Below are 57,671 nucleotides of genomic sequence, written 5' to 3' on the forward strand. Positions count from 1 at the left end.
CTGGCTGTTGCTGTCGCTACTTGGCTTTGTTATCAACTGGTTGGGAGATTCTCTCGACGGGCGACTGGCATACTACCGGAACAAACCGCGGAAATGGTATGGATTCTCACTCGATGTTACTGTTGACTGGGTAGGAACCATTCTCATCGGATTGGGATTTTCTATTTTTGTTTCTGGTGTCTGGAAATATGCAGGATTCATTTTCGTGGTGCTTTACGGATGGGAGATGATTACTGCCCAGCTGCGATACAAGATTGGAGGACAGTATTCTATCGACTCGGGCATTTTTGGCCCCACTGAAGTACGCCTGCTATTAGGCACAATCATCACTTTTGAGGTATTTGTCCCGGGCTCCATCCAGTTTCTTGCCTCAGCAGCCTGTTTCTTTCTGCTGATATCCAATATTGTGGAGAGCAAACGACTACTCCTTCTGGCCGATGAGCAGGACAAGGCTGAGCGATTGCTGAAAGAGACAGAGCGCGAATCTCTGCGCAAAGAAAATGCATAACCTTTTCTGAACGTTTGGTGTGATAGTGCCTGCTGAAGTTTCACCGTAAATATATGTCTGTTTCAGCCAAAAAAGCTACCTTTGTGCAAAAATGTAACAATGGCACTATCCATGACGGGATACGGCAAAGCGGTAGCTGTGCTCCCCAACAAAAGAATAACGATTGAAATAAAATCTTTGAACAGCAAGCAATTTGATCTGTTCACCCGTCTCCCTGTCATTTACCGAGAAAGAGAGATCGCTTTGCGCAATACCCTGTCACAGAGACTGGAGCGCGGAAAAGTAGATTTATCGATGAATGTGGAAGTAATATCCAAAGATGTATCCGTAAAGATAGATCACCACGTGGTAGATCAGTATTACCGGGAAATCACAGGGTTGGCCCAAGAATTGAACATTCCTCTTCCGGATGACTGGTTTTCACTGTTAATGCGTCTTCCCGAAGTCATGAAACAGGAGCCGGAAGAGTTGGATGAAGAAGAATGGGAAACCATCGAGATGGCAATAAACCGTGCAGTGGACGAAGTGACCAGCTTTCGCAAACAGGAAGGAGAGATGCTTGCAAAGGTACTGACGGAAAAGATCCAACTCATCCGCTCCCTCCTGGCAGAGGTTGACCCTTTTGAAGCGGAAAGAATGGAGAAGATTAAAAGCCGGATCTATGATGGATTAAATAATCTGGAAGGAATCGAATACGATAAAAGCCGTTTCGAACAGGAGATGATTTATTACATTGAGAAACTTGATGTAAATGAGGAAAAGACCCGGCTCGCCCATCATCTGGATTATTTTATCGAAACACTTGCCGACACCCGTTCTCAGGGAAAGAAACTAGGTTTTATAGCCCAGGAGATAGGGCGTGAAATCAATACACTCGGCTCAAAATCCAACCAATCGGGGATGCAGCGTATTGTGGTGCAAATGAAGGATGAGCTGGAACAGATCAAAGAACAGATATTAAATATATTATAGTGACTGCGGTGGTAAACCATCCGGTATGCTACTTAAAATTTAGACGCAATGGCAAAACTAATCATATTTTCGGCTCCGTCAGGTGCGGGCAAGTCCACGCTCGTCAGGTACCTGCTGGCACAGGAATTAAATCTTCAGTTTTCCATTTCGGCCACCAGCCGCCTTCCCCGGGGTGAAGAGAAAAACGGTGTGGAATACTATTTCCTCTCACCCGATGAATTCCGGGAACGAATTGGGAGAAATGAATTTCTCGAATATGAGGAGGTTTATAAAGACAAGTTCTATGGTACGCTAAAAAGTGAAGTAGACCGCATCCTGGGAGAAGGTAAAAATGTAGTTTTCGATGTAGATTGCATTGGAGGGTTAAACATTAAAAAGATCTATGGCAACCGGGCCTTGAGCATCTTTGTGATGCCCCCCTCGGTGGAGGTATTGCGGGAGCGGCTTGAAAAAAGAGGCACCGACTCGTCGCAGGTGATTGAGAACCGGCTGTCAAAAGCTGAATATGAAATGAGTTTTGCTCCCCGTTTCGATGTGGTGGTGTGCAACGATGATTTCGATCGTGCCAAAGACGAAATATTGAAACTGGTGTCCGATTTTATTCAACAGTAAACGATGTCATACAAAATGATCCTCCTTTTTTGCACGGCGCTGCTCCTTTCTTTCATGCTGCAGGCCGGAACACTGCAGAAGGAGACCCGTGTCTTCGCAGAAACGGAAGGGACTCCGTTGAGACTTGACATTTACAAAACCGACTCTACAACTATCCTTCCTCAACCTTGTCTGGTATTTGTGTTTGGCGGAGGATTCAAGGAAGGAACGCGAGATGCCAGGCACTACCTCCCCTATTTTCATTATTTTGCCACAAAAGGATTTACCGTGGTCTCCATCGATTATCGACTTGGAATGAAAGGGAAGGAGGCACCGGGCGTACTGAATCACAAACCGTTGCAACAGGCAATAGAAATGGCTGTAACCGATCTGTACGCAGCAACGAACTATCTTCTGGAACATGCCGAAGAACTGAATATTGACCCCTCGCTCATTATCCTTAGCGGATCGAGTGCGGGTGCAATTACGGTATTACAGGCAGACTATAAGGAGCGTAACAATCATCCTGCCGCAGAAATACTACCGGATGACTTCAGGTATGCCGGTGTCGTTTCTTTTGCAGGTGGTATCTTCAGCGAAGAAGGATTACCCTCATACGCGCAACGGCCCGCCCCCACCCTGTTCTTTCATGGAAGCGCCGACAAGCTGGTACCATACGACAATACCCGTTTTTTTAAACTGGGAATGTTTGGATCCAAATCACTTGCGAAACGGTTTAGAAATGAGCGGTATCCTTATATCTTCTATATCATGGAAGATATAGGTCACGAAGTGTCGGAATATCCCATGAGGGATTTTCTGCCAGAGATAGAACAGTTTATCATCCACCTGGTATTCGACCGTAAACAGTGGATGCAGGAGATCCGTTTTAAAGACATGCTTCGCGCATCAGATACATCCAACACTCCTGCAAACTATTACAACTGATATGCAAAGGTACATTGAAAAATATCTACTCCCCATCGCAATGATCCTGGGAATCACCTTTCACAAACCACTTGTTATTTTCTCACCGGTTATCCCTTACCTGCTCTCGCTCATGCTCTTTATCACCTATTGCCGGGTAAGCTGGAGCGACGTCAGGTTGACCAAATTTCACTATATACTGCTGGCCATTCAATACCTAGGCAGTGCGCTGGTTTATCTGGTATTGCGACAGTTTAACGAAGTATTGGCCCAGGCAGCTATGATTTGTGTGCTGACTGCCACAGCCACTTCGGCACCCGTGGTGGCGGGTCTCCTCGGGGGAAGCATTTCTGTGACAGCTGCCTATTCCATTATCAGCAACCTCTCCGTCGCTTTTATTGCTCCCCTTTTTCTTTCCGGCATAGGGGAAAGCAACGTAGAGGTATCTTTTACTTCCTCCTTCTGGCACATCTTGCTGAAGGTGATGCCCATTCTCGTCGTTCCGTTCCTACTGGCCTTCATCTTACAGAAAACTGCTCCCCGCGTACATAAAAGGATCCGGTCTGCCCAGATCATCTCTTTCTATCTGTGGGCAGCCGCACTCACAGTGGTAATAGGTAATGTGACACAATATGTCCGTTCGCAGAATGATGGGAATTACACCCTGGAGGTAATCATCACCATCACGTCGTTACTGATCTGCCTTTTACAGTTCTTTTTCGGCAGAAAGATCGGGAGTCAGTTTGGATGGACTGTTGCCGGCGGACAGGGGTTGGGACAGAAGAATACGGTGCTTGCCATCTGGCTTACACAGACATATCTAAATCCGCTGGCCACTCTTGGTCCAGGAACCTATGTGTTGTGGCAGAACCTGGTAAACTCGTGGCAGATATGGCGGCATGCGAAAAACCGATGAGAAATAGTGTTCGGGAGTCAGCGTTCAAATTAGATAGTGGAAACTTATAAATGACATTTTTTCTTTTAGTACAACATAAAACAATTAAATAAACTATTTCAATGAAGAAATTAATCGTGGGTATATTTCTGACAGGGTTACTTTATCCGTTGCTTTTGTGTGCACAATCTGAAGAAACAGGCGGTGAATTTTCGATTGACATGAATCTGCGTCCCCGTTTTGAATACCGCAACGGGTACAACTACCCCCGTCTGGAGACAGACGATGCCTCTGCCTTTATCTCCAATCGTGCACGTGTCGGCATGAACTTCGACAATGGTTTCCTCTCGGCTCGTGTTGCAGCGCAGGATATCTCGTTGTGGGGACAGAAAACGCAGAACGACAATGACGGAAGGCGTTTCACTCTGAATGAGGCATGGGCACAAATGAGTCATAAAGGATATTTTGCGAGGATCGGGCGACAGTCACTCAACTATGACGATGGACGCATCCTTTCGGTATCTAACTGGACACCGACAGGTATCTGGCACGATGCCCTGAAACTGGGATATGAAAACGGCCTCAATACGCTGCACCTGATACTGGCTTATAACCAGTCGAAGGAGTCAACCAACGACGGCACCTATTACGATGCCGCGGGGGGGCAACCTTATCAGAATATGCAAGCTTTGTGGTATCAGTATCACAATGCTACCGGTTTCACCGCTTCTGCGCTTTTCATCAATCTCGGTTTTGAAACGGGCGATCCCGACATCGTGCCACTTGTTTCCGATAAAGTTTATATGCAGACCATGGGAACAAATGTCGGTTATAAAAGTACACTCTGGCACATTATGGGAACCGCCTATTACCAGATGGGCAGGAATGTAAACAATCAGGAAGTTAGTGCGTATATGCTGGCATTGCGGGGCGGATATACAATTAGCCCACTTTTTTCGCTCTATGGCGGCACCGAGTTCCATCCGGGACAGGATCCCGATTCGGATAAAAAATCATATATGGACCTGCTTTATCGTTCAAACCACACTTTTATGGGATCAATGGACTATTTCAAGGGAAACGATCCATATGGTGTGTTCGATAAATACCTTGGCCTGAAATGGAAGGCAAGTGAAAAGCTGATGCTGGATCTGGGATATCATCACTTTACTTCTCACAAAAACATCGTTGTAGATAATGCTGAGAGAAAGTTACTTGGATCGGAGATCGATCTCACCTTCACCTATCCTGTCCGGAAATATATCATGCTGGAGGGAGGTTATTCTTTTATGCTTGCCACCGATGCAATGCCTATTGCAAAAGGACGTCCCGGCGATCCCGGTGCCTGGCAGGACTGGGCTTATGTGAGCCTCACCATCAATCCCATCCTATTTAAAGGCAGATTTCAGTAATAATTTCATATTTTTTTTTAAAATCCGGTCCATGATATAGTTAGTACGAATGGCTGTGGCAGCCATACTAACAGGCAGTTCACTTTTACCATTCAGATAATTCACGATGCTCTGAATCAAATAAAACTGAATATTTTCGGGATTCTCTTCCCTAAACTCCTGTATTCCTTCGGATGTTTCCAAAAGGATAGGCGAAAAATCAAATGTAGAAAATGAAAGTTTTCCTTTTGTGCCGACAATATCGATCTTGTCGGTGCGTGTGTCTTTCGGAGCGACAAAACTCCAGTTTCCAGCACCCAAAACACCGGATTGGCATCTGAAAGCTGTGGTCACTGTATCCTCCGCATCATATAAACCTGCCATATTATTGGAAAAACCCTCTGCATGTTCAATCTCTCCAAAGAGAAAGTCGATCAGATCGAGTTGATGTGAAGCAAGATCGTAGAAATATCCCGCTCCCGCAATATGCTTTTTCACCCGCCAGGGCAGGTTATTCCGGTCGTAATCTGCCGCATAGGGCGGAATAGCAAACCCTATCTGCACGGTTGAGATTTTACCCAATAAACCATCGTCTATCAACTGTTTCACTCTGAGAAAATAAGGCAGTGTCCTGCGATAATAAGCAACAAAGCAGGGAATACCGGTCTCCACAGAAACGCGATTCATCTGAAGACACTCCTCATAGGAGGCAGCCATCGGCTTCTCTACATACACCGGCTTACCGGCCTTCATCGCAGCAATAGCATATTCCGCATGGGAGCCGGGAGGTGTTGCCACATACACTGCGTTTACCTGTGAGTCATTAATCAGCTCCTGCGCATTGTCATACCATTTCCCGATAGCATGCCGTTCGGCATAATCCCTTGCCTTTTCAATATTGCGCCGCATCACGGCTACAACGTCCGATGCCTCCACCTTGCTGAAGGCAGGCCCGCTTTTCTTTTCTGTGACTGATCCACAGCCGATAAATCCCCAATGTACCATGTTGATATGCTGATGTGTTGATGTGTTGATGTGTTGATATGCTGATGTGTTGATGTGTTGATGTGTTGATGTGTTGATGTACCAAGATCGCTCTACCCGACAAACTTTCACTACCAAAGCCCATCGCTGATCGCTAAAATCCAAGATCTCACTGCTTCTCTTTTCTGTATGAAACGATACCCAATATTCCCAGCGCCACAAAGGCGGCTGCAATATACAAAAAGACAGAAGATGTGTCCTCGGTATGGCCGTAGGAATGCATTCCGCTTAGGAAATAATTCACTCCCAGGAAAGTCATTAACACCGACGAGAAAGCAAATACCGACAACAGATTGAACCCCCATACACTATACCATTTTTTTACAAGATGCAGGTGGGTGACAACGGAATAAACCACGATCGTAATCAGGGCCCAGGTCTCTTTGGGATCCCAGCCCCAATAGCGGCCCCATGATTCATTAGCCCAGACGGCGCCAAGAAAGGTACCAATGGTCATCAGCGCAAGGCCTACAAGCAATGACAGGTTGTTGATGATACTTAACTCCCTGATACGATAAGAGACAGACTCACTTTTATTTGAAAACGTCATGATAAAGAGGTTGGTGATACCCAGTAAAAAGCTGATTCCAAAAAATCCGTATGCCGCCACAATTACAGCCACATGAAACATTAGCCAGGGCGATTTCAATACAGGTACTAACGTATTGATTTGCGGATCCATCCAGTTGAGCCCCGATACAAAAAGGATTACTCCGCCAAAAAGTGTCGCAAGTGCCAGAGTGAGGCTATTTTTGCCTCCAAAGAGAAGTCCGGCCAGCACTGTTGCCCAGGCTACATAGACCATGGTCTCATAGGAATTGCTCCAAGGTGCATAACCCGAAATATACCAACGTAAGCCCATCCCGGCAGTATGATAAATAAAGAGGGCTACAATAAAAATAATACTTGTAAATATTGCGTTACGAATCCACTCACCTCTTCGCAACATCTGTATAAATGCCAGAATCAAAAGAGTACCGCCGAAAATAAAATAACCTGTTCTGGAACGGCTGAAAATATTCATTTGATTGTAGCGCAATTCGGCCTCTATCTTTCCGGGGTGAATAAGTGAAGCTTTGTCGTTCTGCTGTTGATATCGGATAATATCATTCAGCATTTCATCGGGTTTATCCCAGTCGCCACTCTGCATTGCCCTCCGTACTTCAGACAGATATTGATTGAAGATGCCGGCAATAAACAATGAATCCTGCGGCTTAAATACTGAAAGGTCTTCGCCAGGTGCATACCATGTATGGGAAGGGTCTTCGGGATTGGGAAAGATACCTGGCAGGCTATGGTTGAACAACTGTGACACAATGTTAATCTGCTCATCGAGTTTGATCAGGTCCTTCTCTGCCGCAGTTCGTCCGTTTGCGGGCCGATGATAGATATGTTGCAATTGCTCCAGTAAACGGTAGTTTCCCTTTTGATCGAAAAAATGATAATAAGATGCATAATCTTTCGGGAGATTATACTGCACACTTATTTGCTCATTGGGAATGGCGATAAAGGAAACCTGTGCCCATACCCGGGGCAGTGTCAGTAAGCTAAGCAGGAACTGATCGGAATTTATGAAGTCGAATGTCTGTTCCTTATATATTTTCCGCAATATCTCGGAAGAAAAAGTATTCATTGGCATTACCCTGCCACGAAATTGTACCGGCAAGGCACCAAAGCGGACTGCATGATCACGAGGAACCGCAATCTCAAGGAGCACATTCTCTATGGACTTATCAGATATATTTGAACTACCTGGCTGCTCAATCCAATCTGCGTTCAAAGAATCTTCCTGTATCACCGGGTTGTCGACCGCGATCTCTCCAAAAGCAACGAACGGCATAACCATCAAAATGCCGCTGAACACCGTTGTTAAGACCTCCTTCCTTACCTCTTTGAGTTGTCGTATCAGTTTCCGGAAACGGGAGTTCGGCACAAAAAACATCAACAGAAAACCGGCCAACAGTAGCGCATAGCCACTGTAAGTCACATTACGGCCCGTCACATCCTTGTTCACCGAAAGAATTGTTCCCAGTTCATCTTCGTCATAGGAGGCCTGAAAGAAACGATACCCCTTCAGATCCAGCACGTTGTTCATAAACACCTTCGCTTCACGAACTTCTCCATCGATGTGTACCCGTAAATTGCTCTCATAGGAAGAAGGACTTAGGGAACCCGGATACCGGTGCAATCTAAAATCGGTGAGCTCCAATACAAAAGGCAATGTTTCCGTTTTAATCCCTTTAGAAGTTTGCATTACCATCTGATTGCTTCTTTCTCCCTCGCGGATATGTACCTGTCCCTCCCTGCCAAAAAGCAGTGTGGTCAGTGCCCCCCCGAGAATCACAATCAGGGCAAAGTGAATGATGATCATTGCCCATTTTCCGCGTTTCAGATAATTATACCGGACAATTACCAGAATGAAATCAACTACCAGGAGAAACTGCAGTAGAATAAAGAGGGGGGAGTAATAGACAAGCATTTTTGCCGCCTCGGTACTCATCATCTTCTCCACAAATGTAGCCAGAGCCAGTCCCGTCGCATAGGTGAGCAACAGTATAATACCGGTTTTATAGGATGATAGGGAATGTATCAGTTTATCCATTGCAGGATCAGGCCTCTTTCCACTGTTTGCGCAGGAGTTCAAGTGCTGCGGGCACTGCTATATTACGATCACCCAGTAAGCCACACTCGAAACTGACATACTTATCGTAACCCAGCATTTTCAACCCCTTAAAACCATCAACATACCGATCCGCTTCACCGTCTTCACCCGGCATCTTACGCCGTTTCCGACTGGCCACATGCACATGCTGCAAATGTATGCCGGCTGAGATAAACGCTCCCATGTCGGAATTCTCCTCCCAGGTCATATGCCAGAAATCACCCATACATTTCACGCCGGGATTGTCAATGTCCCGGCATATGGATGCAGCATCGCCCACCTGGCGAAGGTAAAAGGCTTCCTTGCGGTTAAGCGGCTCCAGAATGACGGTCGTACCATGCTTTTGTGCCAGTGTCCCCATCTCATCGAACTGTTCACAAAGAAAATCACGTGTCTCCTGTGTGTGCGGCATTACCGGCACTTGTCTGTTGAAAGCAGGCACGATGATTACACCTGTAGAGCCAAATTCTCCAGCGGCGATGATCAGCTCAGCCATTGTATCGCGGCATTGCTTGCGGATGGCAGGATCGGTAGAAAGAATAAACCCGTCGAAGCCGGCACATACTGCACTTACTTTGATGTTTCGTCCTCTGAGGGCATCTTTGAACTCCTGTTTTCTCGCGAGCAAAGGCTTGCCATGCGGCTCGAAACCCACCACGCCGTGTGCTTCCATAAAGTCGAACTTCTCTTTCAGGGTGGTACCGGGAGCGGTACCTTCCTGAAAAGAGATATTTAATTTCGCATTGCCGGAAGCTTTATTTTTTTTCGAACTGGCAGAAGCCACAGAATTAAAGCCTCCTATTGCAAGGACAGCAGAACCGGCAATGGTCGTCTGAATAAATTTTCTTCTGTCTATTGTCATGATTTGGCTTTTTTTGCACTTCCCGGCACGGGCACGGTAAATCCGGACATGTCCATTTTGCCGATGTTCAGGTCTGCAGGCGTATAATCCAACGGTGATGCAGTCATGGTTTCCCATGTTGTCTCCTGTCCCGTATATGCGGACTCACGTCCCATGATGGCTGCCATATTGGAAACTGCTGTTTCAGAAGCCTGCTCGATGGGATTGTTGCTTCGGATGCAGTTAATAAGATTCACATGTTCCAACGTGTAGGGATTGGTCTGCTTGAAATTGGTTTTCTCTGCCTCGCCGTCATACTGCCAGATCACATTGCCTGCCATATCTTTGATTACATGCCCGCCCTTGCTCGACCAGGATCCCTTTGTTCCCTGGATAAACTCGCTCACATTGTTGGCACAGCCGTCAATCTGACGACACATGCTGTGTAGATGAATTCCATTCTCCATGGTAAAATCGATACTGAAATTATCGTACTGATCACCCGTTACACGGCGGTGTCGTGAACCAAAACCGACGGCACTGACCGGCTTCAATCCGGAGAACCACGTAAACACATCGATGTTATGCACATGCTGTTCCACAATATGGTCTCCCGAGAGCCATTTCCAGTTTACCCAGTCACGCACCATAAACTCGAAATCACTCCACTGGGGCTGGCGCTCACGAAACCAGAGCATACTTTGATTCCAATATACCGTTCCACCGGTGATCTCGCCGATAGCACCGTTCATGATCTGCTTGTAGGATTCCACATAGCTACGTTGGTGGTGACGCTGTGTTCCGGTGACCACACTCAGGTTCTTCGCCTTAGCTTGCTTGGCAGTTGCAACAATGGTGCGATATCCGGCTGCATCCACGCAGATTGGTTTTTCCAGAAAAGCATGTTTGTTTTTTTCTACGGCATATTTAAAATGCTCTGCACGAAAAAAGGGAGGGGTGCAATCTATCAACACATCAATATCACTGTCGATCACTTGCTTGTATGCATCCAGGCCCACAAAAAGCTTATCGGCTGGGATATCGATATTTTTTTCCGATTTTAGTTTCTCGGCCAGTTTATCTACTCTGTCCTGAAAGACGTCGCCCAGCGCCACAATGGTCACACCATTGGCTGCACTCAGGAAGTTCATGGCAGCTCCCGATCCTCGGCCTCCACAACCAACCACGCCCGCTTTTATTTCCTTGCCATCGGCAGCCAAATCAGGAAGCTCCGGTATATAATAGCTACCTGGTTCTTTCAAGGGTACATTGGCATCTTTACTTTTCTCCGATCCGCCACAGGAGGTCAACAGTCCTGCAGAACCCGCTCCGACTACACCGACAGCCCCTGCCAGTGCAGAAGTTTTCAGAAATGATCTTCTGGTTACATTGTTTTCTCGTTTCATACAATTGATTGTTTTAGGATATTATTTGTTTATTGATCGTATGTTATTTAATTTCAGTTGTCAACTTTTAGCTAAGATGGCAGAAACTTGTCCAGGACATCAGTTCAGTTTTTTATGATCAATGAAGTATCCACCTCACACACCACACGGAATCCAATTCCTTTTATATCGGAATACCACCAGATACTCTTGGGTTGTTGCGGATCTGTCTTCAACCAAGCATCGTGCTGTGTATAAGCCCTTGCAGCGCTTCTCACTTCAGATGCATCGGAAGCGTAACTGCCTCCCCTTATTACCCAGTCCTCTCCTTGTGTAACCAACGGATCACGGGTAACACCCGACCGTTTGCCATATGCTTCCGGATCATACTTGTCGGCAGTATATTCCATCACATTTCCCAACATGTTCTTTAAGCCATAAGGATTGGGTAATACAGCAGAAGGAGGTTGTGTGCGGCTATCGCTATTCATGTCATACACTACATAGGCACTGATACTGTCGGTTTTCGGCTTAAAGATGTTCCGCATGAATCCGTGTGCCGAAAAATCTTTGGGGCTTCCCGGAAAGAAGTATGCAGTCTGGCTGCCCCCGCGGGCCGCATATTCCCATTCAGCCTCGGTGGGCAGACGATATTTTTTTCCTGTTTTTGCCGATAACCACTGACAGAATGTTTCTGCTGCATAATGGGTCATCGTAATGGCCGGCCTGTCACCCTGCCCCCATCCCTGATCGGGATAACCAAAAGGAGGTGTCGGACCTGAAATGGCATCCACACTCATTGCGATGAGATTATTCTCGTAAATCATCTCAGGTGGGGTACGTCCCTCACTCATGGTTTCAGCATAAAATGCCCAAAACTCATTCCAGGTAGTCTCCACTTCAGCCATGAAGAAGGGACTGATTGTGACTTGATGCTGCGGCGACTCGTCCTGATTACGGAAAGGCTCCTTTTCCGGGCTTCCCATCATGAATGTACCTCCCTGAATTGCCCTCATCTGAAATGATACGGGCGTACCGGGAATCTGTTCACGATAATCGGCAAAAGCTGTGACCGGCGTTGATTCCTTATAATAAAGCGAGGTATCTACGGCATAGGATCCCGCCATTCCAGGTATGCCTGTCATCTGACCATGTGCATAACCGGGATTATAGTGTCCCACGTCGAGATGACAACTTATACATTGAAGATCAAGCTTTTCCGCATTTTCATCGTAATAAAGATGTGCAGTGATACCCTCATCGGATATCCCTGCGGGAAAAAGGTTCTGATGACATTTCACACAGGATTTATTTGGAATATATTTTACAGCATTTTCCAGTTCCGATTTCTTATCCCAGTTGAAATCTGTGCTGTCCTTGGTGAGGTATCCCCATACATCACGTACACCCAGTGCCAGTTTGGCCGAATAATGTTCCCAGGTGTTGTCTTTGGGGGGAAGGTGACAATCTACACAATTTACCATTACCCCGCTTCCGTTGTTGACATGTGTCGACAGTTTCCAGCTCTCCTCAGCATGCGGATGTACATGGCACATCATACATGATTCATTGGTGGAAAAATAGACGGATGTCTGATACAAAGCGGCAATAAGTACAATTCCTATGATGATTCCTGCGATCAGGACAAGACCTTTTCTTCCGGATGACTTTGTTTTGAGCCTCCTGTTTTTTTTCGAAAATATTGGCATTATTATTGTTGATAAAAAATATTAAATTATAGCTTTTATTTATATATTAAGGCGTTTTGCCTATAAAAGTACGAAAATTTATAATAAATGAAAAGATAAATATATAAAATGCACCAATGCCCGCATCTCACTTCACTTACTATTTTTTAGCAGGTTTCAGCAAAATTTATTTTTGTTATCAGAATTTTTCTGACGCCAAATAAACTCACAGTGGTTAACAAGCCTTTTTCTTAATAAAATTTCGTCATCGAACCAAATTCATAATTCATTTCTTTTTTTGATCAATTCACGTGCAGCTTCAATAATGCTATCCCTGTTTTTTGCCCTGTCACTATCCTGCATACTTACATAAATATGAGGTTCCACCCCGAACTCAATATGTTCTTTCTCGGCATTAAACATGGGTGAGGCAGAAAAACGGATAGACCAGCCGTTAGGCAATTCGGAAGTAAAGGGCAGTCCGCTTCCGCCTCCGGTTTTATCGCCCATCACTGTAACATTGGGTGCATATTTCATGACACTTACAAACTCGTTTGTGGCACTGTAACAGCCTCTGTTTGTGATCACGACCACTGGTTTCTGATAACGAACACGGTCGGAACTTTCCACGTATTTCGGATAGAACGGGGAAAAGTCGTTGTGTCCGGGTCCTACCTTGTGAGAAATATAACCGATGAGCTTTCGCTCATTAAAAAAACGACTGGTTATTTTTTCCACGTTGGTAAGACTTCCCCCGCCATTATTTCGGACATCAATAATAAGACCGCTACAAATAGCCATTCTGTTCAGCACCTGGTCAAGACTGCTCTCCGACAAATCGTCCGAGAAGCTGCCATAATAGATGTAACCCACGTTATCTTCCTGAATCTTATACCTCATGCCGGATGCAATTCCGAAGTCGGTTCCCAGATAATATTTCTGTACGACGGGGTCGAAGTTGGCAGGATAATTGTCCTGCCATTGCCAATAACGGGTAATATCGTGTGATGCGGCCAGATTCACATGTCCGTCCTTCAGTTCGGCAAGCATCGTCCCCATGAGTTTAAAGAGCGCATCGTTGTTCATGTCCGGTGTGATACGGACACTATAATCCCCATAAATTGAATCCCAATCTATTTTCTTGTATTCAAAGAAACAATAATTACGGTCGAGAATGGTCCACAATGCATCAAAATTGCCACGAGGATGGTTACCGAATTGCATATCAGACACCTCACAACCCTGCAACAAAATAAATAGCAGCAGAAGCAGTCCGGATTGTTTCTTCCACATCATGGAATTTATTTTATTTCCCAACTTGATAGCAGCAAACTATGCGCAGGGGATCTTATTGATTCTTTTTTCGTGACGTCCTCCTTCGAAAGGTGTATTAAGGAAGGTTACCAATATCTCATAAATTTCTTCCTCACTCAGGAAACGACCTGGAATGGAGAGAATATTAGCATCATTGTGTGTTCTGGCGTAGTAAGCTATCTCCTTGCTCCAGCATAATGCCGCCCGCACTCCCTGATGCTTGTTCACAGTCATATTAATTCCATTGCCGGTGCCGCAGATGGCAATACCCGGATAACATTCACCATTTTCCACGGCCGAGGCAAGCGGATGCGCATAGTCGGGATAATCTGTGCTCTCCTTGGAATAGGTTCCAAAATCCCTGTAAGGGATACCTTGTTCCTCCAGAATTTTTATAATGTACTGTTTGCTGTCATAGCCAGCATGATCGGAAGCTATTCCGATGGGGTTCTCTGAATAATCGAATAATGACATATCAATCTGTTTTATTTTTACAATATTCTTTTTACCTGTTCATATACATTTCTTCCCGTATACCCCAGTTTCTCGTCGAGTACATTATAGGGTGCCGAAAATCCGAAGGAGTTCATTCCCCATACCTCTCCATCGGCACCTACAAGTCCCTCAAGTGTTACAGGTAAACCGGCAGTCATTCCGAATTTTCTTTTTCCTTTTGGCAATACATATTCTTGGTAATCTGCTGTTTGACTACGAAATAGCCCTTCGGAAGGAACGGAAACGATGCGTATTTTCACCCCTTCAGCCCTTAGTAAATCCGCGCCTTCCACAAGTGTGGCTACTTCCGATCCTGAAGCCAGTAGAATCACATCGTAATCTTCTTCATCCTGTACAATATAAGCACCCCTGCTAGCCTGAAGTGCCTCTTTGAAGCGTGACTCCCTGGCAGGGAGATCTTTTATGTTCTGGCGGGAAAGGATAAGACCCGTGGGGGTATTCTTATTCTCAAACGCCATTTTCCATGCGACGGTCGTTTCGTTCGCGTCAGCCGGGCGAAGCACAAGCATGGAGTTTTGTCCATGATGGTTTTGTAGTTTTTCCAGCAGACGGATCTGAGCTTCCTGCTCAACCGGTTGATGAGTGGGTCCATCCTCACCCACACGAAATGCATCGTGTGTCCATATAAAAATAACCGGTGTTTCCATTAAGGCCGCCACACGAATGGATGGTTTCATGTAGTCGGAAAATGCGAAAAAGGTACCGCATGCAGGAATTACACCACCGTGCAAACTCATACCGATACAAAGACACGACATGGTAAATTCAGAAACACCTGTCTGCAGAAAGGCACCTGAGAAATCATCCCTTGCAAAGGCTTTTGTATATTTCAAAAAGCCATCAGTCTTGTCGGAATTGGAAAGGTCGGCCGAAGCAACCACCATGTTTTCCACCTGCTGTGCCAGTACACCCAACACTGTGGCGGAAGCTGCGCGAGTGGCGATTCCCGGTTTTTGCTGAATGACGCTCCAATCGATCTCCGGGAGTTCATGAGAGAACCATTTCATTTTCTTTGCAGCCAACTCCGGATTTACACTCTCCCACTCTCTTTCCTTTGCTTTTTTTACAGATACCATTTCCTTCAGTTCCAGCATACGTTTTTCATAGAGTTGCTTCACTTCGGGGAAGATTACAAAAGGATTTGCAGGATCACCACCCAGGTTCTTGATCGTTTGATCAAAATCGGCTCCGGCAGCACTCAGTGGTTGTCCATGGGTGGAAACCTGACATTCGAATGATGAGCAGTCAGCTGCCAGTGCACCACGTCCCATGATCGTATTACCGATGATCAGGGTGGGTTTCTCTTTTTCGGCTTTGGCTTCTGTAAGAGCCCTGCGTATCTCATCCACATTGTTGCCATCTATGGTAATCACTTTCCACTTCCAGGCCTCATATTTCTTCGCCACATCTTCACTTGTCACTTCGGAGGTGGTTGTCGACAGCTGTATTGCGTTGGAGTCGTAGAACATGATCAGATTGCTCAAACCGAGGTGCCCGGCAATTCTTCCTACTCCCTGCGATATTTCTTCCTGAATACCTCCATCCGAAATAAAGCTGTAAATGGTATGATCCATCACATCATTCCCGAGTCGCGCCTGTAGGAATTTGGCAGCAATAGCTGCACCGGCAGCAAAGGCATGTCCCTGTCCCAGCGGGCCGGAAGTATTCTCTATTCCCCGGCTCAGATCTTTTTCCGGATGTCCCGGCGTGGGACTGCCCCACTGCCGGAATTCCTTTAATTCATCCAATGAAAATTTTCCGCTTAAACAAAGCACCGAGTAGAGCATGGCAGACATGTGACCGGGGTCAAGGAAGAAACGGTCTCTCGACGCCCATGTGGGGTCCTCAGGATCATATTCCAGAAATTCTGAAAATAAGACATTGATAAAATCCGCTCCCCCCATTGCACCTCCCGGGTGTCCGGATTTTGCACGTTCCACCATCGAAGCCGAAAATATGCGGATATTATCGGCTGCTTTGTTCATAATTACTTTTTCATTCATAGATTATTAATTCTGTCATCGGTTATCGATGTAAACTGATAACCGCAAAGATAACTATTTTTTGAAATTATCACCCTTACAAGAATGATATGTTTGCACAATTTAATGACAACGAACCTTCATTCTCTTTCTTTCAATGCATCTGGTGCAAAATGTTACAATTAAATTGCTACTTTTACAGGAAAAAGTAACGCACGATGCCGAATTATGCGTGAAGTGCAACTAACAAACACTATGAGTTTAAGCAACAACAAAATAAAATATATCCGGTCCCTCAAAGAAAAAAAGTTCCGTGATGAGCACCACACCTTTGTGGCTGAAGGTATAAAACTGGTATTCGATTTACTGGAAACCTGCCGTTGTCAGTTCCTGGCGGCAACTCCGGAGATACTGGCTACGTATCCTGAGATAAGGGCTGAAGAGATTGTGGAAGCAAATATAAGTGAACTGAAGAAAGCAACTTTGCTGACCACATGCCCACCGGTTATCGCTGTTTTTCACCAACCGGAAAACAAGCTGGAGGAAATTATATTAAAGGATAAATTAACACTTGTCCTCGACGGAGTCCAGGATCCCGGCAATGTGGGTACGATCGTACGCATTGCCGACTGGTTTGGCATCGGTCACATTGTCTGTTCACCGGACACCGCCGATCTTTTTAATCCCAAAACGGTACAGGCAACGATGGGTGCTATTGCCCGTGTAAGAGTCAGTTATACAGACATTGCCTTTTTTTTAACAAAAAACAGTCACCTGCCCGTTTATGGTACGTTTTTGGACGGCGAAAATATATACACAAAGGAGTTGTCAACAGAGGGGCTGATCGTGATGGGCAGTGAAGGGAAAGGTATCAGGCCGGAGACGGCCAAACGTATCGGCCGGAAACTTTTCATACCCAATTTTCCGCTGAACCGTACAACTTCCGAATCATTGAATGTGGCAGCAGCCACAGCAATTATCTGTTCCGAATTCCGCAGAAGAACTTTTTAATACTGATTTCCGGAAAGGCAAAAAAAATCACGTATTGAAGAAATACGTGATCACCTAAAACAAATCTAAAGAGAATAAACATCTCATAAATAATGAGATATGGGTGGAAAACGGGGCTCGAACCCGCGACCTTCGGAACCACAATCCGACGCTCTAACCAACTGAGCTACAACCACCGTATTGTAATCGGGTGCAAAGATAGTTTTTTTTTATCATTTTCCACCCAAATAAGCCTGTTTTTTTTAAAAAAATATTTTGAAGGCTTTCATGCATAAAAAAATTGTACATTTGAGGTAATATAGATAAAAAAACAGATCATGGGTACTAAAAGAATCAAACTATCCATCCTGGGAATCTCCTTTAGTCAGGTACAGGCAGGGGCATACGCGCTCATCTTCGCCGAAGATACAGGCATACGCCGGCTTCCCATTGTCATCGGGACTCCCGAGGCACAGTCCATCGCCATTGTGATGGAAGGTATCACACCTCCAAGGCCGCTTTCACATGACCTGATCTGTTCCATCTGGGAACAACTGGGTATAGAGCTGGTTGAAGTATTGATTTATAAATTTGAGGATGGCGCTTTTTTTGCCGAACTCTTATTACGTCAAAACGACAACGAATACCGTATCGACTCCCGCACTTCCGATGCAGTAGCACTGGCGATACGTACTCATTCACCCATATACACCACGGAAGAGATTATGCAAAATATGGCCATCGTCTTCGATGAACAATCGCCCTCCGGTTCTCCCGAACCGTTTATTCCGGATGAAGGGGTACAATCGGAAGAAGAACTGTCTGATATTCATCTCGACACGCTGAAACATCGCCTGAAAGATGCCGTGAATGAGGAGAATTACGAGCTGGCAACCCGTTTACGTGATGAAATCAACCGTAGAGAAAATAAATTCTGAAAGAGAATATGTTGAATACGCTCTTCTTCTGCCCTGCTATTGCAACATTTCCGCAACTACCTCCCCAGGAGTCCCAACATTGCGTGAAGGTCCTTCGGATGCGTGAAGGTGATAAATTGACCGTCACCGACGGACAGGGATTTCTCTATGAATGTACGCTCATGGAAGCACACCCGAAACATTGTATCGTGAGCATTGAACATAGGACTGAGATGGCTAAAAACCGGGATTTCCTGCTTCAGATAGGTTTTGCACCCACCAAACAGATGGATCGGAACGAATGGTTTGTGGAAAAAGCCGTCGAAATAGGTATTGATCGGTTTACTCCTCTTTTGAGCTGTTACTCCGAACGGAAGGAACTGAAAAAAGAGCGCCTGGAAAAGATTGCCGTATCGGCCATGAAACAGTCTCAACAGGCTTTTCTTCCAATTATTGACGAGCTGACCCGCTTTTCTGATTTTATAACCCGTCCCTTTGAAGGGAGAAAATTTATAGCCCACTGCCATAATCTTCCGAAAAAGCCGCTTGCCCAAACATACAGAAAGGGTGAAAATGTGCTGATCCTGATAGGTCCGGAAGGTGATTTTGGCGAAGAAGAGGTCGGCAGTGCCATTGCAAACGGATTTGAGTCTATGAGTCTTGGGGAAACAAGACTTCGTACCGAGACTGCCTGTCTTGTAGCCACACATACAATTCATGTCCTCAACAACCAGTAATAAAACCGGTGTGATGAAAAGAAATTACTTACTCCTCCTCTCAATGCTTCTTTGCATGGGTTGTAACAAAAGTGTCCAAAAGGATTTGCCGCGCGTTGCCATCGCTGGTATTGCCATTGAGTCGAGCACCTTCTCTCCGGCTATATCCCATGAGGAGGCTTTCCGGTCGCGTACAGGAGAAGAAGTTTTCACTTATTACCCCTTTTTTGCAGCCGATTCAGGCATTGTCAACCGTGCCGTCTGGCTTCCCACCCTGCGCGGGCATGCCATGCCAGGCGGGATTGTCACACGTGAAGCATATGAGTCGCTCGTGGCAAAAACACTTGATATGCTAAAGGAAACACTGCCGCTTGACGGACTTTTCTTTGATATTCACGGAGCGATGAGCGTGCAGGGCCTCGACGATCCCGAAGGTGATTTTCTGATTCGTATTCGTGAGGTAGTTGGCAATCATGTACTGATATCCACTTCGATGGATCTCCATGGCAGTGTATCACCCCGGCTTGCACAGAACAGCGACCTGATTACATGCTACAGGCTGGCACCGCATGAAGATGCCATTGAATCGAAAAAACGGGCGGTAATTAATCTATTGAGCCGCCTGGAAAATGGCAAGGGGAAACCGGCGTATAAAGCCTGGATTCCTGTTCCTATCCTTCTCCCCGGTGAAAAAACAAGTACCCGCATTGAACCGGGAAAAAGTCTGTATGCAGGTATCCCTGGCGTCCTGGATGGAGACAACGTGATTGATGCTGCCATCTGGATGTCCTATCCCTGGGCCGACGAACCACGGAACCACGGTGTAGTGATGGCCTATGGTGACGATAAGGAAGCAGTGGCAAAAGCGGCAGAGAAGTTGGCACGTCATTTTTGGAATGTTCGGAAGGATTTCGGATTTGTGGCTCCCGCCACATATCTGGGTGAAGCACTGGAGAAAGCGTTGGTCAGTAAAAACAAGCCTTTTATTATCAGCGACATGGGTGACAACCCCACCGCCGGTGGTGCCGGTGATGTAACCTGGACACTGCAGGAGTTATTTAAACATTCCGCCTTGCAAAAAAGTGGCAAGACAGTCATCTATGCCTCTATTCCCGGTGCTGACTTTGTTGAGAAGGCAATTGAAGCCGGTATAGGCGCAGAGGTGGAAGGCACTGCCGGTGCAGAAGTGGACAACCGTTTTGCACCTCCCATTCAGTTGAAGGGAATCGTTACGGCAGTAAAAGAAGATAGCACCAACAATGAAGTGGCAGTGAAGAGTGGGAATATCTACACCATTGTCACCGAAAAAAGGAATGCTTACCATTACGAGAAGCAGTTCACCGATCTGGGACTGAATCCGCGGGAAGCTGACATTCTTGTGGTTAAGATCGGGTACCTGGTGCCCGAATTATATGATATGCGGGGAGACTGGCTTATGGCACTCACCCCTGGCGGTGTGGATCAGGACCTGCTAAGGCTCCCGTATAACCGCATAATGCGTCCCATCTTCCCTCTCGATTCCGACATGGAAGATCCGGACCTGAGTGCGCGCTTCATACCTCTTTTAAAATAATATGACAAAAAAAGAACGTTACAAAAAAACTCTCGACTGGTTTAGGGTTAACGCAGAATCGGCAGAGACAGAGTTGCATTATGCAAACAATTATCAATTGCTTGTGGCCGTGATCTTATCCGCTCAATGTACCGACAAGCGGGTGAACATGACCACACCTGCACTCTTTGAAACCTATCCCACGCCGGAGGTGATGGCTGCTGCAACCCCGGAAGCGGTCTACGGATATATCCGATCCTGCTCCTACCCCAACAGCAAGGCAAAAAATCTGGTCGGCATGGCCCGGAAACTGGTTTCCGATTTTGCGGGTCAAGTCCCTACAGATATTGACTCTTTACTCACCCTCCCCGGAGTGGGCCGCAAAACGGCCAATGTAATGCTGGCTGTAGCCTTCGACATGCCGGCGATGCCGGTAGACACGCATGTGTTCCGTGTAGCCAATCGCATCGGTCTGACTGACAATTCCAAAACACCACTTGAGACCGAGCGCGAACTGGTAAAATATATTCCTCGGGAGTTGCTCTCAAAAGCGCATCACTGGCTCATTTTACATGGCCGCTATATCTGCGTGGCGCGGAAACCCAAATGCGAAATCTGCGGACTCAGGGATTGGTGCAAATATTATGCGAAAAATATTATAAAATCATGATACCAGCTTTCCTGTTATCAAAAATCTGAATATTCTGCTGGACGAAGAAATGTGATTACACTGCGTGAAACATTGTTTTTGTATTCCTGACGTGAAGAAAGGTCTTTCCAGTCAGGATCTATCCTGAATGAGGCCCAATGTGCATCTCTGTCTGCCTTATTTTCAAATGTTGTCATATACATCAGATTAGGCATTTGTGATCCCGCAATCACTTCACTGTAAAATACTGCATTGAAGTTCAATTTAGTAAAAATATCAATTTCACCACCTTCATTGAACATATGCACTTTGTTACGGAATAGGCTTTCGCTTGCACTTTCATAACTCCTCAACTCATATACACGTTGATTTTTTGGGGAAGCAAGCTTAGGCAACTTCATGACAGGAGAAAAGGCAAAAGCCTTAAGTAAAATCGTTTCCATGCGCATGTAGGCAGGGGAATTATACTTTACATCCAGGTATTCTTTGCCGGCCAATTTAAATTTTTCATTCTTGAGCAGCTTTCCGTTAATTTTATCAGTCATGCTCAACGTTTTTATCGGAATAAAAACATAGAGGGTCTTATTCTCAGAGGTATCGTTTGCAATGGATTTAAAGACTCCTACAGATTTTATACCCATGTCGTGCAAGGCCGGAATAAGTGCACTCTGAAAATAATTATCCAGTATTTTTTCCTGACTGACTGTATTGTAATGGTACACGGTAAGCTGGTAGAACTCCTGTTTCTCCTTTTTTGGTTTTGACCAGAGCAACTGTGGAGTGATCAATAAGGCCATCACGATGGTAAGTAAAGTTTTTGTTTTCATGCAATTATTGTTTATTATTGTATTTGTGTTTAATCGACTTATCACTCGAAAAAGATATTTCACTCAGACAAATTTAAATAAAAGTTTATATATTTAAAACCGGATAATCATTATAAAATAATCCTCCAACTCGCTGCTCATTTCTTTTCTTCATGATCAGTTTTTTAATGGGTTAGAAAAGTAAAAGAGGATGAATCACATACAGGGCGCCTCATCCTCTTCGTAAGACATTACAGATGGCTGTTATCCGGCCGTTGGAAATGCTTTTTGCTTGTTCATTACCAGGTAAATGATTGGCAGTAAGCCAATGGTATTGAAAATAGCCAGACAGACAAACCAGGCCAGATGATTGTTTCGGGCTGCCTTCCAGAGTGCAATCAGCTTCATCACCGAATCGAACAAGGCCAGTATGATGATCACTATGATCAGCCAGACAGGAAGATGGGACAAGCTTTCCATACTCTTAATCAATTCAGGAATGATGGTTACTTCACCGAAAACTTGTATATACAGCGACTGGTATACTTTTCTCCTGGCTTCAGATAGGGTGATGGCCAGTCGGGCTTGTTAGGAGAATCGGGATATTTCTGTGTCTCCAGACAGATAGCATTGCGTTTGGCATACACCGCACCATTCTTTCCGGTTACGGTGCCATCGAGGAAGTTACCGGTATAAACCTGCACGCCCGGTTCATCTGTATAGACGTCCAGAACGATACCCGTTGCGGGAGAATAAACCGTAGCCGCCACCTGCGTCACGTCTCCCCGGGTATTCAGTACCCAGTTGTGATCATAACCATCTCCGTTTTTCAGCTGTGCATAGTCGTAGTTGTCAATCCTTGCACCAATGGCTGCAGGTGTTCTGAAGTCCATCGGCGTACCTTCTACCGGGCTGATCTCACCTGTAGTCATGAAGGTGTCGTCCACCGGCGTGAACGCATCAGCATAAATTGTGAGCGAATCGTTTAGGATGGTGTTGTTGCCGTCGCCGCTCAGGTTGAAGTAGGAATGGTTAGTCAGGTTCACTACAGTCTCCTTGTCGGTTGTGGCTTCATACTGCAGATCAATGGCGTTGTCATCGGTCAATGTCATGGTTACCTTTACGTCGAGATTACCGGGAAAGTTTGCTTCACCATCTTTCGAGAGACAAGTAAACACCACGGTTTGGTCATTAATCTGCTCTGCATTAAAAACTTTCTTGTCGAACCCTTTCGGACCACCGTGCAGAGTATGACCAAAGTTATTTTTCGGCAGTTGATATTCCACACCCTCCACGGTAATCTTCCCGTTGGCAATCCGGTTACCGTAACGGCCAATGGTTGCTCCGAAGTTATTATTCACGTTCACGTAGTCATCGATCTTATCAAATCCGAGCACCACATCTTTCATATTACCTTCTCTGTCGGGGACCATCACAGACACAATGCGTCCTCCATAGTTGGTCAGTGTTACCTCTACGCCATTGGCATTCGTCAGTACATACAGATTGGTGGAATCTCCGTTAACCACTGATTGAAAATTGCTTTTTTTCAGTCCCGAGAGGGTTGCCTGCTCCGCGGGAGCCTCTTTTTGTTTGTTGACACAACCCGCCATGGCAATGACTGCCAGTAACAGGAACAATTGATTCAGTCTCATAATTTTTCAAATTTATATTTAAAGTTTGTACATTTCGTTCATTCTTTTACAAATTTACATGATTTCTTTTTTAAAAGCACATAAACAGTTAAAAATCTCTTCTCCTTGTAGGGGAGAGTTGTGCGAACGCGGAGCATGATACGTTACGAAAGCAGCGGCCGAATTCAAAAGACCGGCTTCACAGCCTCCAGTGAAGGAGTTCCTCCTTCAATATAGGGCCAGTTGTTTTTCCACCTTATCTGATCCATCATCAGCACACGTCCTTTTGGATTATCCACAGACACTGCGTGATAAAAAATCCAGTCTGTGCCCTTTTTATCCTTCACAATTTCAGAATTATGTCCGGTTCCCACAAATTTGGCATTTTTTTGAATCACAATCTCATGATGATTCTCCATCATGGTTCGTCCCAGTTTGTCAGTATAAGGCCCGAAAAGATCTTTTGACCGCCCTACAACAGTGGTATAGGTACTGTTCAGGCCCTTGCAGCAGGATCCGATGGAGGCGAACATATAGTAATAACCATTTCGCTTATGGATATAAACCCCCTCATAAGCTGTACCTGCTACCTGACGCTTTTCAGCTCCCGGCTTCAGAGAAAGGCCATCGGATGAAAGCTCGATAGCGTAAATGCCCCTGAAGCTTCCCCAAAAAAGATATTTCCTGCCTTTCTCTTCAATATAAAACTGATCGATGGAATTTTGCACATCAATTTCATTGCTGCGAAAAAGTTTACCCTGGTCGGTGAAAGGTCCCCCGGGATCGTCTGCGGTAGCCACGCCTATACCACAGGTCCATTCTCCGCCCCAGGCCGACATGGAGTAGTAGAGCACATACTGGCCGTTGATATAATTGATGTCGGGAGCCCATAGTCCGCCACGAGGTTCAAATGTGGGACGCGTTTCATTGGTGAAAGCTTTTCCCACCATTTCCCAGTTAACCAGATCTTTTGAACGATGAATAGGTGTATTCCTCATATCTTCGGTAGCATAGAGATAAAAATAACCATCTCCCGATTTTATGATTGTCGGATCAGGCAGACTATAGTTTATGACAGGATTATTATAGATATTTTCCGTTTCATAAGATTTCTCTATCGCCGTTTTCTGCGTTTTGCACGAGAAAAGGAGTGTAGTGAGGATAAGTAGCAAACAGGCTCCCTCACCTGTCTTGCAGATGAGAGAGCTTTTAAAAAATGTCTTCATTGTAAACAGTGAAAAGGTTAGTCGTTCAAGATATTGCATATCTCCTGATTTACTTTTCTCACTCTTGCTTCCTCAACCTTCACCAGTTTACGGTCATAGGTCATCAGTCCGTTTACTTCTATTTCCACATCGGTTGTCTGGGTATAGACTGCAGCAGAAAATCCCTGGCGGATCAATTGCTTCAGTTCTTCGGCATATTTTACATATTCATCCGTCACCTCCTTAGCGCTGTTGAACTGTACATAACCCCAGTTACGGTTGGGTTCCCAGAGGTGCTCCTTATTGGCCCAGCCTATACCACCATACTCGCCTAACACTGTAGCTCGCTGTGCATCATACAAATAGAGCCGGGGAGCAGGATATTGATGCAGATCGAGCATATCACCCACAGTATAATGGTTTCCACCACTAGCAGGATTTACCAGACGGGATGGATCATATTGTTTTGTCCATTCGGTTATTTCCCGGGTTTTAAATTGTCCCCAGGCCTCGTTAAACGGAACCCATACCCCGATGGAAGGATAAGAGTAAAGATAATCGATGATCTCTTTCCATTCTTTCCGGTAATTGGCTTCCGATTCAGCCGAGCGCACCCGTTCCGTACCCGTGAAATACTGACGCATCTGCCATTCCGGACCTCTGTCACCATTGGGCATGTCCTGCCACACAATCATCCCGTGACGATCACAATGTGTGTACCAGCGTGCCGGTTCCACCTTTACGTGCTTCCGGATCATATTGTATCCAAGTTCTTTTGTTTTGACCACATCATACTCCAATGCTTCATCGGTTGGAGCAGTATAGAGCCCGTCGGGCCACCATCCCTGATCGAGGGGACCAAACTGAAACAGATCCTTGTTATTGAGCTGAAGGCGTACAATCCCTTTGTCGTCACGACTGACAGAGTACTTACGCATGGCAGCGTAACTGTCGACCTTGTCAAGCTGTTTGGATCCACTCCAGAGCAGCACCTCCACATCATACAGGTAAGGGCTGTCGGGCGACCAGAGCTTCACATTCTCCGGCATGATAATCTCCACGGGCTCATTGTTGATAGATTGAGACGAAGCTACCACTTTATCTCCCTCCTTAATTTTCACTTCCACCTTTTGTGCCGGTGCAACCACGCTTGTGAACGCTTCTACTTTCAGTACATTCTTATCAATATCGGGTGTTATTTTAAGGTTCTCTATATATGTTTCGGGAACTGGTTCCAACCAGACCGTCTGCCAGATACCCGTTACAGGTGTATACCAGATACCTTCAGGCTTGTTCACCTGCTTTCCGCGGGGCTGGTATCCCTGGTCAGTAGAATCCCATACTTTCACCATGACGGTATTTTTACCATTGACCAGTGCCGGGGTGATATCAAAGGAAAACGGAGTATAACCGCCGGTGTGTTGTCCGACTTTCACATCGTTTACCCATACGTCGGCTTTCCAGTCTACAGCACCGAAGTGCAGCAGGATTTTGTTATTTTTCCATTTGGAGGGTACAGAAAAATCACGTTGATACCACAGTTCATTGTCACTACCCACACGTTTTTGAACACCTGAAAGACTCGACTCAATAGCGAAAGGTACCAATATGTCTCCTTCAAAACCAGTCGGTTTTTGTTTGCCTACCGGCTGGATGGCATATTTCCAGAGTCCGTTAAGATTCTGCCACTCTGCTCGCTCCATGATTGGTCTTGGATATTCAGGCAACACGCTATTCACGTCAATTTCTGTTGCCCAGCGGGTTTTGATTTTGTCACCTGCCGGCTGCCATTGCGCCGTAAGATTGAAAGTCAAAAGTAGTGTAAATAATAAAGTAACAATTGTTCTCATAAAAAATATTATAGGGTTTATATCTTTTCGTGCGATTATTATTTTTTTATTATGGGTGTATGAAACTCGCAATAATCATGTCCTTTGGTATAACTGTTTACACGCTTGTTTCGAATTACGAAAATACCGGTAATTCAAAATCTTTTTCACTAAATATTCGTCAAAAGGTAGCAATTTCTTCTCAAAACTATTTTTGTTCCTGAAAATCTTTCGGAAGAATACCAAATTGCTGCTGAAAGCACTTTGCAAAATAAGAAGGAGAGTTGAATCCTACCATGTAACAAATCTCATTTATTTTGTAGTCATCCTGTTTTAACAGCTGCGCCGCTTTTTTTAGCCGTTCCAACCGGATGTATTCGTTCGGGGTTAAATCCAGTACCCCTTTTACCTTACGGTAAAAGCTGGCCCTGCTCATGTTGAATCGTTCCGCCATGTCTTCCACATTGAAATCTGAGTCGGAGAGGTTATCCTGTATCACTTCATTTAATTTTTTAATAAACGCTTCGTCTGATTTGTTTAAAGCGACGGTAGTTGCGCCAATAAAGGGGTTTTTCCGAAAAGACTCCCTAAGTTTTTCCCTGCTCTGAAGTAAATTTTCTATTCTGGCCAGCAATACTTCCACAGAAAAAGGTTTTTCGAGATAAGCATCAGCACCCAACTCATACCCCTGCACCTTGGATTGAGCCATCACCTTGGCGGTAAGCAGGATAACCGGGATATGACTGAATTCAACATCCGCTTTCACATTTTGTGTGAATTCAAAACCGTCCATCTCCGGCATCATCACATCCGTAACAATAAGATTCACTGTGGATTTTCGGAGTTGTTCCAAGGCCTGCACACCATTTTCTGCTGTCAATACATGATAATGGTCCGAGAGAAATCTTGCTTCAAACTGGAGCAGCTCCACATCATCGTCCACTATTAACAGGGTTGCTTCTTTATTTTGAATTCCGGCCGGCGTACCGATTCTGATTTCACTATTTTCCTTTTCCGGACTTAGTATCTCTTCATGTTTTACATCTCTTACCGGCAGTTTCAGTAGAAAGCGGTTGTAACTTTCATCATTTTCAAGTGAAAGGGAACCACCGTGAAGTTCGGCCAACGAACTTGCCAGCGCCAGCCCTATTCCTGTTCCAGTGGCTTTCTTATCCTGGTTGGTACCAATCTGCACAAAGGGCTTGAAGATTTCTTTTTTGTATATCTGGGGAATCACCTCTCCATCATTCTCAATAAGCAAATAAAACTCTCTTTTTTCATTCTCTTTTATCGTTGCCTCCAGTCGGACAAACCGGTCACAATACTTCAGGGCATTGTTTAACAGATTGCTGACGATCTTCAGGAACGCTTCTTTATCCAATTGAACAAATATATCCTGTTCTGGCAGCTCTGTTTCAAGAGTTATCTTATTATGATTTGCCATCGGCTTGAAGAGGAGGATGGTTTCCCTGATCAGTTCCGACACGTTTTGTGTTTGAAGATTTAACAGATATGCCTCAGACTCAGTTTTACGAAAGTCCAAAAGCTGATTGGTCAGATTAAGGAGCCGGGCCGTATTTTTACTCATTATCTGCAAATTTTCTTTCATGTTGTCCGACACTTTTTCTCTCATTAATACATGATCGAGCGGTGCCTTAATCAGCGTAAGAGGTGTACGGATTTCATGAGCTACATTGGTAAAGAAATTTATTTTTGACTGATATAGTTCCCGTTCTTTCTGTTGTTCAAATAGTTGCATTTGATTTTGTTGGATCCTATGGTTCCGTATTTTAAAAAAACGGAAAATTGCCCAACCACTCAATAAGAATAAAACAATATATATAAAATATGCCCAGCTACTCATCCAGAATGGAGGTCGAATTTTAATAACAAGTGTTTTTATATTTTCCGCCTGTTCATTTTCTTCGACGCTAAGCTTCACGGTAAGCTGATATTTTCCGGGGTTCAAGTTAGAATAAACGATGTCTTGTTTACCTTTACCGTCAATCCACTCTTTATCAAACCCCTCCAGCCTGTACAAAATATGGCTGCCGTTCAGATTAGAATAATTCAGTAATGCATATTCCAGTCTAAAAGAGTTTTTATTATAAGGCAAAGTCAGTTCATCTTCGTAAAGGATACTTTTTTCCAATATTGATTTTTCCCCTCCCGGACCTATCAGTTCATTGTTAATATACAATTCCGTGAACACAATAGGTGTATCAAGTTTAGGTTCTCTAAAAGTTGAAGGATTAAAACGGACCATACCATCTATTGAACCAAAATAAATTGTTCCGTCGGAGGTTTTATAACTGGATTTATAATTGAATTGATTGGTTCTCAAACCACTATCAACGGTATAATTCCTAAACATTCCAGACTGTGGATTATATCGTACCAGTCCGTAGTTGGTCGAAAGCCATAAATTATTTTCATCATCTTCCACGATCTGGTACACTACATTGTTGGGCATCCCATGGGTGGTGTCAAATGTAGTAAATGTTTCATCATTTTTATTAAAAAGACAGAATCCACCACCTTGCGTTGTAATCCACAACCTTCTTTTACTATCTTCAAAAACACTGGTTACCGTATTATACGGCAGGGAGTTTGAATCATCCGGCTTGTTCATATAAATAGTCCATTCCGATGTACCAGGTTCATATCTGAAAAGTCCATCCGAAAAAGTGGCTATCCATATATTTCCGTCGCTGTCTTCAAAAATATCATGTATGGCAATACCTTTCAATTCATCAATCCTTGTAAAGTCATTCGATTGATAATTATAGATATTTAATCCTGATAAAGTTCCAATCCATAATATATTCCGACTACTTTTACAGATGGCAAAAGTGCTATTATGACTGATAGAGTTTGTATCATTGGTAAATGTATATGTTACCAGTTTCCCTGTTTTGAGATTGTATCTGTTCAACCCTTTTGAGAAGGTACTTATCCACAAAAAATCACCATCCTGATATAAGGCATGAATGTTAGTATAGAGCGATTGTAAAGGCCCGGGGAGTGGCTGAAAGGAACTTGTGGACGGATTGAACAAGTGAAGGCCGTTATCTTCCGTTCCAATCCAGATATTCTCATCATCTGCAGGAAAAAACTCCCTCACCCTTGATCCTTTCATATCATTTGCCTGAGGAATCGGATAAAACAATTCAAATTTGTTTAATTGCTCCGAATAATAATCTACACCTCCGAAATATGATCCCACCCATACACCTCCTTCCCGATCCTTACATATGGAATATATTGCATTGTCGGATAATGAAGTAGCGATTAAATTGTCGTGACGCAGATTAACTACCGTTCCTTCAAGCGTATTTAATATATACACACCCGATTCAGTCCCCACCCAGAAGGTCTGGCTATCAATCCTTTTCACTGTACGTGCAAAGATAGGTTCACCTGAAGAATCGGTGTCCAGCAAAATACGACAAGTCTTGTTAATCGTATTTATACTTATCAGTCCTTTATTGGATGTGGGCACAATCAACTGGTTGTTTTCATCGGAAATTACATTTCGTATTTCGCCCAATCCATAAAAAAAGTCCGGGTCATCCTTTATTTGAAATTCCGATGTTTGCTTAGATTCCTTATCGATACGAATCATGGGAAGTCCGTAAGGGAAAACCCATATATCATTATTCTTTCCCACACATAAACCTATCATTCTCATTCCACCGGGAACAGTTTTGACAGGATATAAGATGAGGTCTTTCGTTTCGAAGTTATAATGAAAAACACCTTTTTCTTCAACCGATATCCATATATCTCCCTCAGAATCGGACACGAGATCACTAATCCATCCATCTATGGATTCATTATTTCCGGTAACAACGCGGAACCGTTCAAATTTCTCCATGAGGGGGTTATAAATATAGATTCCTCCCTCTGTTGCAACCCAGATATTGCCATTTTTATCTTCGAGAATATGATGAAAAACATTATTTTTAAGATCTCCATCGGGTGAAAATTTAAATATCTTAAATGCCTTACCATCAAAACGGCTTAATCCATCCTTGGTGCCAAACCACATAAACCCCGTTTTATCCTGGAGTATGCAACGAACTGTATTCTGAGACAATCCGTTATTGATATTATAGTGTTTAAAAGAGTAGTTGGGATAGGAATATAAATTAACATACCCTAAGAGCAATACTGCTGACAGGAGTAAGTATCTGAATTGCCCCATTCTATTTTTCATTCAATTTGTCTTCAAGCATCTTCAGGAAATAGCCTCCCACAACAGAACGGGCTTTGAAACCCACCCGTTTGCCTTCGACAGTATCGTGCCAATCGCTCAAAGGTACACGAGACGGTGTTTCATCTGCATATTTGTAAACCAAATCGGCCAAAGCTTCAAAGTCATTGCTGTTCCCGGTAAGTGTCGCAGTCCATAAAATCCAGTCGGACTTTGTATAAGTAGCACGATTGTCAAGAGGCAGTCCAAACTCGTTTTGTCTGGTTTTATAAAAAGCCATCTCTTTTGTCGCTATTTCCGGATCAAAGATATTAAATTTTAGCAATTTATCCCAAACTAAATTGTATTTCTGACTCCAGGTGCCCGATCTATCAAAAGTAAGTTTATAATGATCGCCATCATCTGCCATTTTTTCCCACTTTGCAGCCATTTCTTCTGCAACCTTCATGTATCTGCCGGAGACATCTGTTTTTCCCAACATCGCTGCCAGCTTCCCATAGGAAGCTATACCCATGATTGCCTTAATAGAGAGATTGGCATTGTGGGCAAAGTGTCCGGCAAAATCGTCGGTACATAACTGGTTGGCAGGATCGAGCCCTTCCTTCACCAGATAATCGGTCCATGTAGTCAGTACTTCCCAATGTTTTTCAGCATACCCGGCATTGCCTTCTACCTCAGCGAGTGCCGCTGTCAGGATCAGCATATTCCCGGATTCCTCCACGGGCATATCGCCTCCGTAAGTTTGACCATTAGCCAGGGGGTAAGTTCCCACATCGTGTGCTGCAAAAGGCTTGGTCCATTTTCCACTTTCACTGTAATAAAAGATATGGTTCATCAATCCTTTTACCAGCTCCGGATTATAAATAAGGAAAAGCGGTGATGAGGGATAGGTTATATCCACTGTTCCTATGGAACCGTTGCTGTTATTCTCTTTCGAGAAAAACAACAGGGTTCCATCTTCTTCTTTCACCAATTTATGGGCTGATATCGCCTGACGATAAGCCAGGGCACACAACTCTGCGTATTTTACACCTCCCGCTTTTTCTGCATCCGCCATCATGGCCCGGTTAAAATTGTCGCAACGTTCCATAATCAGAGAATAGTCGGTCTCTGCGCTTTGAAATGTCTGAAGGATGTCGGTTTTACCATCGTGAGTCCAGTAGGCTTTCAGATTTTTCTCAAAATACTGAATCGAATAGATATCATCGTAACCTAGCATAATAAAACCGGATTTCTTATCAGAGCCAACCTTTCCCAGGTTTCTACTATACCCAAGAGCTGTCATCTTTTTTGTCATATCTCCGGAAAGCTTTTCGGCCGGTGTTTCAGAAATTTGTCCTGTGGTCTGAAATTCCTTCTTGATAGTCCAGTAATCGCCGAAGCTCAAAGTAGAATTTTCGTCACGATGACCTGCAAGATAAAAATACCCCCAATCGATACGAACATTGTCGCCTTTCTTTTCCAGGACAGGTTGTTGCGTGGTGCCTGTCTTAAGAAAAAGAAGTTTCTCTTTTTCAATTTTTTCGAAACCAACAGGCTGACTATCATCATTTACTGCCCATTGTGGCGTAGCTTCCAAATATATCTGCACTTCGTGCGACATATTGTCTTTAGACTTTACCTGATATGAAACGTAGCTCACAGGACGTGAAAGCAAATCCAGATCGTCCATCAGCAAGGGGGTCGTGAAGATCACATCCAGTTCAACCGGACCACAATCAAAGGTATATATGGTTTGCGTGGGCAGCACGCTGGCTGTTTTCTGAACAGCTGTCTGAATAAATGAAGTTTTATTATCTTCTTTTTCATAAAGGCCAAAGTCAACATATCCCCCTCCGGTTCTATTATGACAGTGAGCTGTGATGATATTTTTTCCTTTTTTCAGCGTAGCCTTCACTTCTTCTGAAAGCTCTTCCACTACGTTATATTTCCAGGAATAACCGGTTTTCACAACCTGAACTCCGTTAATATACAACTCAAAAATATCATCATGAGAATAATGTAAAATGATGGTCTTGCCGGCCACATCCTCTTCAAGATCGAATGTACGTCTCACCCAGATATCCTTGGTTTGCCACAGGGTAGACAAAGAGGGTTCGTTGGGCGTACCAAACGCAGAAGTTCCGGTTTTCCATCCGGTATCATTAAAATCGATGTTTTTCCATTCCTCCCCATTTGGTTGTTCGAATGTATATTTACCCGTCCACTTTTCTTCGCGAACAGTTGAAAGAAATGGTTTTAGGGGCAAGTTTTCTTTTCCCAGGAAACGATAGGTCTCTCCATCTACCCTTAGAGCACCCAGCAAAGGGAACTCTTTTCCGGTCCAGTGACGGACCTGATCGTCGTACAAGTTGTTTGTATACGACCAGCCGCTGAAATAAGGGTCTACAGTTACCAACGGGTAGGCCGGTGCCCTGAGTCCGGTGGTGAGATCTGCAGGAATCACGGGAATCTCTTTATTCTTACTGGTACAAGAGATTGCAAATAAGCATATCAACAGTATAGAAAAAACGGGTAAATTAATTTTAGTCATTTTTTGATCATTAAAAGTATATCAATTTTCTGTGTCACTTTCTCTATTTCTGGAATTCAATAAAATTATCCATAAAAGAATAATTAAACTGGGTTTGTTTTAATAGCGTATCTTGTTCGATGGTCCGGTTTGCAAACAAGCCATTTAGTATCCAGGGATCACTGGTACTCTTAAAATCCTGATTATAGGGAAAACTTTGCCGAATAGCATATGTCGCTACCAGGAACCGGGGATTTCCAGTCATCAAAGTATATGCTTCGTGCAGGTAATGTTTTCTCGATTCAAACCAGTGACTATTCTTTAAAAAAGCATACCACTCACTCATTGGGCGGGGATGTTTCAATGCATAATCAATGTACTGGTAATTTTTCCATGCCGGATCAATTTGCCACGCCATGGCAAAGGTTTCTGAAACAGCATCTGTCAGATGAGATTTCCAATATTTCATCAAAGAAAATTCAGTTACGATAATCTTTTGGTTCTCCCGAATCCTGTTGCTCACAAAACTTAACGCCGCTGGTATATGTTCCATTTCAGAATGATGGATATGTATATCGATACCCGCAATACCCGGCTCTTCTTCAACAAAGGAAAGCAAGCTGTTTACAGCTGCGGTTTGCCAGGTTTCCTCATACAAATTATTGAAAGCACCAACAAAAATCGGAACATCCCGATCGGGATGACCGTCACGAAACTGCATCACCACTCGGGCTACCGCTTTATAAAAATCAACCACACGCTGGTCACGTTCGGCAACTTTTGTTTCAATGAACGGTTCATTTCCAATCACCAGCAAGTCGGTACTATACCAAACCTGTTCCAAAAGCTTATTCAAAAAAATCATATAAGCCTTAAAATCCGTACTATTCTCTGCCGGTAGGGACTCGTTACGTTCCCGGAAGTTCCATTTGATGTTCAGGATGGTTTTGTATCCTTCCTTTTGGAGTGAAAGATAATCCTTGATCCTTTCATCTGAATGCAGTCCCTTGGTCGAATCGTATAATTGAAAGAAGTCGATAAATCCTCTCACCCAGGTGGTCTTCGTTCGTCTCAAATCATTGAAATTGATAAACTGCAATTGCTCATTGTAGTTTACCCCAAGTGCCATGGACCAGGTCGAAAGGTCCACCGTATCAAACGGAATATTCCGGGCCGGTTTTTCCGAAAGAGCCTGTTCTTCCGTTACCGGAAACATATCATTGCCTGAACAGGAAATTACAAATAACAAGACAACGACAAAAATGGAAATCCTTTTCTTAATACAGTGCCTTATTTTCATTTTATTAAAATTTCTGATTCTCATCAGGACCGGGAACGGCATAGGCAGGATCCTTTGCCCGTATATAGAGTTCTCCGTTTTTAAGAAACTTCACCTCTAAAGGGACAATGGTTGTTCCCTGCAGATTAACTGTTTGCGCTGTTGCTGAAAGATCGACATCTTGAATCCCCTTGCTGCTAACAGGAGGAACATCTCCATTATAAAATGCCGTACACCACCATTTTCCATCCTTTGTCTGAAAAGGGGTGCCATGTCCGAGAAATCTGCCTGCAAACCGTCTTGGGCCGTAAGGTCCTACTATTTTATCGGCTACAGTATAATAGAGGTTATAAGATCCCTTTCTACCAGTATCGGTGGACCAGGCCGTTCCAAACAAAACATATTTACCTCCGATTTTTTTAATAGTGCATCCCTCATGCCCTATACGACTTATTGTACTTCCGGGATTCTTCGGATCCGGGCGGCTCCCGGACGGCTCAATAAAGACGGGCTCTGTCTCAAAACGAGTTAAATCGCTGCTTATCTGAGCGATATATGCATTTGCCCAAATGGCATACCATGTTCCATCATCATCCCTGAATAAGGAAGGATCATGCTTTTTATCAAAATTTTTGCCCATTGTATGAATCCATGGTCCTTTTACATCGCTACCATCGGAGAGTACAAAACTGCTATTTACCTGAGGGCAATGAACAAGTATCCATTTATTCCGGTTTTCATCCCAATGTATTTCAGGAGCCCATATAAAATTCTTGTTTGGACTCTTTACTCCTGCTCTATTTTCATCATCATAATGATACGTATCCTTTGTCGTAAAAGATACGCCCTGGTATTCCCAGTCGATGAGACTACGGCTACGCCAGATCTGAACGGTTGCACCAACAATACTTCCTTCAAAAAGACCCTTATTGTATGGATCTCTGTTCTCACGGGGATCCCCGGGATTGGGCGTGGTGCCGGTCAAATAATAAAAACCATCTGGCGCATAAACGATATAAGGGTCGCGGATCCAGTGCTTTTTAATATAAAGAGCGCGGTCATGTGACATGAGACCGGATTCTATTTCGGACCCGGACATTACCTGGGGTGTCTGGGCTTCAGCTTTTACAAATGAAACTGTCAAGAATACGAATAAAAACAGCTTCGATAATCTTATTGGGTTTAGTTTATACATACTTTTCTTATTTTTTAAAGAATACGAACCTACTTATAATAAGATTACTTCATAAAGTGATAATATTTGTTTTTGTAAGCTGATTGTGTGTCTACGGAAATTCCCGGATCATTTTGTTTTTTCATCCATTTTTCAAGTTCCCGGTAAAGTTTCTTCCTGATTCTGGCATATTCCCGACTGTTAGCCAGATTATTGAATTGATCCGGGTCATCTTTGACAGAATAAAGTTCATCGGCTGGCCTGTGATAAAACCGATCGACCAGAAAACGTTCCCTCTCACTTCTCCCTCCTGCACTTTTCCATGATTGCCACCAATTTTCATTATGTGCCGCAGCCTCTAGATGCTTTTCAAAGTATGTGCTGTCGGGAAGTAAATTCCGGATATAATGATACTCTTCGCTGATAATAGTTCTTATAGGATAGGGCTTTCCTTCGGGTACATTATTGTGCATACAGTAAACATATTCCCGGTGATTATCCTTTTTGCCGAGTAAAACCTTTAGAAAGCTTTTACCCGACAAATTCTTTTTTGCTTTTCCTCCGGCAACATCTATCAAAGTAGGCGTAATATCGGCATATTGAACCAGTGCATCTGTCTTTGCACCACCATCAATTACTCCAGGCCATTTAACGATTAATCCCGTGTGTACGCCTATATCCCAATTTGTCCACTTTCCCCCGCTAAATTGCCAGCCTTGCTCCGTAGATAGCATCACGATTGTATTTTCAGCTAATCCTGTCTCCTCAAGCGTTTTAAGAACCTCCCCTACTTGCCTGTCGAAATACGTTATTTCTGCCAGATAGCGCGAATATGCCTCCCGCACCTCAGGCGTATCTCCCAATGTAGGAGGAAGAATCAATTTTTCGGGCGGATATGCAGACGCATCACCTAAAGTCCAGGGAGCGTGCGGGCTTGTTGAGCATACGAAAAGACAGAAAGGCTGGTTTCTGTCTTTTTCCATAAATGATTTTATTCCTGAAAGATCTTCTTTTTTCTCCTTGGCCAATACACAATTCTCTTCAAATCCCGGAACAGCAATATAAGGGAAAACATCCCGTGGCTGTACATGCTTTTTCCCTGTCAAACCCACTCTGTATCCCAGATCGTTCAGGTAATGAAAAACACTCTTCGTCCCGGGTCTCGACTGAGAATGGTTCCATACACATCCACTTTCCAGGGGATATAATCCTGTATACAACTCATGCCGGCACGGTACGGACATGGACATCCCCACATAAGCCCTGTTAAACATGATGCCCTCTTCCGACAATTTATCAATATTGGGAGTCCGGGCATTTTTACCTCCATAGCATCCGATTTCATTATAGGTACAGTCGTCAGCCATAATAAACAGAACGTTTGGCCTGTTACTTTTCACATTTCCAGGGGCTGAAGATAAAAAAAAGACATTACTCAAATAACTCAATAACGTAAAAAAAATTAATCTTATTTTTTTCATAGCTTCGCTTATTTAGTCATTTCATGGTCTCGGAATAACCTTGCAACGTTTCTCCCAATTGAGATAACGTTGTTCCATTTCCACTACTTTCCTTGGATACTTATCAGAGAGGTCAAACATTTCACTTCTATCCTTATTCAAATCATATAACTCCCATTTCTCACTTTTTGCGGGCATTACAATTTTCCACCCTGACTGGTCAATTAAAGCTTTTTCATTGAAATGCTCAAAACATATTTCACGATGTGGACGTGCTCTTTTCCCGGTTTTAAAAACAGACAATAAACTTTTCCCTTCGTAAGGAATAATCTGATTTTCATTATATACCGCCGGATATTTTGCATTGGAGATATCCAAACAGGTTGCCATAATATCAATAATATGACCATAACTCCCGTTGATTGTACCCTGTTCCTCTTTTATCATTTTCGGCCAGTGTGCAATGAAAGGTGTACAAATACCCCCTTCATACGTTTTAGCTTTCCAGAAACGGAAGGGAGTATTTACTACATTTGCCCACGCTGGCCCAATGGATGAAAATGTATTTTGAGGCCCCGGAAATACATTTTTTTCCCTCGGGTAAATGATTGGCTCGCCATTGCGCATTTCTGCAGGTCGATCATTTTCTCCTGGTGAATAGTTCTCGCACTTTTCATTACTGGCCCCGTTATCAGACAGGAAGAGTATTAATGTATTTTCGATTTCTCCGGTTTTTTGCAGGGCATCCAATACTTTTCCAATTTCCTTATCCATTCTGTCAACCATTGCTGCATGTACCGCCATAGCGCGCGCATCCCAATCTTTTTCCGGATTTTCAGACCAGCTATCATTAAATTGACGGGGAGAAAGAAAATTCTCCAGCTTCCCAAAAAGTTTCATTTTTTTCATACGATCGAAGCGGTCATTTCTGATAGCTTCCCAACCCGCCTTATACTTATCCTCGTACTTGGCTATATCTTCAGGTAAAGCATGAAGTGGCCAATGTGGAGCGTGGAAGGATAAATAAAGGAAAAAAGGCTTCTCATTCTTCGCGTATCTGTTGACATATGACACGGCACTATCAGCCATGGCAATGGTTGCATAATAATTATCAGGAACAGTCTTCACGGCTTTGTCTCCGTTGACCAGGCTAAAAGGATCAAAGTAATTAATCACGCCATAAATTGTTCCATAAAAGTCCTGAAAACCTCTATTTACCGGATAGTTATTTTTGGGAGCAAATTCATCATAATAGACCTGATGCGATAGCCACTGCCGTTGATCCTCCCTCAATGGTGTTTCAGCCACATGCCACTTCCCCACCATGCCTGTTTGATATCCTGATTCTTTTAACATTTCAGCAATAGTAACGCCATTATGAGTCATAGTACCTCTATACCCTGGTTTATGGCTGTCAAATGTCATTCTGCCAATGCCTGCCTGATGTGGATATAACCCGGTCAATAAGGAAGCACGCGTTGGGCAGCTACGGCCGGCATTATAAAAATGAGTAAATCGAATTCCCTTCATGGCTAAACGGTCCAGGTTTGGTGTTTCAATTTCACTCCCGTAACAGCCGAGATCTGAATAGCCAAGATCATCAGCTAATATGAGAATAATATTAGGCCTGGAATCATTCTTCGCCTGACTTTTTCCGGAACATGCGAATAAAACGCCACCCAACAATAAAATGTGTTTGGGTTTTATTTCGGGTAAATTAAATATAATCTTTTGCATAAGTTTTTAATTCTTTTTTCTTTGTGCACTCTCTAATTCCTGTATCCTTGACCAATCCGTTTCTACCATAGAATTTTGTGCCCATTTATACCACATTTTTTTCATTTCTTCCACTTTGTCGGGCATTTGTTTCGAGAGATCGAGCATTTCTGTCCTGTCTCTCCTCACGTTATATAACTCCCAATTTTCAGGTTTTTTGTCATCCCATGCCATTACCAGTTTATAATCTCCTAACCGAACAGCCCTGTTACCCTCATGTTCCCAAAAAACAGGTTCTTTATGCACAGGCTTATCCTTTCCCCTTAACTGGCTCATAAAGCTTTTTCCCTGCAACGGATGAATACTGTTCCCCTTATATTTCCTTGGGTAGCGGGTTTTTGCGAGGTCAACACAGGTAGCCATAATGTCGGGAAGGTAAGCAAATTCCCCGAGTATACTTCCCTCATTTTTTTCAGGGATACCACCAGGCCATGAAACTATACAAGGTGTAGATATTCCCCCTTCATGCACCCAGTGCTTGTACCTTCTTAAGGGAGTATTTGAAGCATTGGCCCAGGCTTGTCCATAGGTAAGGAAATAACCTTCTTTGGTTTCAAGTTGAGTAGCCGGTCCTCCTCCCAGCATACCTCCTTCTGCACATGCTCCGTTATCGTTAAGAAAAATGATGATTGTATTCTCTGCCAAATTATTAGATTCCAGATAGTTCATCAATCTTCCGATATTCGTATCCATCTGTTCAACCTGGGCAGCATAGATAGCCATACGCAAATCCATCTCTTTTTTCTTATCTTCATCCAGACTTTCCCAACTTTTTGAATCGTCAGGTGAAAACAAGTCGCCTGGTTTTACCAACCCCATATCCACCATCCGGCGATATCTTTCTTGTCTCAACACACTCCACCCTTTCATATATTTGCCTTTGTATTTATCTACAATTTCCTGCGGCGCCTGTATAGGCCAATGAGGAGCATTATAGGCCAAATAAAGGAAAAAAGGCCGGTCACTATCCGTTTCACGGGCTTCCCTGATAAAATCTACAGCATAATCTGTAAAAGCATTTGTGGTATAATAATCCGGATCGCTTATGGTCATCTCCTTATTGTTAAGAGTAATACCCCTTGGGTGTGTCGGCTTGAAAAAGTTGGTAGCTCCCGCCAGAATTCCGTAAAACCGGTCGAATCCCCTTTGTAATGGCCATTGTTCTTTCTTATGCATGCCAAGGTGCCATTTCCCAGTCATCAAGGTAGTATATCCGGCTTCTTTCAATACCTCTGCGATGGTTACACTGTTCCTGTTCAGAAAGCCGCGATAACCGGGAAGGTTAATATCGAAAGCGACAGGATTCTCCGGATCATTTGTCATATGCCCTATTCCCGTCTGATGAGGATGAAGTCCCGTCATCAGAGAGGCCCGTGTAGGGCAGCTCCGGCCCGAATTATAAAACTGAGAGAATCTTACCCCTTTACGGGCCAACGCATCGAGATGGGGTGTACTGATCTCTCCTCCGTAACATCCAAGATCAGAATATCCCATGTCGTCCGACATGATCAGAATAATATTGGGTCTTTGGGAAAACCCGTTCATTGAACAGGTCACCGCAATTGAAATTGTTGATATTTTTGTAATATTCATCTTATGTTGAATGTAAAATCTATTCTTCTCCTATCTGTCCCCTGGAATTCCGGAACTGATGCTCGGTGGCTTTCATTTCTGTCGGCTGACCCTCATCTCCACACGCCTTCATCCACTGCTTCAGAACCTGATCCATTCTTTTGACAATAGAAGCATTTTCGGGCAAATCAGCAATATTCTCCATACAATAACTGTCATTCTCTATATCATATAACTCAATGGCCGGCCTATGCTGATACCTATGGGTTATCATCGCTGCAAACGGATCGTTTTCAGCCACCTCTTTCCATCGCTTGAATAATTTACCTGCAGTCTCCGTATTCTGGAAAGTCATTTCCGGTGTAAGATTTACGATATAGCGATATTTCTTGTCTGCAACCGCGCGGATACCGAAATACTCACTCCCGCCGAAAATTCCACGTGTGGTATGAATAGAGAATGTATACTGCTTATGTTCGGTCTTTTTGTTGGTCAGTACGCCAAGGAAGCTTTTCCCGTCCAGTTCACCTTGCGCCTTTGCTCCTGCCATTTCCAGGAATGTAGGTAAAATATCCACATACTCCACAATGGCATCGGAGGTTGTACTGGATTGAACAACTCCGGGCCACCTTACGATACAGGCCGATTTCACTCCTGGTTCGTAAAGAGTCCATTTGGCAAATGGCAGACTATTTCCCTGTTCACTTAAAAAAACTACCGCGGAATTATCCCTGACCTTTTTTTCATCCAAAATTTTAAGCAATTTACCGAATTCAGCATCCATATAATTTATTTCAGCCAAATAATCACAGAACTTTTCTCTCGTTTCCGGAATATCGACATAAAATGGAGGTAATTTAATTTTTTCCGGATTAAACTGACTGGGATTTCCCTTATTCCATGGCGTATGCGGTTGCCTCGACATGACAAACAGGCAAAAGGGAGTACCTTCCGACCGACATTCACTGATAAAGTTGTCAATTGCGTCGAAGTTCAGGTCACCTCCTTTCGAGGTATCCACATACAAATCCCAATCAAAAACAGAAGAAGGTGCTACATGTGATTTTCCTATTAGTGCTACTTTATAACCTGCGGGCTTTAAATGCTGAACGATGCTTAAGGTTCCCTCTCTTGCCATTGTATGATTGGGATATGCACCTGTTTTCACCGGCCATAAGCCGGTTAGCAGGTTATGCCTGGTTGGAGAACTCATCGGAGCCGCCTCGTACGCTTTCGTAAATCGCATTCCTTCACTGGCAAAGTTATCGATGTGGGGCGTTTTGGAATCAACACTCCCGTAACAGCCTATGTCGTAATGAGAGCAATCATCCGCCATAAACAATACCAGATTGGGTTTATGGGATTTTTGTGCAGACAATGAAAATATCGATAGTCCGGTGATAGCTACAGTATAAACAGATTTTCGTATCATAAGGGAAGAAATCAGAATTAATAAATCACATTAAAGAATTCTTTATTAGGCGTATCTATCAGTTATCTTTACCTGACGAATAGCCCGGATTCTGTACACATAGTGAATTGGCATTTATCTCAGTCTGCGGGATCGGAAAAAGCTTATGATGATCGGCGGCATGTGCAATACCCCTTGCTTTGGCTGAACTTATAAACTTATCCATCGGGATAAGATTCCGACGACGAATCTTTCTCCCGATGAATTCTAATTTAAAGTGCCCACGATGATATCGCAAGCAATAAAGATTGCAACATCGATCTCACATTTTTACGGGTAAGGATTTTATACTTACTTTAAATTTGGCAGACTATTTCTCCACCCTATGGCCTGATTTTGTAAATCTTCAGTAATCTCCGGATATTTATCTTTGACATTGTTTCTTTCGAACTGATCTTCTTTTAAATTAAATAACATAACATCAGATCCGTTTTGATTCACCAAAAGTTTCCAATCCCCGTTACGAATTGCCACATTTGGACTCGCATCGGCACCCATTGCTTTCGGGAACGCCTGGCTGTCATTCCTTTTATATTCCCAAAATATTGATTTCTCCCTGTCTTGTGGTGCACCTAACATAGCTTTGCTCATATCTTCACCATCACTGTCGAATTGTTTTGGAACATGAGTATCCGTGATAGCACAAAGGCTGTGAAACATATCAAGGGCACTAATTACGGTTGTGGTGTCTATTTTTCCAACGGGTACATTGGCTTTTGGTCCCCATACAATAAACGGCATCCTGATTCCTCCTTCAAATAAGGAAGCTTTTTGACCTCTCAACCCATTATTTCTTATGTGTTGAAAGCTCGGGGCTGCTCCGTTATCGCTCGTAAAAATAACGATCGTATTTTTGTCGAGCCCTTCATCCTTTAAAGAACTCAACAAGCGTCCTATCTGATAATCATATTCTTTCAGTACGGTTTTTAAATTCTCTTTACTGTTTGTACCTTTAGGAGCTAAATCCATTTCCTCTTTATTCCCAATCCATGGGGTATGTACATCATCAGGCCATAAATTTATAAAGCATGGTTTCCCTTTATTTTCCTTTAAAAATTCCAGAGTTTTATCAACAAAATAGGCAGTCCTGTTCCATCTCTTCACGCTATCTTCTTTTGACCATATCCAATCGGTAGCCGTTAATAAAGGATCAGGATCGGGACTTTCATATGTACTTGAATAGGTGTCATATCCATACTCTTTTATGGAAGGGGCATCATATACATCACGTCCTCCACCTAAATGCCATTTACCAAAGTGAGCAGTCTTATATCCTCCTTCTTTCAATGCTCGCGGCAAGGTGGGTGCTTTCACTGTAAGATAATCGACCATCTCTGCATCTTTATTTCCAGCCCTAGTCTGGAGATAACTTGTAATATTCCAGTTTGCAGGATGTTTTCCGGTAAGCAAACCGGCTCGGGAAGGGGAACTGACTGGCGAAGCAGAATAATATTGAGTAAAAAAGATACCTTCCTGTGCCATTTTGTCAATGTGGGGAGTCGGGAGTATTTGTCCGCCGTAAATACTCAAATCTCCTATTCCCATATCATCAGAAAGAATGAAAATTATATTGGGCCGTTCGTAATTAATATTTTCTCCTGTAGTACAGGCCGAAGTAACAAATGAAGCCCCTAACAGATAAAACAAGGATTTATTTTTCATACGATTAAAATATCTTTTTACATTATGGTGTATGAAACATCTGCGTTAAGCTAAATGAGCAAAGTCAAGTTTACTTGATCTTTGCCATAGCGAGCAAATGACTAACTTTAGTGAATTGAGCGAAGCGAAATCGCCGACTTCCATTGAAAATGATAGCCGGAGGCAACCTTTCGCTTTTAATCATCACATTGGATGTAATTAGTTTTGACTATGTCGATTGCAAAGCAATTCATGCTCGTTTCATATGACTTAAAATTGTTAATCTTCAATGGTATCATATGGGAACTCGTATTAATCATGCAAGATCATGATTAATACGAGTTTCATATGATCTCAAATTAATTCGTCATTATAGTTTTTGTTGATAATGTAATTTGATGGTAACTTGTGTTTTCGATCCACTTTTCATTTACGTCCTCAATGGTTCCGCTTGTTTTTGTTAATGAAGAAGGATGAATAAGTCCCTTTTTTCCATTTGCAGTTTTAAAAAGATATATTTTATCTTTCTCGATCTTGATTACATCTTTTTGAGGATCTGGCAATGAGTTAATTAACTCAGCATTTACCTGCGTTATATTCATATACTGATCTTTGGTTAAATCAGTCAGTTCAAATTTGGCAGACTGCAGTCCACTCATCGTTAATAGTTTGTAATCTTGTCTTTTGGAAGGATTGACGAATGAAGGAATAATGGTTTGGCTTGCATCATCGACAATATCACCCAGGGAAAAATCAATTTCATCTTTGTACTTACCATCTTTTCTCATATAAACCCTTCCGGAATACCAGGATGCAAAATAAGGTCCGTAATAATTTTCTACGGTCTCTATATTCACCGGTTTCGAAAAAATCACACTTGGTGTTATCTTCACAAGCAAATTTTTCTCAAATACATTGCCTGAAATATCTGTTACAATAATTTTTATACATTTGTTTTCCGTCAAATTATCAATTGTATATTCTTTCTCATAATTGGTAACTCCATCCTCAAAAAATTTAGACTCTTCTTCTATCAATGTTCCGGCAGCACCTGTTTCGGCATTTGCATCATAAATTTCAAAAGAACTGATTTTTGCTTCATTACTTGCTCTCACGCCGATCGTTGTAGTGTATGACATCACTCCCTTATCCACAGTGTGAATATTGCTTTCATCGACTCCCTTAAACTGAATAACCACTTCAGGAGTATAATCGACAGTAAAATTGTCATCGCTGCACGAAACACCAAAAAAGATAATAGCAAATATTGATAAAACTATTTTTTTCATGATTGTATATTATTTATTATATTAATAACCTGGATTTTGAAATATTAAAGGGCTGTTGTTGACTTCATTATTTGGGAGTGGAGCCAAATTCATACGCTCGTTGTAATTTCTTTTATCAAGAACTTTACGTGTGAAATTACCATTTTCAATTGCAATCCCTATTGCCGGTTTGTTCATCACATCGTTGGCAATTTTCCATCTTCTTATATCAAAGAAGCGATGTTCTTCAAAACACAATTCAACTCGACGTTCTTTACGAATTCTCTCTCTTAGTGTACTCTGAGTATAGTCAGAAGCATTTATCGGATTTATTATGCCGGCTCTTTTTCTTATACGGTTTAACTGTTCCACAGCTTTTGTTCTCGCGGCCTGCGTATCTGAAGCTTCATTAACTGCTTCTGCATAATTAAGGAGGACTTCCGCATATCTCATCATGATAAAATTCATAGAAGTTTGGCCTCCGGTACGATGATCTATTCTATCATCCAGAAATTTTACCAAAAAATATCCGCTACCCCAGTTGTTTGGAGTTGTAATATCAACTTTAGCGGGTTTATTATTCACTTTTGGCCATGTCATCCCGTGATGCAGAATGGTTTGATAAAACCTTGGGTCTCTGTTTTTGTAAGGATTCTGTTCGTTGTAACCGGAATTCGGGTTTATGACAGGACTATAATCTGAATTATATCCTACAATGGGCTCTGAGCCATCGGCCATATCGTAACTATCTACAAGCCACTGTGTGGGGACAGTTGTAAGTTCTTTATTCACATTCCAGGGATTAAAGGCCGGAAATAAATTGTAAAGATCATTATCAGGAGCACGAAGGTAAACTAAAATATTTTCGGGATTACTCCTTTCATTAAAATATCTCGTATAACTTTTTTCCGGTTCATCAGAATGAATATACAATGAATGAAGACCTTTGGCCTCTGAATAATTAATAACATCCATCGCCGCCTCGGCAGCCTCTTCCCATTTAACGCCCGACGATTCATATAACGAACTGGCAGCGTATAGCAAGGTACGTGCCTTGTAAGCCATGGCTGCTGTTCTCGTAGCACGACCATAGTCACTACCTTCCCATTTATCGGGCAACTTGCCTTCCATTGATAACGTATCAAATTCGTTCACTATGAATTCTACAGTATTCGCCAGTGATTCGCGTCTGGTATCTTCAAATGCAAAAGGATCTGACGGTTCTGTTGATATCACAAGTGGCCCAAACCAACGAAATAATTCATGATAATAGTAAGCCCTTAAAAAGCGGGCTTGATTGGCACTACTTGTTTTTTCCGAATCTGTTAATGGTGATTTGTTCACGTTTGCCAAGAATATATTGGCATTGCGAATTGCAGTATAATAAAATGTCCACGGATGAGTACCAACTACGGGATTCGTAGTTCCGGTAATAGCTCCGGCAATATAACGCTGGATTCCCGGCACAAGTCCTGCATTTCTTGTAGTATTGCCGGCTCCGTCATCGGTGGCATTATCAAGCATTGCAACCTGAACGTTCATGGACATTAAACGAGAAAAACTACCACTGTTATTATTTTCAACTTCTCTCATTCTTCCATACAGGTCATATAGCGCACTGCGCGTATTTTCAGTATCACTAAAAACCTTCTCCAGCGTTAACTCATCAAGATCCGTATCATCGAGCAAACCTTCGTTGCTACATCCTATAACCAAGATAAGTGAAAGTATATAAAATATTTTCTTAATCATATTTGCGAAATTAAAAATTAATTTTCAATCCAAAATTAATAATGTTCTGTTGAGGATAAAATTGTCCAATATTCCTGTCGGGATTTGACTCAGGATCAATTCTTTTTACATTATCCCACGTAAACAAGTTATATGCATTTGCATAAAGATAGATTGAATTCATCGGAGTACGTGATACTGTACGCTTTGGAACATTATATCCGATCTGGATATTTTTCAATCTTAGATATTTACCATCTCTAAGCCAGAAATCCGAAAGAAAATAATTCTGATGGTTGCCGTCAGATTTTTGTAAAAAACGCGGATAAGTAGCAGTAGAAGCAGTTTCAGGTGTCCATCTGAAAAGATGTTCCTCAAAATAATTTCCCCAGCTGTTGTCCCAACCTACATCACCTGCCATATAAACGGAACTGTGCGATGCACCCTGAAACAAGACACTTAAGTCAAATCCCTTATAATTCAATCCGGTCGACAAAGAATATGTTCTTTGAGGTAAATTACTGTATCCGATTGGAGTCTGATCATTTTGATCAATGATACCATCTCCATTTATATCTTTATACTTAATGTCTCCGGGAGCTAAATTGGACAATCCAAACTGCTGGGGTGAAGCGGCTATTTCCTCATAAGAATTAAAAAAACCATCAAAATTATATCCCATAAACTGACCCACTGATTGTCCCGTCAGATACATATAATCAAACGGTTTTCTGGCTTCACTCATCTCAATAATCTTGTTCTTGGCGTAAGAATAGGTAACTTTAGCAAAATAATTAAAATCTTTTTTCCTGTTGCTTTGCCATCCTAATTCAAGTTCATAACCGCTGTTAGTTACCTCACCTAAATTTTCCGGGGCCAGATTTGTTACACCCGAGGCTATGATGTAGCGGGCAGGTTCTGTTAATATATCTTTGCGTTGCTCCTTGAAAATATCTGCTGAAAAAGACAATTTAGAATCAAGCCATTTGGTATCCACGCCTACATTATATTTTGTAGCCGTTTCCCATGTAATATTTTCGTTTGCCATTCTCCCCTCTCTTAATCCGACAACTTTAGGATTGGGTGTTTCTCCAAATGAGTAGGATTCTCCATTCACATATGTTGATTTATAATAATATGAAAAACCACCAAGCCTGTCGTTTCCTACCTGCCCTAATGAGGTTCTTAATTTCATGAAATTAAGAACTTCAGATTGTGGCATAAAACTTTCATTTGTTATCACCCAACCTAATGACGCAGCAGGGAAAAGATGGTATCTCCTGCCTTTGGCAAAGCGATTGGAACCGTTATAGCCCATGTTGATTTCAGCAAGATATCTGTTGTCATAATCATAATTAATACGCCCTATCAATGCCTGATAGACATGTGGAACATAGGAATACTGTCCTCCCGGAGATGATGTGGAAGTAAAATTAGTTAACACCACACCGGAAAGGCTGTGGACATCCTCTATGATTCCTGAATATCTGAGTGCCACCTCCATATATTGATCGTATATAGCTGCCGCATTCCCTGAACCCTGAAATGGCAATACTCCAGCAAGGCCCTGCAAATATGAATTGTCTACCGGATTATAGGAATAAAGATAAGGTCTCTGTTGCATACCCCGCCAATTGCTCCAATTCACATCAAATGCATATCTCCCATCCAGAGACAATCCTTTGAAAATCTTACGAAGATTATAATCAAAATTAAGGGTGGTTTCTAACTGGTTGTCATAATCGGAACGAAAACCTGTATGAGCTATGGTGACCAGTGGATTCTGTCTCCATACACCAATAGCACCAGCAAAACTACCATTAGGATTCATAAGAGGAAAAGCCTGGGGAGCATTTCTGTAAAAAGAGGCAAACAGTCGCAATCCTTCCGCATTACTATTAAGTCCGTCATACGTAGCCGGCCGGTTTTGCTTTCTGTAGAGGTAAGAGATATTTACTCCCACTTTCAGATCCTCAGATAATGAAATATCGATGTTAGAACGTGCAGTCAACCGGTTATAATAATAGGAAGCATCATAACCCTGGTCTTTTAATGCTGCGTCGACCTGGGGTGACAGTTCCAGTAAATTTTTTATAACAGGCCTTTTTCTCAATTCGCTTACTCTGGATTCAAACATGCCCTGTTGGGTGAAATAACCAACGGAAACAAAATATTTGGTTATATTGTTACCACCCGAAATATTGATGTTATATTTTTGCTGGGTACCAGGTTTTGTAAATGTTTCTATAAAATCATTATCAGGATGAGTAAAAGGGCTTAATTGCGTTCTATATAAATAGTTATCATATTCAGACACTGGAAAATTACTGGTGTTGGACAACTTCGAAGGATCGAGTCCCATATTTATCGTACCCTCCCGTTGGAAAAGAGAGGTGGTTTCCGCATTCAATGCCTTTGTTAATCTGTTGTAATTTGTAATTCCATATTCAGCGGTAAATCCAATCTTAGACTTTCCTACAGCCCCTCTTTTGGTAGTAATAAGAATAACTCCGTTGGCGCCCCTTACTCCATAAACTGCTGTTGCGGAGGCATCTTTCAATACGGATACACTTTCAATGTCTTCCGCGTTAATTTGATTAAAAGCACGTTCAACACCATCAACCAACGTCAAAGGTTCAGAATTATTAAATGTCGCTGTTCCTCTGATAAATAGCTGTGAACCATCGTCGCCCGGGCGGCCGCTTACCTGGCGTGTTACCAGACCGGGAATACGGCCAGCCAAAGAGTTCGTAACACTCGAAACAGGGGTATTGCTTATCTCTTCTGATGTTACATTTGAAATAGCACCAGTTACAGAAACCTTTTTTTGAGTTCCATAGCCAATAACAACGACTTCCTCTAACCCTATGGTCTCTTCTCTTAAGGTAACATCAATATTTACCTTACCTGCCACATTTATTTCTTCGGTAATAAATCCGATCATGGATAACTGAAGAACGGGTTCTTTGGTGTTATCTATCTTTAGCTCAAAATGGCCATCTAAATCTGTTACCGTACCATTCAACGTATTTTTCTGCATGACCGTTACACCAATTAGTACGTCCCCGGTTGCATCTTTCACCACCCCGTTTATCTTGGTTTGTGAAAATATAACTGTTGAACAGCAAATAAAAACTAAAATTAAAACTATATTTCTCATATATTAAAAATTATCATATTTTACCATCCGGGATTTTGAACAATTTGTGGTGAAATCTTTATTTCATTCAAAGGAATTGGATGCAAATACATATGAGGGCTGAATTTGCGTAAATCATCAACTGTGAAATTGCTATAATCCAAGGTATTACCATTTTGTATTATTCTGATTCCAGTAACAGGCTGATTCAATCTATCTCCATCCATCCAACGTCTTACGTCGAAATAACGCTGTTCCTCAAAAGATAATTCTATTCTGCGTTCATTTTTGATTTTCTCACGCATCGATTCTTTTGTAGTTACACCATTCAGGAACTGGTCATCTGACTTGAATCCTGCACGGGAACGAACAGTAAGAACCGCATCTTTTGCTGTAAGCCCAAAATTATTCGGATCGGTATCCGGTCCATAAGCTTCGTTCATAGCTTCTGCGTATAATAAAAGAACGTCGGCCAAACGAATAATGGGGAAAAGATGAAATGTATTACCCGGATTAGCCAGAGAGAAATTAATATTAAAGTCTAAAAACTTTTTCAGATAATATCCTGTATTGGTAGATCTGTCAATGACTGCATTAAGGGCATCAGATGTTGCATCCTCTCCAAGTTTTGTATATATTTTCCCTAATTTACCATATGTAGAACCATTATAGCCGACGATAACGTTAAAACGAGGATCTCTGTTGTTATACTGGACTGACAAATCATCCCTTACATACGCTGACCCGTTGACCATAGTAAATGCATCCACAAACTCCTGTGTAGGTACTGTACCACCTCCCAAATTTCTGGATAGACTGGGAGGATATTGCCGGTTTTCCAGACCATTTGATTTAGAGGCACCCACAAATACTATATATTCACTGTTTGGCGAAGTAGTAAATAACTTTTCATAATTGGCATGTAACGAATAAACATTTGAACCACTTTGATTCTTGAGGTTTATGACCTCTGCACAGGCAGCCGCAGCAATAGCCCAACGATTGGACACCTCTGCTTCGTTACTGTTTACATGTCCGATTAACTTGTTTGAATTTCCTGACTGATTAAAAAGAGGGCTCGCTGAAAAAATAAGCGTTTTTGCTTTAATAGCCAGTGCCGCACCTTTTGTCATTCTTCCATATCCCCCACTTCCGCCAATTGGAGTCACATCCAAATACTTTATTGCAGAATCACACAGGTTGACAATATGAGCAACACAATCTGAATATGAGCTCCTCTCAATGACATTTAATTCCGGATCACCCAATGCATAATATTTATCAATAATAGGATACCCGCCGTAGTGCTTCAAAAGGTCAAATTCAAACAATGCCCTTAAACCATACATCTCTCCAATATAGGTGTTTTTGATTCCAATAACCTCTTCAGGCGTTGTTTTGTTAAGTACCAATTCTATCTCGGTAAGATATTTTTGCGCGAATATGGCTTGTCTTATACCCTGGTAAGAATTATTCCAGGAACTCTGAACCGGGCTGTTCGATCTTACATATCCTCTCGACAATCTATGAATTGACGAACTATTTATAGTGGACATTCCGTCATCCGTTGCAGCATCAAGAAACGAACCTGAAATTGAATTAAACCCACCTCTTATATAACTATAAGCCTGATTTACCGGTCTGACATAATTGGCTTCCATCGAAAAAACATCCTCCGGTTGTGACCAGTCATAAGGAGTCTCATCCAGATAATTACATCCGGTGAACAAAGATGAAGTTATCGCCAATAAAAATATCTTATGTATAATATTAAATTTCATGTGTTTATTTTTTATTTTTTACATTATAGTCACGTGGAACTCGCAATAATCATGTACTTTGTGTGTAACTGATTTACATGCTCGTTTCATATGCTGTTTTTAAAATTTTACAGATAAACCAAAACTTATATTTCTTGTTAGTGGCATGGTATCAGAATTGCCTCTGTCTTCCGGATCAAGAGGTAAATCATCATTATACCAAGCATATAGATTATATCCATTGACGAACAAACGCAAACCGGATATGGAAGATCGTCCCAGCAAGTGCGTCGGCAGGTCGTAATAAACTTCCACATTTTTAAGACGGAGATACTTTGAATCTCTAATCCAGAATGAAGAACTCTGTGAATTATTCACATTGGAATACAACCTTGAAATATTTGGCAGTGGGTTTGATTGATCTTCCGCGGTCCAGTAATCCAATTGATGTTCGTAAATTGTTCCGTTTGAGAAGAAGGGATAGGCCACTTTCCCACTCAGATAGGTCGTCACATCCCCAGCTCCCTGAAATAAAATATTGAAACCGATATTTTTATAGGTTAACCCGGCATTAATACCATAAAAAATTCGAGGGACATCGCCATATCCAATTACAACTTGATCATTTCTGTCGATAATACCATCCCCGTTGATATCTTCATAACGAATATCACCCGGTTGCACATCAGAAAAGGTTTGAGTTGGAGAAGCTGCAATCTCTTCATAAGATTCAAATAATCCAATGGCATTGTATCCCCTTCTTATTCCACGTGGGTATCCGGCACTCAGGAGCCATGGGTATTGTTCATCCACCTCTCCGGTCTTGTCAATCATATTCTCGTAGAATGAATATGTTGCACCTAAGTTATAACCGATATCTCCAAAATTTGAATTCCAGGAAAGCGCCATTTCGTATCCGCTGGAATGCATTTTGCCAATATTTTCTTCTATGGTGGCTACAGTTCCCAAAAGTGAAGTCACCTTATTATTCGGCATATACATGTCATCTCTGTCATCATAGAAATAATCGAAAGTAAAGTGTAGGCGATTATTAAATAGTGCAAGACTGGTTCCAGCGTTAAATTGCCTTGCTTTCTCCCAGGTCAGATTAGGGTTTGCAATAATGTCTTCAACATATCCACCCTGGTTTTGCATATTATTTCCGAAATTGTAGATATTATTGGTGGAATTTAATCGTCCCATATAATAAAACTCAGATATACCCTTCTGATTTCCTACAATACCGTAAGAACTTCTTAACTTGAAAAATGAAACATACTCTTGTAATGACTCGAAGAATTCTTCATTTGAAATAGTCCAACCTGCAGCAACAGAAGGGAAAAAGCCAAATCTGTTGTCAGGGGCAAATTTATAAACACCTTGATAGGAGCCAATTAAATCTATTGAATACTTATTGCTGTAATCATAATTCAACCAAGCACCTATTGTTTGATAACGACTGGGAATGGATTTTTGATTTGTAAACTCGTATTGATTATAAAAAGCAAAAGCAGAAATAGCATGATCATCGATCTTTTTGTCATATGACAATTGCAGGTCTAAAGATGTTTTACTTTGACTGTTTTGGTTTGTAACCGAGTTTCTCATACGCTGATCGTTACCGGTGCGACGTAAAACATCAGGATTATTTAAATCTACAAGTTGATAATAAGCATAATCTTTAGTTCTGTTTGTCAATGCAGAAGTATAACTATCCATTGACAAAACAGCGCTGGCCTTTAATCCTTTAGCAATAAAAGGGAGATCCTGAGTTAATTTTACTCTAAAAGATCCGTAGACCTGATTAAACTTTAGTACTCCCTATTCTCTGTACCGATTAAGCGGGGTTTTTAACTAAAATATTGTTCTCGAATTTTTTCACATTATCGTTTTTTTACTTGTAAACCAGCCATTCTTGAAGCAAATGAGTAAGTCAAGCTTTTTGGAAAAAATACAACTCCTTTTGAGTGGAGATTTTTCCCAAAACCCGTCAGGGATTTAGCTTGATGTCTCATTTGGTGCATGTACATTTGTTTACAAGTAAAAAATTATGCACTTAACCGGAACACGCTTTCCGGCGTTCTTCTACCCACACCCTGGTGGGTTTTCTCCTTGTTGTAATGATTCACAAACCATCGGATCCCTTTCCAGAGTGTGGTGCCGTTCTCTGCCGGAAACGGGTAAACATAATCCTGTTTCAATGTCCTCCAGAACCGTTCAATATAGATGTTGTCCGTTGCCCTGCCACGGCCATCCATGCTGATGCTGATTCCAAGTTCATTGAGCCTGTTCACCCACGCCGGGCTGGTAAACTGACTTCCCTGATCCGAGTTGATAATCCCGGGCACACCGTGCTCATCTATTGCCCCGTCAAGGACTTCAATCACGTTCTCTCCATGAAGGCTGTTATGAAGTCCCCATCCAACAATAAAACGACTGTACACGTCTATGATTGCCGTTAGATACATGAAACCCCTGTCCATGGGTATGTACGTGATGTCAATCTCCCAGACCTGGTTCGGATGGTCTACATCAAGATTACGAAGCAGATAGGGATAGATATAGTCGGATAGGCCCAATTTGCTCAAATTTCGCTTTGGATATTGAGCTATTATCTGCGCCTTGCGCATGAGTCGTCTCACTCGCTTGGGATTGACCCGTAAACCCTGTGCCAACAAGTAGTCTTGCATTTGCAGAACTCCGTAAGTGGGATGATCCTGATGGTGTTTATCCATTTTCTTCATAATCTCAAGATTCGCATCACATTCTCCTTTTGCCACATAGTAAAGACCGGATTTGCTGATCCCCAGCAGATCACATTGGCTCTGGAGGCTTATACAATCATCTTTCGATACAAGGCTTCGACGTTCAATTATTCCAAGCCCAACTGTTTCGACTTTTTTTTTAACCAGTCCCGCTGCATCTCCAATTCACCTATCTTGGCGAAGAGCTCCCGTCGCTCCTTTTCAAAGTCAGCTTCACTCTTGGGACCTTGTTTCGAGAAGATTTCTTCTGAACGTTTCAGAAACTCATTTTTCCACGTGCTGATCACTGTGGGGTGAACACCATAACGGGCACTTAACTCAGATAACGTCTCGCGTTCCTTGATCGCTGCCAATGCAACCTCTGCCTTGAAGGCGGCTGAATGTTTTCTTCTTGACTTGTTCATATCACAAATATAAGCATTTAATCTTTGCTTAGTTCGTGGTACAAATTTCGGGGAGTATTATAAACAGAGCATATCCATTTCTGTTCAGCATTGCCCATGGGTTAGATACCAATCCATTACCTGCTGGAAGTTTTTTATTGATACTTTGTATTAAATTTCCATCTTGATCGATATATTCCCCATTATCAAAATAATATGGAGGAAAAGCATTGGCCGGTGTCGTAATCAGTGAATTGTACAGACCATAAGAATCTCCACCAGGACGATTCTGTTTATCATACCATCCATACAAATCCAGGTTCAATAATGTAGTTGGAGTAACATCAACCTGCAGGTTTGATCTTAAATTAAATCTGTTGGTTGTATTATTTGTATTATAGGTGAATTCATTATCCGGAATGAACATCCCGTTTTGCGTTAAAAAACCACCATTAATAAAATATTTGGTTTTATTGGTGCCACCCGTTACATTCAAATTATATTTCTGCACCCAGGAAGATGATTTAAAATAATCGTCCAACCAATTTACATCAGGATAAATTTCATCATTTACTCCATTCCTGTTTCGGTATTGTTCAATATAATACAGAGAATACATATTTGATTCTCCGGAGCCGTCATATTTTAAGGCCTCGTTGTAGTGCCTGGCATACTCGAGTGCACCAAGGGGTTTCAAAAGACCGATTGGTTTTTGATTAATTAATTGCACAGTCAAATCCACAACAGTTTTTCCTTGTCTCCCCTTTTTAGTATTGACAAGAATAATCCCGTTTGCAGCTCTGGTTCCATATAATGCACTTGCCAGTGCATCTTTCAAAACTGTAACGCTCTCTATTTCGTGAGAGGATAAAACGCCAAAATCTCTTTCCTGCCCATCAACCAATACAAGCACCCCTTCTGCATTGGTACGGATTCCCCTGAGCCAGAAATTTGAACTTTCATTGACTGTTCCCCCTGAGGTCTGATAGGAAAAATAACCAGGAACAAGTCCGGATAACAGATTAGTCAAATTGGTTACGGGCAAGTTCTTATAATCATCCATTTTTATTGTAAAAGAAGCACCGTTAAAATTGGCGAAAGGAACATCTTTAAATGGAAGATTCAATGTATCCTTGTCCTGTTGAGCGCTTATTACAAAAGAAGAATTAATTAATAATATCAAAAGCCCGAATAATACTCTTTTTTTTCTCATTATTATCAATGTTTTATTCCAGTATAGAAATATTTCTTTATGAATCTCATTAAATATCAAAGTTGCACGATAATTCACACCTTTTCCTTTATTTTCCCTGCTTACAAAAAGGCACTGATGTGATTATCAATAGTAAATACAAGTTTAAGTGAACATATTTTAAAATATTTATTTAATCATTGTTAGTGGATAGAACAGGGACGAAGGAAGTGAAAATTTCATAAAATAAATGCCAGAAAGATCTCAAAAAATGCCACAATCTATTCAGATCTTAACTTTAGTAAACATTTTCACCAATTATCGTTACAAATTACAAAATACTTTTCCTCTAACTTATCAAATCTGCAACAGGATCAAATTAAAATTCAATATCCATAGCTACACCCTTATCACCCTGTTGCGCCATCCATTTTTCAAGTTCACTCTTCATGACAGAGATCCTGCTAGCATATTCTTTATTGTCCGCAAGATTGTTCATCTCCCAGGGATCATTTTTCAAATCATAAAATTCTACGGCAGGACGTTTCACATATCGCTCCGTTAATTCTTTTGCGACCACACTTGTTTTAGCACTTTCAAGCCAGCTTGCCCATGCCGAACGCTTATTTTTCACATTCATCAGATGTTTCTCAAAATAGTCCACATCCGGAGTAAGATTTATAATTAATTTGTACCTTTTATCCTGAATACTTCTGATTGGATATGCTGTTCCTTCGGGAATATTATTGTGAATACCGTAAGTCCAGTTCCGATGATCGTCATGTTCCCCATACAATACTTTCAGAAAGCTGCGTCCGTCAATATCATCAACAGCTTCGCCTCCACCAAAATCTATTAATGTTGGTAAAATATCCTCATATTGAACGAGTGCATCGCTGGTAGTTTTTGATTTTATCTTATGGGGATAGCGGGCTATAAAGGCACTATTCTGACCATACCGATAACAAGTCCACTTTCCAAACGGGAATTGTGGTCCCTGTTCTCCCAGAAAGATAACAAGTGTATTATCAAGTGTATTGGTTTTTTCAAGAACCTGCAAAACAGCACCAACCTCTTCATCCAACGCTTTAACTTCAGCAAGATAATTCCGGAATAAATTGCGGGTTATTGCATTATCCACAGTATTGGGTGGTAACACAATTTTATCAGCATCTATTTCTTCAGGATTCCCCCATGTCCATGGAGCATGAGGATGAATGCTGCATACAAAAAGACAAAAGGGTTTATTATCACGTTCGATAAACTCTTCAATCCCGTCAGTAGAATAATTTGCCGTACTGGAAACACAATTCACCTC

At 42.5% G+C, this 57,671-nt stretch carries 42 protein-coding genes and 1 tRNA gene (2 of these 43 cut by a window edge); 11 read left to right on the forward strand and 32 right to left on the reverse strand.

What is annotated here, in order from left to right; all coding sequences use genetic code 11:
* The 6 genes from AC1HCU_RS07015 to AC1HCU_RS07040 form a co-directional block, all read left to right on the forward strand.
* Positions 1-508 carry the 3' portion of a CDP-alcohol phosphatidyltransferase family protein gene (locus AC1HCU_RS07015; RefSeq protein ID WP_480370776.1) on the forward strand. Its footprint begins 218 nt before the window's first position, so only the last 508 of its 726 coding nucleotides appear in the window; its start codon lies beyond the left edge, outside the window; it ends in the stop codon at positions 506-508.
* 99 nt (positions 509-607) lie between these two features.
* Positions 608-1,480, forward strand: a complete 873-nt coding sequence (locus tag AC1HCU_RS07020; protein ID WP_480370779.1) for a YicC/YloC family endoribonuclease — start codon at positions 608-610, stop codon at positions 1,478-1,480.
* 48 nt (positions 1,481-1,528) lie between these two features.
* On the forward strand, positions 1,529-2,092 hold the full coding sequence (gene gmk, locus AC1HCU_RS07025; protein WP_480370782.1) for a guanylate kinase: 564 nt from the start codon (positions 1,529-1,531) through the stop codon (positions 2,090-2,092).
* 3 nt (positions 2,093-2,095) lie between these two features.
* On the forward strand, positions 2,096-3,019 hold the full coding sequence (locus AC1HCU_RS07030) for an alpha/beta hydrolase (RefSeq protein ID WP_480370785.1): 924 nt from the start codon (positions 2,096-2,098) through the stop codon (positions 3,017-3,019).
* Between the two features lies 1 nt (position 3,020).
* Positions 3,021-3,914 carry a transporter gene (locus AC1HCU_RS07035; RefSeq protein ID WP_480370788.1) on the forward strand — a complete coding sequence of 298 codons (894 nt, stop codon included), beginning with the start codon at positions 3,021-3,023 and terminating at the stop codon, positions 3,912-3,914.
* Between the two features lie 101 nt (positions 3,915-4,015).
* The gene (locus tag AC1HCU_RS07040; RefSeq protein WP_480370791.1) at positions 4,016-5,305 is read left to right on the forward strand and encodes an alginate export family protein; all 1,290 of its coding nucleotides are present in this window, start codon (positions 4,016-4,018) and stop codon (positions 5,303-5,305) included.
* Here the strand turns inward: AC1HCU_RS07040 and AC1HCU_RS07045 are convergent.
* From AC1HCU_RS07045 to AC1HCU_RS07080, 8 genes are all read right to left on the reverse strand, one after another.
* Positions 5,282-6,289: a Gfo/Idh/MocA family protein gene (locus tag AC1HCU_RS07045; protein ID WP_480371106.1), complete on the reverse strand. Its 1,008-nt coding sequence runs from the start codon at positions 6,287-6,289 to the stop codon at positions 5,282-5,284. The two genes, AC1HCU_RS07040 and AC1HCU_RS07045, sit on opposite strands and share 24 nt — an antisense overlap.
* 148 nt (positions 6,290-6,437) lie before the next feature.
* A complete protein-coding gene (locus AC1HCU_RS07050; RefSeq protein WP_480370794.1) occupies positions 6,438-8,930 on the reverse strand; it encodes a cytochrome c biogenesis protein in 2,493 nt (830 codons plus the stop codon).
* A gap of 7 nt (positions 8,931-8,937) precedes the next feature.
* Positions 8,938-9,852: a sugar phosphate isomerase/epimerase family protein gene (locus AC1HCU_RS07055; RefSeq protein ID WP_480370797.1), complete on the reverse strand. Its 915-nt coding sequence runs from the start codon at positions 9,850-9,852 to the stop codon at positions 8,938-8,940.
* A complete protein-coding gene (locus AC1HCU_RS07060; RefSeq protein ID WP_480370799.1) occupies positions 9,849-11,237 on the reverse strand; it encodes a Gfo/Idh/MocA family protein in 1,389 nt (462 codons plus the stop codon). The genes AC1HCU_RS07055 and AC1HCU_RS07060 overlap by 4 nt, the downstream gene beginning before the upstream one ends.
* A gap of 104 nt (positions 11,238-11,341) precedes the next feature.
* The gene (locus AC1HCU_RS07065) at positions 11,342-12,925 is read right to left on the reverse strand and encodes an SUMF1/EgtB/PvdO family nonheme iron enzyme (protein ID WP_480370801.1); all 1,584 of its coding nucleotides are present in this window, start codon (positions 12,923-12,925) and stop codon (positions 11,342-11,344) included.
* A gap of 258 nt (positions 12,926-13,183) precedes the next feature.
* Positions 13,184-14,200 (reverse strand): S41 family peptidase, encoded by a 1,017-nt coding sequence (locus tag AC1HCU_RS07070; protein ID WP_480370804.1) that lies wholly within the window; start codon positions 14,198-14,200, stop codon positions 13,184-13,186.
* A gap of 36 nt (positions 14,201-14,236) precedes the next feature.
* The gene (locus AC1HCU_RS07075) at positions 14,237-14,692 is read right to left on the reverse strand and encodes an RpiB/LacA/LacB family sugar-phosphate isomerase (RefSeq protein WP_480370807.1); all 456 of its coding nucleotides are present in this window, start codon (positions 14,690-14,692) and stop codon (positions 14,237-14,239) included.
* Positions 14,693-14,709: 17 nt separating this feature from the next.
* Entirely contained in the window at positions 14,710-16,737 is a 2,028-nt protein-coding gene (locus tag AC1HCU_RS07080; protein ID WP_480370810.1) for a transketolase family protein, read from the reverse strand.
* A gap of 234 nt (positions 16,738-16,971) precedes the next feature.
* Here AC1HCU_RS07080 and AC1HCU_RS07085 point away from each other — a divergent pair, with 234 nt between their 5' ends.
* A complete protein-coding gene (locus AC1HCU_RS07085; protein ID WP_480370813.1) occupies positions 16,972-17,727 on the forward strand; it encodes a TrmH family RNA methyltransferase in 756 nt (251 codons plus the stop codon).
* Positions 17,728-17,828: 101 nt separating this feature from the next.
* Here AC1HCU_RS07085 and AC1HCU_RS07090 read toward each other — a convergent pair.
* Positions 17,829-17,904: transfer RNA gene (locus AC1HCU_RS07090), tRNA-His, on the reverse strand.
* Between the two features lie 140 nt (positions 17,905-18,044).
* On the opposite strand from AC1HCU_RS07090, the gene AC1HCU_RS07095 reads away from it, so the two are divergent.
* The 4 genes from AC1HCU_RS07095 to nth are packed head-to-tail and all read left to right on the forward strand — an operon-like array spanning position 18,045 to position 21,561.
* A complete protein-coding gene (locus AC1HCU_RS07095; RefSeq protein ID WP_480370815.1) occupies positions 18,045-18,644 on the forward strand; it encodes a bifunctional nuclease family protein in 600 nt (199 codons plus the stop codon).
* Positions 18,645-18,652: 8 nt separating this feature from the next.
* Positions 18,653-19,360, forward strand: a complete 708-nt coding sequence (locus AC1HCU_RS07100; protein WP_480370818.1) for a 16S rRNA (uracil(1498)-N(3))-methyltransferase — start codon at positions 18,653-18,655, stop codon at positions 19,358-19,360.
* 13 nt (positions 19,361-19,373) lie between these two features.
* Positions 19,374-20,912 carry a M81 family metallopeptidase gene (locus AC1HCU_RS07105; protein WP_480370821.1) on the forward strand — a complete coding sequence of 513 codons (1,539 nt, stop codon included), beginning with the start codon at positions 19,374-19,376 and terminating at the stop codon, positions 20,910-20,912.
* Position 20,913: 1 nt separating this feature from the next.
* Complete coding sequence (gene nth, locus AC1HCU_RS07110; RefSeq protein WP_480370824.1) at positions 20,914-21,561, forward strand: endonuclease III; 648 nt, start codon at positions 20,914-20,916, stop codon at positions 21,559-21,561.
* A 17-nt stretch (positions 21,562-21,578) separates the two neighbouring features.
* Here nth and AC1HCU_RS07115 read toward each other — a convergent pair whose 3' ends face one another.
* The 23 genes from AC1HCU_RS07115 to AC1HCU_RS07225 form a co-directional block, all read right to left on the reverse strand.
* On the reverse strand, positions 21,579-22,367 hold the full coding sequence (locus tag AC1HCU_RS07115; RefSeq protein WP_321721960.1) for an NIPSNAP family protein: 789 nt from the start codon (positions 22,365-22,367) through the stop codon (positions 21,579-21,581).
* Positions 22,368-22,610: 243 nt separating this feature from the next.
* Positions 22,611-22,826 carry a DUF5652 family protein gene (locus AC1HCU_RS07120; protein ID WP_480370827.1) on the reverse strand — a complete coding sequence of 72 codons (216 nt, stop codon included), beginning with the start codon at positions 22,824-22,826 and terminating at the stop codon, positions 22,611-22,613.
* 26 nt (positions 22,827-22,852) lie between these two features.
* Positions 22,853-23,995 (reverse strand): aldose epimerase family protein, encoded by a 1,143-nt coding sequence (locus tag AC1HCU_RS07125; RefSeq protein WP_480371109.1) that lies wholly within the window; start codon positions 23,993-23,995, stop codon positions 22,853-22,855.
* 170 nt (positions 23,996-24,165) lie between these two features.
* A complete protein-coding gene (locus AC1HCU_RS07130) occupies positions 24,166-25,206 on the reverse strand; it encodes a family 43 glycosylhydrolase (RefSeq protein WP_480370830.1) in 1,041 nt (346 codons plus the stop codon).
* Between the two features lie 17 nt (positions 25,207-25,223).
* Positions 25,224-27,035 carry a glycoside hydrolase family 2 protein gene (locus AC1HCU_RS07135; protein WP_480370832.1) on the reverse strand — a complete coding sequence of 604 codons (1,812 nt, stop codon included), beginning with the start codon at positions 27,033-27,035 and terminating at the stop codon, positions 25,224-25,226.
* 187 nt (positions 27,036-27,222) lie between these two features.
* Positions 27,223-31,233, reverse strand: coding sequence for a two-component regulator propeller domain-containing protein (locus AC1HCU_RS07140; RefSeq protein WP_480370835.1), 4,011 nt, complete (start codon positions 31,231-31,233; stop codon positions 27,223-27,225).
* Positions 31,223-33,763, reverse strand: coding sequence for a glutaminase family protein (locus AC1HCU_RS07145; protein ID WP_480370838.1), 2,541 nt, complete (start codon positions 33,761-33,763; stop codon positions 31,223-31,225). Before AC1HCU_RS07145 ends, AC1HCU_RS07140 begins: the two co-directional genes overlap by 11 nt.
* 43 nt (positions 33,764-33,806) lie before the next feature.
* On the reverse strand, positions 33,807-35,042 hold the full coding sequence (locus AC1HCU_RS07150; RefSeq protein WP_480370841.1) for a hypothetical protein: 1,236 nt from the start codon (positions 35,040-35,042) through the stop codon (positions 33,807-33,809).
* Between the two features lie 4 nt (positions 35,043-35,046).
* The gene (locus tag AC1HCU_RS07155) at positions 35,047-36,216 is read right to left on the reverse strand and encodes a family 43 glycosylhydrolase (protein ID WP_480370844.1); all 1,170 of its coding nucleotides are present in this window, start codon (positions 36,214-36,216) and stop codon (positions 35,047-35,049) included.
* 44 nt (positions 36,217-36,260) lie between these two features.
* Positions 36,261-37,562, reverse strand: coding sequence for a sulfatase family protein (locus AC1HCU_RS07160; RefSeq protein ID WP_480370847.1), 1,302 nt, complete (start codon positions 37,560-37,562; stop codon positions 36,261-36,263).
* A gap of 135 nt (positions 37,563-37,697) precedes the next feature.
* Positions 37,698-39,392 carry an arylsulfatase gene (locus AC1HCU_RS07165; RefSeq protein WP_480370850.1) on the reverse strand — a complete coding sequence of 565 codons (1,695 nt, stop codon included), beginning with the start codon at positions 39,390-39,392 and terminating at the stop codon, positions 37,698-37,700.
* A 6-nt stretch (positions 39,393-39,398) separates the two neighbouring features.
* Positions 39,399-41,024 carry an arylsulfatase gene (locus AC1HCU_RS07170; protein WP_480370853.1) on the reverse strand — a complete coding sequence of 542 codons (1,626 nt, stop codon included), beginning with the start codon at positions 41,022-41,024 and terminating at the stop codon, positions 39,399-39,401.
* A 19-nt stretch (positions 41,025-41,043) separates the two neighbouring features.
* Entirely contained in the window at positions 41,044-42,447 is a 1,404-nt protein-coding gene (locus AC1HCU_RS07175; RefSeq protein ID WP_414703295.1) for a sulfatase family protein, read from the reverse strand.
* Positions 42,448-42,765: 318 nt separating this feature from the next.
* Entirely contained in the window at positions 42,766-44,136 is a 1,371-nt protein-coding gene (locus AC1HCU_RS07180; protein WP_480370855.1) for a sulfatase family protein, read from the reverse strand.
* Positions 44,137-44,474: 338 nt separating this feature from the next.
* Positions 44,475-45,404 carry a hypothetical protein gene (locus AC1HCU_RS07185; RefSeq protein ID WP_480370858.1) on the reverse strand — a complete coding sequence of 310 codons (930 nt, stop codon included), beginning with the start codon at positions 45,402-45,404 and terminating at the stop codon, positions 44,475-44,477.
* Between the two features lie 21 nt (positions 45,405-45,425).
* Positions 45,426-47,135, reverse strand: coding sequence for a RagB/SusD family nutrient uptake outer membrane protein (locus tag AC1HCU_RS07190; RefSeq protein ID WP_480370861.1), 1,710 nt, complete (start codon positions 47,133-47,135; stop codon positions 45,426-45,428).
* Between the two features lie 10 nt (positions 47,136-47,145).
* Complete coding sequence (locus AC1HCU_RS07195) at positions 47,146-50,274, reverse strand: SusC/RagA family TonB-linked outer membrane protein (RefSeq protein ID WP_480370864.1); 3,129 nt, start codon at positions 50,272-50,274, stop codon at positions 47,146-47,148.
* 20 nt (positions 50,275-50,294) lie between these two features.
* Positions 50,295-52,034, reverse strand: coding sequence for a RagB/SusD family nutrient uptake outer membrane protein (locus AC1HCU_RS07200; RefSeq protein ID WP_286860849.1), 1,740 nt, complete (start codon positions 52,032-52,034; stop codon positions 50,295-50,297).
* A gap of 99 nt (positions 52,035-52,133) precedes the next feature.
* Positions 52,134-53,768, reverse strand: a complete 1,635-nt coding sequence (locus AC1HCU_RS07205) for a SusC/RagA family TonB-linked outer membrane protein (protein ID WP_480371112.1) — start codon at positions 53,766-53,768, stop codon at positions 52,134-52,136.
* 293 nt (positions 53,769-54,061) lie between these two features.
* Positions 54,062-54,943, reverse strand: coding sequence for an IS3 family transposase (locus tag AC1HCU_RS07210; protein ID WP_139224143.1), 882 nt, complete (start codon positions 54,941-54,943; stop codon positions 54,062-54,064).
* Positions 54,886-55,182, reverse strand: coding sequence for a transposase (locus AC1HCU_RS07215; RefSeq protein WP_286880050.1), 297 nt, complete (start codon positions 55,180-55,182; stop codon positions 54,886-54,888). Before AC1HCU_RS07215 ends, AC1HCU_RS07210 begins: the two co-directional genes overlap by 58 nt.
* 28 nt (positions 55,183-55,210) lie before the next feature.
* Positions 55,211-56,374, reverse strand: a complete 1,164-nt coding sequence (locus AC1HCU_RS07220) for a TonB-dependent receptor plug domain-containing protein (protein ID WP_480370867.1) — start codon at positions 56,372-56,374, stop codon at positions 55,211-55,213.
* 358 nt (positions 56,375-56,732) lie between these two features.
* On the reverse strand, positions 56,733-57,671 hold the 3' portion of the coding sequence (locus tag AC1HCU_RS07225; protein WP_480370870.1) for a sulfatase family protein. 438 nt of this gene lie beyond the right edge of the window; only the last 939 of its 1,377 coding nucleotides appear in the window; its start codon lies beyond the right edge, outside the window — the gene reads right to left on this strand; its stop codon occupies positions 56,733-56,735.

It is taken from the genome of Proteiniphilum sp. LBM24028 (genome assembly GCF_056629195.1).

Excerpts from the sequence above, each read along its gene's own strand:
- AC1HCU_RS07220 (WP_480370867.1), bottom strand. The coding sequence starts at position 56,374 with ATGAGAAAAAAAAGAGTATTATTCGGGCTTTTGATATTATTAATTAAT.
- AC1HCU_RS07160 (WP_480370847.1), bottom strand. The coding sequence starts at position 37,562 with ATGGCTGACGACTGTACCTATAATGAAATCGGATGCTATGGAGGTAAA.
- AC1HCU_RS07155 (WP_480370844.1), bottom strand. The coding sequence starts at position 36,216 with ATGTATAAACTAAACCCAATAAGATTATCGAAGCTGTTTTTATTCGTA.
- AC1HCU_RS07190 (WP_480370861.1), bottom strand. The coding sequence starts at position 47,135 with ATGATTAAGAAAATATTTTATATACTTTCACTTATCTTGGTTATAGGA.
- AC1HCU_RS07145 (WP_480370838.1), bottom strand. The coding sequence starts at position 33,763 with ATGACTAAAATTAATTTACCCGTTTTTTCTATACTGTTGATATGCTTA.
- AC1HCU_RS07040 (WP_480370791.1), top strand. The coding sequence starts at position 4,016 with ATGAAGAAATTAATCGTGGGTATATTTCTGACAGGGTTACTTTATCCG.
- AC1HCU_RS07035 (WP_480370788.1), top strand. The coding sequence starts at position 3,021 with ATGCAAAGGTACATTGAAAAATATCTACTCCCCATCGCAATGATCCTG.
- AC1HCU_RS07065 (WP_480370801.1), bottom strand. The coding sequence starts at position 12,925 with ATGCCAATATTTTCGAAAAAAAACAGGAGGCTCAAAACAAAGTCATCC.
- AC1HCU_RS07135 (WP_480370832.1), bottom strand. The coding sequence starts at position 27,035 with ATGAGAACAATTGTTACTTTATTATTTACACTACTTTTGACTTTCAAT.
- nth (WP_480370824.1), top strand. The coding sequence starts at position 20,914 with ATGACAAAAAAAGAACGTTACAAAAAAACTCTCGACTGGTTTAGGGTT.
- AC1HCU_RS07170 (WP_480370853.1), bottom strand. The coding sequence starts at position 41,024 with ATGAATATTACAAAAATATCAACAATTTCAATTGCGGTGACCTGTTCA.
- AC1HCU_RS07140 (WP_480370835.1), bottom strand. The coding sequence starts at position 31,233 with ATGAAAAATAGAATGGGGCAATTCAGATACTTACTCCTGTCAGCAGTA.
- AC1HCU_RS07020 (WP_480370779.1), top strand. The coding sequence starts at position 608 with ATGGCACTATCCATGACGGGATACGGCAAAGCGGTAGCTGTGCTCCCC.
- AC1HCU_RS07185 (WP_480370858.1), bottom strand. The coding sequence starts at position 45,404 with ATGAAAAAAATAGTTTTATCAATATTTGCTATTATCTTTTTTGGTGTT.
- AC1HCU_RS07060 (WP_480370799.1), bottom strand. The coding sequence starts at position 11,237 with ATGAAACGAGAAAACAATGTAACCAGAAGATCATTTCTGAAAACTTCT.
- AC1HCU_RS07030 (WP_480370785.1), top strand. The coding sequence starts at position 2,096 with ATGTCATACAAAATGATCCTCCTTTTTTGCACGGCGCTGCTCCTTTCT.
- AC1HCU_RS07165 (WP_480370850.1), bottom strand. The coding sequence starts at position 39,392 with ATGCAAAAGATTATATTTAATTTACCCGAAATAAAACCCAAACACATT.
- AC1HCU_RS07195 (WP_480370864.1), bottom strand. The coding sequence starts at position 50,274 with ATGAGAAATATAGTTTTAATTTTAGTTTTTATTTGCTGTTCAACAGTT.
- gmk (WP_480370782.1), top strand. The coding sequence starts at position 1,529 with ATGGCAAAACTAATCATATTTTCGGCTCCGTCAGGTGCGGGCAAGTCC.
- AC1HCU_RS07180 (WP_480370855.1), bottom strand. The coding sequence starts at position 44,136 with ATGAAAAATAAATCCTTGTTTTATCTGTTAGGGGCTTCATTTGTTACT.
- AC1HCU_RS07075 (WP_480370807.1), bottom strand. The coding sequence starts at position 14,692 with ATGTCATTATTCGATTATTCAGAGAACCCCATCGGAATAGCTTCCGAT.
- AC1HCU_RS07050 (WP_480370794.1), bottom strand. The coding sequence starts at position 8,930 with ATGGATAAACTGATACATTCCCTATCATCCTATAAAACCGGTATTATA.
- AC1HCU_RS07045 (WP_480371106.1), bottom strand. The coding sequence starts at position 6,289 with ATGGTACATTGGGGATTTATCGGCTGTGGATCAGTCACAGAAAAGAAA.
- AC1HCU_RS07055 (WP_480370797.1), bottom strand. The coding sequence starts at position 9,852 with ATGACAATAGACAGAAGAAAATTTATTCAGACGACCATTGCCGGTTCT.
- AC1HCU_RS07105 (WP_480370821.1), top strand. The coding sequence starts at position 19,374 with ATGAAAAGAAATTACTTACTCCTCCTCTCAATGCTTCTTTGCATGGGT.
- AC1HCU_RS07150 (WP_480370841.1), bottom strand. The coding sequence starts at position 35,042 with ATGAAAATAAGGCACTGTATTAAGAAAAGGATTTCCATTTTTGTCGTT.
- AC1HCU_RS07130 (WP_480370830.1), bottom strand. The coding sequence starts at position 25,206 with ATGAAGACATTTTTTAAAAGCTCTCTCATCTGCAAGACAGGTGAGGGA.
- AC1HCU_RS07215 (WP_286880050.1), bottom strand. The coding sequence starts at position 55,182 with ATGAACAAGTCAAGAAGAAAACATTCAGCCGCCTTCAAGGCAGAGGTT.
- AC1HCU_RS07100 (WP_480370818.1), top strand. The coding sequence starts at position 18,653 with ATGTTGAATACGCTCTTCTTCTGCCCTGCTATTGCAACATTTCCGCAA.
- AC1HCU_RS07095 (WP_480370815.1), top strand. The coding sequence starts at position 18,045 with ATGGGTACTAAAAGAATCAAACTATCCATCCTGGGAATCTCCTTTAGT.
- AC1HCU_RS07115 (WP_321721960.1), bottom strand. The coding sequence starts at position 22,367 with ATGAAAACAAAAACTTTACTTACCATCGTGATGGCCTTATTGATCACT.
- AC1HCU_RS07085 (WP_480370813.1), top strand. The coding sequence starts at position 16,972 with ATGAGTTTAAGCAACAACAAAATAAAATATATCCGGTCCCTCAAAGAA.
- AC1HCU_RS07120 (WP_480370827.1), bottom strand. The coding sequence starts at position 22,826 with ATGGAAAGCTTGTCCCATCTTCCTGTCTGGCTGATCATAGTGATCATC.
- AC1HCU_RS07200 (WP_286860849.1), bottom strand. The coding sequence starts at position 52,034 with ATGAAATTTAATATTATACATAAGATATTTTTATTGGCGATAACTTCA.
- AC1HCU_RS07070 (WP_480370804.1), bottom strand. The coding sequence starts at position 14,200 with ATGATGTGGAAGAAACAATCCGGACTGCTTCTGCTGCTATTTATTTTG.
- AC1HCU_RS07080 (WP_480370810.1), bottom strand. The coding sequence starts at position 16,737 with ATGAATGAAAAAGTAATTATGAACAAAGCAGCCGATAATATCCGCATA.